Annotated in this window: 38 protein-coding genes and 1 tRNA gene (2 of these 39 cut by a window edge); 29 read left to right on the top strand and 10 right to left on the bottom strand. The window is 52.1% G+C overall.

The genetic code is table 11. The features are described 5' to 3' along the window. The 3 genes in view from PLF13_11075 to PLF13_11065 are tightly spaced (at most 14 nt apart) and all read right to left on the bottom strand, a layout consistent with a single transcriptional unit that may run on beyond the window. Positions 1 to 568 carry the 5' portion of a PorV/PorQ family protein gene (locus PLF13_11075; GenBank protein HOP07819.1) on the bottom strand. Its footprint begins 431 nt before the window's first position, so 568 of the gene's 999 nt are visible here — the first part of the coding sequence; it begins with the start codon at positions 566 to 568; the stop codon falls past the left edge of the window. Positions 569 to 579: 11 nt separating this feature from the next. Beyond that, on the bottom strand, positions 580 to 3,318 hold the full coding sequence (locus tag PLF13_11070; GenBank protein ID HOP07818.1) for a hypothetical protein: 2,739 nt from the start codon (positions 3,316 to 3,318) through the stop codon (positions 580 to 582). Between the two features lie 14 nt (positions 3,319 to 3,332). Further along, the gene (locus PLF13_11065; protein HOP07817.1) at positions 3,333 to 5,996 is read right to left on the bottom strand and encodes a TonB-dependent receptor; all 2,664 of its coding nucleotides are present in this window, start codon (positions 5,994 to 5,996) and stop codon (positions 3,333 to 3,335) included. 269 nt (positions 5,997 to 6,265) lie between these two features. Here PLF13_11065 and PLF13_11060 point away from each other — a divergent pair, with 269 nt between their 5' ends. The 5 genes from PLF13_11060 to PLF13_11040 are packed head-to-tail and all read left to right on the top strand — an operon-like array spanning position 6,266 to position 11,379. Continuing rightward, positions 6,266 to 7,234 carry an ABC transporter substrate-binding protein gene (locus PLF13_11060; protein ID HOP07816.1) on the top strand — a complete coding sequence of 323 codons (969 nt, stop codon included), beginning with the start codon at positions 6,266 to 6,268 and terminating at the stop codon, positions 7,232 to 7,234. Further along, a complete protein-coding gene (locus tag PLF13_11055) occupies positions 7,231 to 8,916 on the top strand; it encodes an ATP-binding protein (protein ID HOP07815.1) in 1,686 nt (561 codons plus the stop codon). The genes PLF13_11060 and PLF13_11055 overlap by 4 nt, the downstream gene beginning before the upstream one ends. An 11-nt stretch (positions 8,917 to 8,927) precedes the next feature. Further along, complete coding sequence (locus PLF13_11050) at positions 8,928 to 9,308, top strand: response regulator (protein HOP07814.1); 381 nt, start codon at positions 8,928 to 8,930, stop codon at positions 9,306 to 9,308. After that, a complete protein-coding gene (locus tag PLF13_11045; GenBank protein HOP07813.1) occupies positions 9,305 to 9,679 on the top strand; it encodes a response regulator in 375 nt (124 codons plus the stop codon). The genes PLF13_11050 and PLF13_11045 overlap by 4 nt, the downstream gene beginning before the upstream one ends. Next, entirely contained in the window at positions 9,676 to 11,379 is a 1,704-nt protein-coding gene (locus PLF13_11040; GenBank protein HOP07812.1) for a response regulator, read from the top strand. The genes PLF13_11045 and PLF13_11040 overlap by 4 nt, the downstream gene beginning before the upstream one ends. A gap of 31 nt (positions 11,380 to 11,410) precedes the next feature. Here PLF13_11040 and pyrE read toward each other — a convergent pair whose 3' ends face one another. Together pyrE and acpS are read right to left on the bottom strand one after the other, a co-directional pair. After that, positions 11,411 to 11,983: an orotate phosphoribosyltransferase gene (pyrE, locus tag PLF13_11035; protein HOP07811.1), complete on the bottom strand. Its 573-nt coding sequence runs from the start codon at positions 11,981 to 11,983 to the stop codon at positions 11,411 to 11,413. After that, a complete protein-coding gene (gene acpS, locus PLF13_11030; protein ID HOP07810.1) occupies positions 11,980 to 12,354 on the bottom strand; it encodes a holo-ACP synthase in 375 nt (124 codons plus the stop codon). The genes pyrE and acpS overlap by 4 nt, the downstream gene beginning before the upstream one ends. A gap of 491 nt (positions 12,355 to 12,845) precedes the next feature. Here acpS and PLF13_11025 point away from each other — a divergent pair, with 491 nt between their 5' ends. Beyond that, entirely contained in the window at positions 12,846 to 13,832 is a 987-nt protein-coding gene (locus PLF13_11025; GenBank protein HOP07809.1) for a radical SAM protein, read from the top strand. 69 nt (positions 13,833 to 13,901) lie between these two features. Beyond that, entirely contained in the window at positions 13,902 to 14,945 is a 1,044-nt protein-coding gene (locus PLF13_11020) for a glycosyltransferase family 9 protein (protein HOP07808.1), read from the top strand. A 458-nt stretch (positions 14,946 to 15,403) separates the two neighbouring features. Here the strand turns inward: PLF13_11020 and PLF13_11015 are convergent, their stop codons facing one another. Then, positions 15,404 to 16,132 (bottom strand): hypothetical protein, encoded by a 729-nt coding sequence (locus PLF13_11015; GenBank protein ID HOP07807.1) that lies wholly within the window; start codon positions 16,130 to 16,132, stop codon positions 15,404 to 15,406. Between the two features lie 33 nt (positions 16,133 to 16,165). Next, complete coding sequence (locus PLF13_11010) at positions 16,166 to 18,406, bottom strand: vitamin B12-dependent ribonucleotide reductase (GenBank protein HOP07806.1); 2,241 nt, start codon at positions 18,404 to 18,406, stop codon at positions 16,166 to 16,168. Between the two features lie 185 nt (positions 18,407 to 18,591). Between PLF13_11010 and PLF13_11005 the strand changes: the two genes are divergently transcribed. After that, entirely contained in the window at positions 18,592 to 18,801 is a 210-nt protein-coding gene (locus PLF13_11005; protein HOP07805.1) for a zinc ribbon domain-containing protein, read from the top strand. A 331-nt stretch (positions 18,802 to 19,132) separates the two neighbouring features. Here the strand turns inward: PLF13_11005 and PLF13_11000 are convergent, their stop codons facing one another. Beyond that, positions 19,133 to 20,053 (bottom strand): polysaccharide deacetylase family protein, encoded by a 921-nt coding sequence (locus PLF13_11000; protein ID HOP07804.1) that lies wholly within the window; start codon positions 20,051 to 20,053, stop codon positions 19,133 to 19,135. Positions 20,054 to 20,083: 30 nt separating this feature from the next. Then, entirely contained in the window at positions 20,084 to 21,490 is a 1,407-nt protein-coding gene (gene pyk / locus PLF13_10995; GenBank protein HOP07803.1) for a pyruvate kinase, read from the bottom strand. 252 nt (positions 21,491 to 21,742) lie between these two features. Between pyk and PLF13_10990 the strand changes: the two genes are divergently transcribed. The 17 genes from PLF13_10990 to PLF13_10910 all read left to right on the top strand — a co-directional run bounded on the left by PLF13_10990 (position 21,743) and on the right by PLF13_10910 (position 44,689). Then, complete coding sequence (locus tag PLF13_10990) at positions 21,743 to 22,111, top strand: hypothetical protein (protein ID HOP07802.1); 369 nt, start codon at positions 21,743 to 21,745, stop codon at positions 22,109 to 22,111. Positions 22,112 to 22,268: 157 nt separating this feature from the next. Further along, complete coding sequence (locus PLF13_10985; protein HOP07801.1) at positions 22,269 to 23,861, top strand: retropepsin-like aspartic protease; 1,593 nt, start codon at positions 22,269 to 22,271, stop codon at positions 23,859 to 23,861. Between the two features lie 281 nt (positions 23,862 to 24,142). Then, on the top strand, positions 24,143 to 24,829 hold the full coding sequence (locus PLF13_10980; protein HOP07800.1) for an outer membrane beta-barrel protein: 687 nt from the start codon (positions 24,143 to 24,145) through the stop codon (positions 24,827 to 24,829). A gap of 16 nt (positions 24,830 to 24,845) precedes the next feature. After that, complete coding sequence (gene gap, locus PLF13_10975; protein HOP07799.1) at positions 24,846 to 25,829, top strand: type I glyceraldehyde-3-phosphate dehydrogenase; 984 nt, start codon at positions 24,846 to 24,848, stop codon at positions 25,827 to 25,829. 20 nt (positions 25,830 to 25,849) lie between these two features. Continuing rightward, entirely contained in the window at positions 25,850 to 27,064 is a 1,215-nt protein-coding gene (locus PLF13_10970) for a phosphoglycerate kinase (GenBank protein ID HOP07798.1), read from the top strand. Position 27,065: 1 nt separating this feature from the next. Beyond that, on the top strand, positions 27,066 to 27,815 hold the full coding sequence (tpiA, locus tag PLF13_10965) for a triose-phosphate isomerase (GenBank protein ID HOP07797.1): 750 nt from the start codon (positions 27,066 to 27,068) through the stop codon (positions 27,813 to 27,815). 14 nt (positions 27,816 to 27,829) lie between these two features. Beyond that, on the top strand, positions 27,830 to 28,240 hold the full coding sequence (gene secG / locus PLF13_10960; protein ID HOP07796.1) for a preprotein translocase subunit SecG: 411 nt from the start codon (positions 27,830 to 27,832) through the stop codon (positions 28,238 to 28,240). Between the two features lie 17 nt (positions 28,241 to 28,257). Next, positions 28,258 to 28,342: transfer RNA gene (locus PLF13_10955), tRNA-Leu, on the top strand. Between the two features lie 269 nt (positions 28,343 to 28,611). After that, entirely contained in the window at positions 28,612 to 29,139 is a 528-nt protein-coding gene (locus PLF13_10950; protein ID HOP07795.1) for a hypothetical protein, read from the top strand. A 210-nt stretch (positions 29,140 to 29,349) separates the two neighbouring features. Continuing rightward, a complete protein-coding gene (locus tag PLF13_10945; protein HOP07794.1) occupies positions 29,350 to 29,979 on the top strand; it encodes a VTT domain-containing protein in 630 nt (209 codons plus the stop codon). Positions 29,980 to 30,236: 257 nt separating this feature from the next. Further along, entirely contained in the window at positions 30,237 to 30,785 is a 549-nt protein-coding gene (locus PLF13_10940; protein ID HOP07793.1) for a sigma-70 family RNA polymerase sigma factor, read from the top strand. Positions 30,786 to 31,128: 343 nt separating this feature from the next. Beyond that, positions 31,129 to 31,674: a hypothetical protein gene (locus PLF13_10935; GenBank protein ID HOP07792.1), complete on the top strand. Its 546-nt coding sequence runs from the start codon at positions 31,129 to 31,131 to the stop codon at positions 31,672 to 31,674. Then, positions 31,671 to 34,364 (top strand): CHAT domain-containing protein, encoded by a 2,694-nt coding sequence (locus tag PLF13_10930; GenBank protein ID HOP07791.1) that lies wholly within the window; start codon positions 31,671 to 31,673, stop codon positions 34,362 to 34,364. Before PLF13_10935 ends, PLF13_10930 begins: the two co-directional genes overlap by 4 nt. A gap of 12 nt (positions 34,365 to 34,376) precedes the next feature. Next, positions 34,377 to 40,898 (top strand): S8 family serine peptidase, encoded by a 6,522-nt coding sequence (locus PLF13_10925; GenBank protein HOP07790.1) that lies wholly within the window; start codon positions 34,377 to 34,379, stop codon positions 40,896 to 40,898. 202 nt (positions 40,899 to 41,100) lie between these two features. Next, positions 41,101 to 41,664 (top strand): RNA polymerase sigma factor, encoded by a 564-nt coding sequence (locus PLF13_10920; protein ID HOP07789.1) that lies wholly within the window; start codon positions 41,101 to 41,103, stop codon positions 41,662 to 41,664. Beyond that, on the top strand, positions 41,661 to 43,916 hold the full coding sequence (locus PLF13_10915) for a tetratricopeptide repeat protein (GenBank protein HOP07788.1): 2,256 nt from the start codon (positions 41,661 to 41,663) through the stop codon (positions 43,914 to 43,916). The genes PLF13_10920 and PLF13_10915 overlap by 4 nt, the downstream gene beginning before the upstream one ends. Positions 43,917 to 44,245: 329 nt before the next feature. After that, positions 44,246 to 44,689, top strand: coding sequence for a rhodanese-like domain-containing protein (locus PLF13_10910; GenBank protein ID HOP07787.1), 444 nt, complete (start codon positions 44,246 to 44,248; stop codon positions 44,687 to 44,689). Positions 44,690 to 44,795: 106 nt separating this feature from the next. Here PLF13_10910 and PLF13_10905 read toward each other — a convergent pair whose 3' ends face one another. Then, positions 44,796 to 47,405, bottom strand: a complete 2,610-nt coding sequence (locus PLF13_10905; protein ID HOP07786.1) for a thrombospondin type 3 repeat-containing protein — start codon at positions 47,403 to 47,405, stop codon at positions 44,796 to 44,798. Between the two features lie 692 nt (positions 47,406 to 48,097). Between PLF13_10905 and PLF13_10900 the strand changes: the two genes are divergently transcribed. The 4 genes from PLF13_10900 to PLF13_10885 form a co-directional block, all read left to right on the top strand. Beyond that, on the top strand, positions 48,098 to 50,050 hold the full coding sequence (locus PLF13_10900; protein HOP07785.1) for a M14 family zinc carboxypeptidase: 1,953 nt from the start codon (positions 48,098 to 48,100) through the stop codon (positions 50,048 to 50,050). Positions 50,051 to 50,634: 584 nt separating this feature from the next. Beyond that, a complete protein-coding gene (locus PLF13_10895) occupies positions 50,635 to 54,066 on the top strand; it encodes a PAS domain S-box protein (GenBank protein HOP07784.1) in 3,432 nt (1,143 codons plus the stop codon). Then, positions 54,063 to 54,710 carry a response regulator transcription factor gene (locus tag PLF13_10890; GenBank protein ID HOP07783.1) on the top strand — a complete coding sequence of 216 codons (648 nt, stop codon included), beginning with the start codon at positions 54,063 to 54,065 and terminating at the stop codon, positions 54,708 to 54,710. The genes PLF13_10895 and PLF13_10890 overlap by 4 nt, the downstream gene beginning before the upstream one ends. A gap of 1,011 nt (positions 54,711 to 55,721) precedes the next feature. Next, a protein-coding gene (locus PLF13_10885; GenBank protein ID HOP07782.1) for a T9SS type A sorting domain-containing protein crosses the window boundary here: on the top strand, positions 55,722 to 57,671 show its start. Its footprint extends 3,018 nt past the window's final position; the window shows 1,950 of its 4,968 coding nt (coding positions 1-1,950); it begins with the start codon at positions 55,722 to 55,724; its stop codon lies beyond the right edge, outside the window.

Below are 57,671 nucleotides of genomic sequence, written 5' to 3'. Positions count from 1 at the left end.
TCGAGATACACATACCGAAACGCAGCGAGCGCCAGCCGGTGTGCATCATGGTGCCAAAATCGAAGGCAAAGGTCGAAGCGTTTTCGTTGTCGATCCGCTCGCCGACGTACTTAAACGTCGCTCCGAAGGCGAACTTAGCGGTCAACTGACGAGCATACGAAAGACCTACCGCGTAAGACGCAGCCGTATAGGTTTGACCAGTGCCGTTCTCCTCCTCGAAGGTAGTGATCTCCTGCTCGTCCATTGACAGAACGGTTGCCGAGACCCCGAACGTACCGATATCCTCAAAATATCGAGCGAAACCGAAATAGTTCAGGTCAATATCGAGGAACCAGTTAACGTTGGTAAAACCGACCGACCAGTTTTCAACCTGAGCCAGTCCCGCCGGATTCCAGTAGGTCGCATAGATATCGTTGGCTACGGCCGAAGAGGCCTCACCCATACCGTTGTATCGCGACCCAACCCCGATCTTCAGGAACTGAGCACCGCTGGTACCTACTTTCGATTCACCGGCAGAGGCGGCGCCAGCTATGAAAACGATCAACAAGACTGTAATAATCTTTTTCATCGTGGACCTCCTCACTTAATCACGGCGAATCGGCCAAGCCGTTCACCGTACTCCGAATCGACGTGGAAGAGATATATGCCGGAGGCAACTTGCTGATGGTTGGAACTCTGCAGGTTCCACTCGGCTTCTCCCTCGCCGTTGTCGTGATCGATGGTGGTCACCAGGTCACCCGACAGGGTGTATATTCTGATCGTACACTTGTCGGGCAAATTAATGAACCTGATTACCGATTCTCCTTCACCGGTCTCAATCATTGCGCTGTAACGGCCGTAATAAGGATTCGGAACCGCCTTGATATCACCCAGCTCGGTTGCCGCCGCCGCAGCGTTGACACCGTCGGTTGTGAACATGAAGGCATCCGAGGTGCCGTTGAGCGGCGCCGAATAAACCGTGAACACCTCGCCGACGGAAGGATTATAACCCTCCTCGGAGAAATTGAACAACCAGGAATAGCAGTACGGGAAGGCATACGCTGTTACCGAATTGAGCGAGTCGTAGGGATAATTGACGATACAAATATCGTCGTATACGTCCCAGACATCGTTGTCGTCATAATCCCAAATTGCCATCGAGACTCGCTGCCCGGTAGTCGTATTCCAGCATTCGTAGGGGACCCAGTATACATAGTCGGTTCCGTAGAAACCGTCACCGACCCAGTTAGCACGGGTCGAATCACCCGTATAACGAAATTCGTACGTGGCTCGGAAAGGCTCATCACTCCAGACGTAATCCTCTTCGCCGGTCAATACCGGAAGAGCTACTCCGAAGAAATTGTCCAGAGGAATGGTGGTGTCGGCTCCGGCGAAACTCGTTTGTCCGACATAAGCCGGAACGCGATCACCGTTACGCACGACCACCCGAACACCCTCGGCAACTTCGTACAAATCGGCTTCACCGGTGACACGAGTCTGATAAGCCAGCAACGTATCGCCGGTGGTAACATTGATCAGGTGCCAGTAGGTAATATCCTCGCCATTCTCGAACACAACCTGGTATTCGTCACCGGTCAGCTTTGACTCGTCGAAGATGACCGGATACACAGTACCGTCGGAAGGCTGATCCGGTCCGGTATAGACATGGTCAATCGTGGCCGCGGCATCGTAGAAACCAGCCGGATCGACCGTCGGGGTAACAGATACCGTGTTTGACACTTCGTCCGCCACTCCGAATCCGCTCTGTAGCGGATCGATGCCGGTGGCCGAATCTCCGTCATCAAAAGCAACCAAACAATACCAGTACTCCACACCGTTGTAGAGACCGGTATCAATATAGGAATGCTGAATCGGATCACCGGGGGAACCTATCGTATACGAAGCCAACGTCTCATAATCCAGATCGAGACAGTCGTTGCCGGTATTGTGAATTTCAGTGCCCCAGGTTTTTCCCTGATTATCCGAGCGATAGAGCTTGTAACCAACGAAGTCGGCAACACCGGTCATCGGATCGAGGCTGACCTCAGAGGTGTCAGTCCAGGAGAGATAAACCTTACCGTCTCCCGCGCGGGCACGAAGCACCGGCGTAGCCGGAGGCTGCGGACCGATGAAGTTGTTGTCATAAAGCTCCTGGGCCAGCGCTGCGTTCTCGCGGAACTCAGTCTCGTCAGCACCGGCAATCAGCGCGTAGACAATACGTACTGTCTTACCGGCCGTAAGATCAATACCGCGAGTACATTGGATATAGTACTGGTCCGTGGGAGGAAGTGATTCATCGAATATATCAGTTGAAATCAACTCATACATTTCCGCATCATCGATATCCGACACCGCTTCCCAGTAGCCTGACCGGAAGGAGGTCATTCCGATATTGTCCGGCGTCTCGACATATTTGGTGCCCATGATGCCGGTCGTGACATCACGCCCCCAGCCCGGATCTTCGCCGTCCTGATCATAAATCCAAGCCAGGTTTTCTTCAGCGTCGTAGGCCACCATGTCGCCCAGACGACCGTTTTCACCGGTCCCGTCAAGGCCGCCGACATCTATATCAATGTAGAGTCCAACGGCAAAGTCGTAATAATCGATATCCGATGTATTTGTGATTTCGATCACCACGAAAGTGAAGTCCTCATTATAACAGTAGTTCCACTGCATCACTTTATGCGTCAATTCCAGCCCCATAAGAGAGCTGCCGGAAGCGGCATCGTTGAAGCGGTAGAACGACTCCTGCAATGAAGTCGGACCACCCGGCTGGTAAGCTGTCGCCAGGGGATCATAATTCTGGTTGTAGTCGTATGTATCAGCGACCGGATCCCATACCCGCCAGCCGTTAGCGGGATATCCGAGCGCCAAACCGACGGTGTCGGTTGTATTGTATTCATAATAGCGAGTCGAGTCGGTCGACAGATAGATCAGATAATCATCCTGTCCGTTCACCGGCATCGGCATCGCCTGGAAATCATCAACGGTATTGGCAACCAGAGTATCACCGGAGGGCGTGACGGCACCCATCCAGTAACGGATTTCAGCCAGGTAGTCGTGACCGGAATTACGCGGCCATTCACCTGATGGATATCCATAGTAACTGTAGCCACCGATGTATCCAAAGTTGTCGATAGTGGTCACGATATTACCCTTGTTGTGGGTAATCATATCCACCGTGCTCGGCTGGGGCGAGTATTGCGGACCTCTGTCCTGCGGCGGCGAAATCGACTCACCCGGAGTGGGCGGCTTTTTTGCCAGAGCTGATGAGCCCACCAGGCAGAATCCGACCAAAAGAAGCAGGCCCCAAACGAGAAGCGCGTGTTTTGTCTTCATTGCTGCACCGCTCCTTAGAAGTGAAGCTCTACCCCGAGACGCATCGTCCGCGGTGTAGAGTAGTTTTGGGGATCGAGGTCATATAATGTATCCAGACGCTCAGCCAAATCGGCGTTGGTCGCCAGGCTGGCCTCGGACTGTTGACCGTCATCATCGGGTTGACCGGTTCGGGAGTATACGTTCAGGACGTTACGCCGGTCGAATAAGTTGTCAACCTCGAGGAAAAACACCGCTTGATAAGCACTGAAGTTGAAATCCTTGTTTAAGCGCGTATCAACCGTAAACGTGGCCGGTAAACGGGCCTCGTTTCTCTCACCGAGGCGGTTGCCAAAGGCATCGGTCGGAGTGTAAGGCAAACCTGAACCGTAGTGTCCGACCATATTGATTCCCCATGCACCCGGAAGCGACATTCCCAGGAACTTGCCGCCCCATTTTTCAGGGATACGCAAGTCGACAACCGCGGTGACCGTATGACGCTGATCATAGTCAAGCGGGTATTCGGTCTTGGGGGCTAGGGTATCGGTAGTGGAACTCAGATAGGTATAGTATGGTTCGGTTGCGGAAGAGTTAATACCCGTGGCTTGCATATAACCGTATGAGATCGATGCGCTTAACGGACCGTTTCCGGCCAGTTTTTCGAGAGCGACATCGAATCCCTTAACCGTACCATGATCGCCGTTGTCGTAGATCACGGCAAAACTCCCGACACCCAGGGCCGAGAGTTCGCGGGTAGTTACCAGGTCCTCGATATCCTTGGAATAAGCTGTTATATCAATTCGCAGACTAGGCGTGAGCATGTGGTCAAGACCCAACTCATAGGATATGGTCTGTTCCGGTTCAAGATTCGGATTACCCAGCAACGGTAATCCGGTACTCAGGTCTCCCTGAAGGTTGGTATACATATATTGGTATTGAGGGACCTGATAATACACACCATAGTTGAAATGCATGACGGTGTGTTCCGCCAACGGGAAAGAGACACCCAGACGCGGGGAAACTCGAGTTCGAGATTCCGCCTTTTCCCAAATTGGGGAGGCTTCCGACGGTGCTGCGTTGTATTTGATATCGGCGTTGCGATAATCTATACGCATACCCAGATTCACCACCAGGTCCTGGAACTCCATTTTATCATTCAGGAAGCCCGACAAATAATACGGATTCGAGGTGTATTTCTCTCCGTAAGGATTGCTGTTGTAGAACTGCTTGGAATCCCAGTCAATATCATAACGGCGGTATTCAAAGCCGATCTTGGCTTGATGCGATTTATGAAGCTGGGCCAGCAAACCGACTCGACCTGCATTGTAAATCGCCTCGCGCCGTTGAAAAATCGGATTGTAGTCGTCGCCGACGGTGAAGCCAACCGCCTGATAAGGATCTTCGAAATCCTGATAACCCAAATAGTTATCATCCTGAATGGTCCCGTTGTATTCGCCGGATTCATCGACGCCGTATCCATCCCATTCATCCCAATAGGTATCCATATACTGGGAAGGCGCCGTATGGGTGTAGGTACGGAATCGGTTCATACTGGAAGTGAAGATCAGTCTCTCATTAATATTGTAGTTGGCTGTGATACCGAACAGATAGGCTTCTTTTTCAAACGACGGCAAGCCGTCCAGATTGAAGTCGTATGAGACACCGTTAACATCGCGGTGCTCATATATATCACCATCCGACTGGTAATAACTCAGATTGGCATTCAACTTCAGATGAGGACCGGGTTGAGCCGTCAGTTTGGAAGTAAAGGAATAAGAGGTGATGCCGTCGTGCGGCAAGTATCCGGCATCAGTCAGGTATTCACCGGCGGCAAAGAAATTATATCTCTTGCCCGACAAACCCGGAATAGGACCGGATAAATCGAATCCCAGGGAGCGGTTTCCCGTCCGCTTCATTTCACCCCAGGTCCCCTGACTGACGTCATAAGGTCGCGTTGCCCCTTCGTACATACGAATCCCGCCATGATATTCGGGACCACCCTCGCGCGTAACCGCGTTCACCACCCCGGACATGGCATCGCCGTATTCGGCGGTGTAGCCACCCGAAGTCAGTGACAGCTCCTCAAGTGCACCTGGGATGATTCGAATACCAGTAGACGAATAGAACGGATCCTGAACCGAGAATCCATCGTAGTAGTACGAAACCTGTCCCGAACGACCACCGCGAATATGCAGATCGCCGTCCTGGACCACTACGCCGGGATAATTGGTCAGAACTGACTGGACCGTCTCAATGTTTGGCAGGTTCTTGAGCCGATCGGATGTGAAAATGATCTTTGACTCGGTCAGGTCCTGTTGGATCACAGGATTGGTCGCATACACGACAACTTCCTGTCCCAGTTCAATCGTCTGTCGATCCAACTCGAAATCAACGGGCGTCGTCAGATCAACCAGAACCCGAACCTGGCGTTTCTGGACGGCTTCATAACCGACAGAAGTCACTGTCAGATCATATTTGCCGACCGGGATGTTGATGATAAAAAACTCACCGTCATCATCCGTTTTAGTGGCCAGATTGGTTTCCGACACCCGTACCGTTGCCCCCACTACCGGTTCACCTGTCTCAGAGTCGATAACTTCTCCCGATACTTTGCCGCTCGTGCCTGCCTGCGCCGGGGGCGCGGCGATTATCAGCAGTAAGACCGGTAGAAGCAGCAACAACTGACATAGTTGTTTACGCAAAGCGACTCCTCCTCAACTTATGGTCACAATACGATATTTTCATTACTGATTGATTCATGCCTATCTTTTCGAATGCACGTTCCTAGTATCGGACGGCAACTCGATTACTTAATCGCGTCATTACCGTTCAAATCGAAAATGTTTAAGCTAATCCCCGTTTTGCTAATCAAGAAAATCCCGGTCTATCCGATACAGAACTAGGTGCGGCGGTATGCGCTAGGCAGCGATAGCGTGTCCCGCAACGAGGATTAAAACATCTTTGAGAGGCAATGGATCAATCGCCAATGACCAGGCAGTATCGGACAATACTCGGCGCTGTCGTACTTCTGTTGGTGGGTTTCCTGTCGGAAGCAGCTACCGCGGGTACTGATGTAGCCATTTTTGTCCGTGATTCTCTGACCTCCACCAGCCGCACTCTCCATGGAGCAAAAAAGGTTATTCGGAGGGAACATCCCGATGTCGTTTTTCACGACTTCCTGATACAAAACGAACCCGATGAAAACCTTAAGATTATCGATTCTCTGAACATAGTTAAACCAAGGCTTATTCTAACGGTGGGATCATCTGCCACTGAATTTGCCAGGGACAATTTCGAGAATGTCCCCATTGTTTTCTCGGCTGTCAAATACCCGGTCCTGTCCGGTTTCGCTGCCTCCATGAACCACCCCGGTGGTAACCTGACCGGCGCCTCACTGAATATCCCTATTGATGTACAGTTCAAATACTTCAGAGAAATAGTCCCCGACCTGAAGCGGATTGGGGTTTTTTACACCGACAACACTGCCTCTCTAATATCGCAAGCCAGAGTCGTGGCTCAGTCAGCGGGATTGGAGTTAATACCGGCTAAAATCGACGATATCAAAATGCTGCCTCAGGCACTTGATTCTCTCGCAGTAAGTGCTCAGGCAATTTGGACTGTTGCCGATCCCAACTTGTTCGATCCTCGATCGACGCGTTATTTGCTGCTCAATTGTCTCCGTAAAGGCCTCCCCCTAATGGGTTTTTCACGACATGTCGTGGAATCCGGAGCGCTCTTCGCCCTGGACTTCGATTATAAAGCAATCGGATTTCAGGCTGGAGCTATTGCCAACCGTGTCATCGATGGAGCATCGCCTGCCGACATACCCATTTCACTGGCAGATGTCATCTGGTTCCACTACAACCAAAATACCGCCGAGCGGATCGGGATAACTATTCCGGACGAATTAGTGGCCGTAGCCAAGGAGGTCTATCGATGAGCTTCTGGGTACGTGTCAAGAGTCTCAGCCTCAAGACCAAGTTCGTCCTCCCGATCTCAGGCATTTTGATCGCGGGCATTCTGGTTATCGGTTCCTATCTGATTGATCGCCAATCGGAAAGCTACCGACGCGAACTCGAGACCAACGGTGAAACCATGATCCGCATCATGGCCATGCAGGCAGAGTCCGGTGTTTTATTCGAGCTCAAATACGAACTCGATGAGTTGTTGGGTAAATTCGCCGTATTCGATGATATTCAAGCTGCCATTATCTACAACAACGACGGCGAAGTACTGGCATCGATCGGCGACTGGCCAACGGAAGGCCTAACTTATATGCGTGGCATTCCTCACAATGACGCATCCGCATTTGACTGTCAGGACGCCTACGTTGAAAACAGCGTCGGACAGGAATTCATAGAATTGAATCATCCGGTCGTCACTAAGGTTGAAAAGCTGGATCGTGAGAACCTGGGGATCACCAGTGGCATCGGTGAAAACCTGACTAAAACCATGGTGACCGAAACAATCGGTCGTATCAAACTGGTCTTAAGTCTGGAAAGTGTCAATAAAGCTATCACAGCCGCCCAGACTGCCACTATCCTGCTGACCGTTGTAGTGACGATTCTGACGATCATCTTTGTTGCCTTCTTCGTTCAGATAGTGACTAAACCGGTCAAGCAACTGGTTGAAATCACCGATCAGGTGAGTCGAGGCGATCTTACCCAGCGTGTTGAAGTCACCCAGCACGACGAAATCGGTCGATTGGCCAACACCTTCAACAAGATGATTGAGTCGCTGAAACTCTCCCGCGATGAGATCGAAGAATACAATCGCAACCTTGAAGAAAAAATCATTCAACGTACTCTCGAACTGGAGCAGGCACAGGCACAACTGGTGCAATCGGAAAAAATGTCAGCTATCGGTCAGCTTGCTGCCGGGGTTGCCCATGAGCTGAACAATCCTCTTGGCGGCATTCTTGGCTATGCACAATTCGCTCTGGAAAAAATGAAAAAGAGTCTCCCGTCGGCCGCCAACCAGAAGGAGATGACAAGTTACGTCAAATATCTGACCGACATCGAAACCCAGGCTCGTCGATGTAAGGCAATCGTGCAGAACCTGTTAAGATTCTCTCGCGCCAGTAAAGAAACGGATTTCGAACCGGTTAACATAAATTCGGTCATCACCGACACGGTTATATTCGTCGAACATCAACTGCACATGAATCAGATCGAACTGGTCGATGATCTTGATCCCAACATTCCTCCGATCATGGGTAACGCCGGACAACTCCAGCAGGTGTTCACGAACCTGATCATCAACGCCATGCACGCCTCACCGCCGGAGTCCACGATCACGGTCAGTTCACGATTCAGCCCCGCTCTGGGCGAGTTCGGCGGAGCTGTTGAGGCTTCGGTCCGCGACAACGGTTGTGGCATTTCACCCGAAAACATCAATAAAATTTTCGAGCCGTTTTTCACGACTAAAGATGTCGGCAAGGGCACCGGTCTCGGTTTATCGGTCAGCTACGGCATCATCAATGAACATGGCGGCGAAATCAGGGTGGATTCGAAACCGGGACAATACACCATCTTTACCATCATTTTACCTCTTCAGAAACCTCAGAAGGCTTCCGATACTGAGGATAAAGAGTTTACAGGTAAATTGGAAAACCGCCTTTAAAAACTGAATAAATGTCAGACACGCTCAAGAAATCAATCCTGGTCGTAGACGACGAGGAGATTATACGCGAGTTTCTGTTCGAGGTCCTCAGTGAGGATTACGAGATTACCCTGGCCGCGGACGGCGATGAGGCAATCGAGAAACTCGGCCAGCGCGGGTTCGATCTTATTATCACCGATCTGAAGATGCCGCGAGTATCAGGAGAAGAAGTCGTAAAATATGCCAAGAGTCGCAATCCGGCTTGTCCGGTTATTGTTATCTCCGGCTATTCCACCCTTTTCGCAGCCTCTGAATCGGTAAACCACGGTGCCTGCGCATTTTTGTCGAAACCTTTTAGCATTATTGAGCTGACTAAAACAGTCAGCGATCACCTGGAAGGGGACGCCGCGTGACTACTCAGCGAATTTTAATAATCGACGACTCCGAGGTAATCCGCAGTCTGCTTGCGGAATACCTTACGGATCTCGGTTATGAAGTCGACCTGGCAGTAGACGGCGCCGACGGCATAGAAAAAGCTCTCAAGGGCGATTATGCCGCAGCTTTCTGTGATATCCACATGCCGCGTAAGAACGGCTATCAGGTTTATACCGAAGTATCCTCGGTCAAGTCCGAAATGGCTTTCATCATGACCGACTCATTGCCCGATGAACTGGCCGAAATGGCCGAAAAGGCCGGCGCATACTGCTGTCTGACCAAGCCCTTCGATCTCGATCAGATCAAGAGCACACTGGCTAAAGTATTGCCGCCCGTCAAACAACGATGAGTGATTTAAGTAACAGCGATATCAGAGTTCTCGTGGTTGACGATGAGGACATCGTACTCTCACTGGTACGCGATGCCCTCGAAGAAGAGGAGTTCCAGGTAGAGACCGCATCCAACGGTCAGACCGCTTTGGAACTGGCTCAGTCATTCGTTCCCGATTTGATCATCACCGACATCCGTATGCCGAAAATGGACGGCATCGAACTGGTTCGCAAGGCTCGTGAAGCTCAACCGGAACTGGTTGTAATCTTTATGACCGGTTATGCCAATCTGAATTCGGCCAAGGAAGCGATCAAACAGGGCGCCTTCGAGTACATCATGAAGCCGTTCGAACTGATGGAGATTCGCCAGGCGGTTGCCAAGGCCGCGGATAAAATCCGGAAACTGGCGGCCGAGAAATCCCCCGATCAGCAACTGGATCGCCTTTCCAATCTGAGCCAGATGCTTTACACGGTTGCCGACCGCAAATCACTCGCTTCACTTTCGTTAAAATTCGCCCTGATGCATTGTGACACTTCCTACGGTTCCGTTCTTTACTGGGATAAGGAACGTACGGATTTCCGCCTCATCTCCGCTTTGGGCGAACAGACCGAAGAAAAAAATCCTCCGGCCGAGCTGCTCTCCGAAGCCCTCTCCAAAGTCGACTCGGCATTACTGTCGAAACCGTTTCATTATGGTACCATTGAGCAACACCCGATTTATCAGGCGCAACCGGCTCCGGAGTTATCCGAGTATTTAATACCTCCTGCAGCCGAGTTTCTGGTCCAGATGGTTACGGTTCCAATCGCTCGCGCCCAGGATGTCAACGGTCTGATAATGATCGGTTTTACCGACGAGTCAACCGTGATCGGCGACTCCGATCTGACCTTCTTGTCAATCACCGCTTCGCAATTGGCTCTTTCGCTGGAAAACATCCAGTTGCTCGAGGAATCGCGCGATGCTTACGCCCGACTCAAAGCGCTGCAGGACGAAACGATTCAGCTCGAAAAAATGGCTACCCGCGGTGAGATGTCGGCCGAGATCGGGCATGAACTGAATAACTTCCTGGGCGTAGTCGCCGGCAATTTGTCGCTCATGGAATTCCATCTAAAAAAACAGAACTACGGTGAACTTGACAAATACATGAACGGCATCTCGGACAACGTTGAGAAAATCAAGCGCTTCACTTCGAACCTGATGGACCTCACACCGATTTCGGGTAAAAAAGAAGTATTCCGGTTCGAGAAAATGCTGACTGAGGTGGTCGATTATCTTCGTCCGCAAAAACGCTACGCAGGGGTTACTATCGGCCTGAACGCCCCGGAAGAAGCCGTCCCGTTCGAGGCAGACAGTATTCACATACAACAGCTTCTCTACAATCTTTTCAACAACGCCGCCGATGCTACAGTCGATTGCGCTACCCGCAGTATTAATGCCAATCTCGCGGTCGACAGCTCGGTCGGAACGTTCGCCGTGACCATCAAAGACACCGGACAGGGAATTGATCCAGAGCTGCTCAAGAAGGCTTTCAACGAGAAATTCACCACTAAAAAGAACGGCCACGGTTTTGGTCTGTTGGTCTGCAAACGGATCATCGACAGTCACGATGGCAAACTATCGATCGAATCGGCCCCCGGACAGGGGACTTCGATTCGGGTGGATTTCCCCCTCGCTAGAGCTGAAGAAGTCGCCGAACCGGAAGCAATCGGCATCCCGGCCTGATCTGTTTTATCCCGACATTCAATGGGAGTGATTAGAACTTGCGGCTGCCCCGCTGGGTAAGCGGAATGTCTTTGGCGCAGAGCGGACATTCATCCGGTTCCCAATTGGAGGCCGAGACCACCGCCAGCGCCTCGTACGGATAGTCAAACCTGACCTGACCGTTCGAACGATCCAGCATTTCGCAAATGCCGACTATCTCGGCATCGTAGGATTTAACCAGCTCGATCACTTCAAAAATCGACCGCCCCGTCGTCAGCACATCATCAACGATGGCCACCTTCTGTCCTTTTTCGAGCGACATCCCGCGCTTGAAAATCCGGCCTTGCTCTCCCGGCTCGGCGTACATCGCTTCAACACCGAGATAGCGAGCGACATCATAGGCAATAATGATTCCGCCGGTCGTCGGGCCTACCACCGTCTGCGGCTGCCAACCTCGGATACGGGCGGCCATCTCTTCACAAATCCGGGTGCATGTTGCCGGTTGCCGCAACAGTGTAAACTTTTCGTAGTAGACATCGGAATGACGTCCTGAAGTCAGTTTGAAATGTCCCTCAAGCAGGGCGTTCGATTGTTTGAACAGATTTATCAATTCTTGCTGATTCATTTGTCCTCCTCAAAAACCGCCACCGCTACAGAAAACAGCCGCTCGTGACTGATCGAGAGCAAGCAGCGGGCGCCGTTTAGTTTGGCGGTGATTTCATCCGGCAATTGTAACTCAGGGGAGCCATCCGGCCGGTTAACGATTTCTATCGCCGTTAACGGCGGTTTGCTGTCCAGATATTTCCCGAGTGCTTTGACCACCGCTTCCTTGGCGGCAAAGCGACCGGCCAAAAACTGCGGTTTGTCCTGGCGTGAGACGTAAGCCGATTTCTCCGACAGACTCAAAATACGATCCAGGAAACGGTCTCCAAACGTCTCGACGTCTTTTTCAAGACGGCTGTTTTCGACAATGTCTAATCCGATGGAAGTGATCATGCGACACCACGTTGCATGGTTACAAAGGTCTGTTTCAATGTGCGAAAAACATACAACCGTAAAGGGCCTCACGCAACTAATCCCAGAAAACTGTTGCGAAAAAGTTTGTGAACGGGGATATTGACGATAGAGATATACATGAGTTCGTGGAGAGAGAGCCATTTGAAAACCTCTAACACTTAGCTCATGAAGGTCGTCTCTCTGTTCGCTGAGTCTACGCCGTGACCCGCTCTTCGGAGCGATAGCGAAAACGAAATGCGACGAGTGGCTATAAAAGCCCTTTACCGTTTTGTACGGTGAGTGTTTTCAAATTGCAATCTCTCTCCCAAAATGTTGACCGCCCGTTTTACGGGCGGTTCTTTTTACCCCGAAAAAAATCGATTTTCGTTTGGCCCGACGCTCCTTATTGCTTAGATTGCTGCGGTACAGCAGGAAGCAGCTGACTTCCGAACAAGCGTTCGGAGGCATGAACAGGAAGGGACTCGCGGGGCATGTCGGAACTAACAACTTCACGCAAGCTCAAAATTGCCGCCCGGACCGTCAAGAATCTCATGTCTTCACGACCGGTGACGGTTTCATTCGAAATCACCTACAACTGTAACGCTCGTTGTGAGCATTGTGACCTCGGCGACTATGTCAAAGAACCGGGCACTCCCCCAGAGGTATTCGCCGACTGGCTCGAAAAACTCCGCCCGGCCGTGGCCCAGATCAGCGGCGGGGAGCCCTTCCTGCGCAAGGACCTGGTCGACATCATCGCCGCTATGCGCCGTCGTGACCCGGTGGCTGTCTTTGTCCTGACCACCAATACCTCGATTCTCAACGAGGACCGTTACAAAGCCCTCAAGGAAGCCGGACTCGATCAGTTCTCCATATCTCTCGATTATCCGGATGAACGTCACAGTGAGTTCCGCCATCTTAAGGGGAATTTCGACCACATTCGGGAGTTGATCCCGAAGTTGGCTAAATATGGCAATAACGACATTATTCTGGCCTGTGTAGTCCAGTCGGACAATTTCCGCGACCTGCCAAAAATCGCCGAGCTCGCCAGGGAATGGGGTGTTGCCTGCAATTTCAGCACCTACAACGCATTGCGCACCGGCAAGGAGTTCTATTTGATCAGCGACGAAAACGGCGATCTCAAAGAACTCACCAAGGTGGTCGATAAGCTGGTCGAAATGCAGAACAATGGCTATCCGATCCTGACTTCGGAATGGACCATGCGCCAGATGATCGAGTTTTTCCGCAACAGCCGTTATCCCAACTGTCAGGCGGGACGACGTTTTCTGATTGTCAATCCCTGGGGCAGACTTACTCCATGCGGCATGTGCCGCGACATGTACGATTCACAGGCCGAGTTGCTGGCCAAATTCACCGACAGCAACACCTGCGACAAATGCTTCACCGCTATCCGGGCCAACTCCGAAAAAACGCCCAAGCGGCTGCTGCTTGATGCCCTCCGGGTAATTCGTAAACGGTAGCAATCATCGTTATCGTTCTGTGTAATATATTGAAGTAGACAAGCTGTCTCCTTTCTGCTATCCCTTGGTATGGGTCTGATCGGAATCATTCACGATATCGCCCTCAAGCTGCCGTTCGCCGGGAAAGTCAGGCAGGGGCTGAAACGACTCAAGAAACCGGTCCATCGCCGTCGTATGATCCGTTACAACAGCGAAACCAGCTCCCCCCCGGATCATCCGAGAGTACTAGTCATGATGAACACGGGTATCGGCAACGCCGTCGAGGCTACTCCCCTCGTTCAGGCTATCAGGATACACTGGCCCAAAGCCCATATCACGCTTTACACTCCCGGCGGCGACCTGTTCGAGGATTGGAACGTGCCGGATGAGGTGACCTCATTTCCCGATCCGCTGAGTGGACGAACATTCGATCACACCTTCGAGATCTGGTCGGTCGATCCGCCGATTCCCGACTCGGACAATTACCCCGACAAGGGCATCGTTCATCCTCTCCCCTTTACCGGTACTTACTGGCTCAAGCCGGAGCGGGAGTACAACCTCGACATGATCCGCGCCCTCGGCTATCGCGGACCGGCGCCGCCGCTGTACGTCTCGATGAAACGACCGCAGATTGAGATTCCGGACGGACAGCCGTTTATTGGCCTCGTGCCGGGGAGCAAAAACGACTTCATGTGGCGGCACAAACGCTGGCCCTATTTCACGGACCTGTCCACACGACTTATGGATGAATACCCCGAGGCGCTGATCGCTGTGATCGGCGGCCCGGACGATCGTTTCGACCCGCCGCAGCCGGACAACAGACGCCTCCTTGATTTGCGCGGCAAACTGTCGTTGCGCGAGACGGCCTGGGTGTTGCGTCGGGCAGTGTTGACAATCGGCAATGACTGCGGTCCGATGCATATCGCCGACGCGGTTCAGACTCACGCGCTTATTTTATTCGGCCCCTCGTGCGAGTTGAAAAACGGGCCGCGATATAAAGCGGAGCCTTTGTCAGTCCCGGTCTCGTGTCGCCCCTGCCAGTACGATGACCTCCTCCTCACCTGCGACAATCCCCGGTGCATGAATGACCTGACCGTTGACCTCGTCATTGACCGCATTCAGTCACTGTTATAGTCTTGTAACACGCCCCGCAAACGTCTCCCCTGCGAAGGGATTTGTTGAAAAAGTCATACGCTCGGATATTCAGTAAAACACAACTGTAATGCGGGCGACACAAGGCCGCCCGCTACGCGAGGTTAGAGCTCCTAAACGCGTAGCGGCGGGGCTTGTCTCCGCCGCAGAAGAAGTTTTTCAACACACCCTTTCGCGGGAAAGACGTTCTGTGGGGTGTGCTGCAGGGGCAGACCGGGAGGTCTGCCGCCCACCAACACGGTTGGATTCTTCGCGAGTTGCCTCGCAGGATTCAGACAAGACAGATTCCGCGATTGCAGGGGGCAAGGCCCAAGGTTCAAGGTCTGCCGCCCTCCGAATCAGCACGAGGAGGAAGAGATAGCGGATTTGAAGACAGATTCGTTCTACTAAAAATATCCCCCCTCGCTCCATAGAATAATTGCTGCTGAATTGAAAGAAATCTAGATCAAAGCCTTAAAGGCTTGTTCGAAATCGGTATCGGGGTCAAGGCGACGCACCGTCACGAAATAGCAGTCCTCGCCGGTCGAGATAAAATAGAGGCGATCCCGCTCCACCTCGACCACCCCGGTTTCACGTTTCGGCACCGGGCTGTCAAGCAAACCGAATACGGAAATCAACTCGGACAAATTGCGGAAAATCTTGCCGAAATCTTTCTTGAACTGTTTCTCGGAATGTTTGCCGTAAAAATTCCCCTCGGCATCGAGCAAAAAAACATGCTGCGCTCCCCGAACTTTTCGCAGTCGTTCGAGCAATTGCTGCTTGGGATCATCGGAGATTTCAGCCGATTGAAACAGACCGGCCGGGGGAGCGACTATCGGCTCGGATTTTCTAATTGGAGGCGGTGAGGCCGGGACCGGTTCCACCGAAGTCTCCGAAGGAACCGCAGCAACTACAGCCGGAGCAACGGCCTGAGCCTCGATCACTCGTTCTACCTCAAGATGCTGGGCCTGCATAACTCGTTCGATCTGCATCTGCTCCTCGAACGTCGAGACCGGCGCCTCGAGTTTCTTCTCGATTTTATGCAGAACCCGCCCTTTTTCCGTAACGGTCGTAGCAATCCGGGCGTAGGGCCTTCGCGAATACTCGGTCTGGACCTGCAGCGGCGGGAGGTCGTCACCTCGCCTAACCAGGGACGTGCGTCCCACCGGGATGTACTGATCGGTGCTCATATACTATGCTCTTAATCGGATATATCGGCAGAATCAACAGGTGGAATAACCGCAACTTTGGCAATAGAAACAGCCGGAATCATAGGCCATGGCGGCTGAGCATTCCGGGCAAATTTCGGTGGAACCGGCTGCGGTTTCAGAAGTTACCTTGGAGTTAAACCTTCGGGCGAGAACCTGTGCGATAGCGTCCGGGATAGAAGTAACCTTCGATCCCTCGGCAAACACCTGGTTCGAACCGCCGATTCCCCGCAGTTGCTCGATCACTGTTTCGACCGGCAGACCGGAGCGGAGATTCAACGAAATCAACCGGCAAATAGCCTCGGTATCGGCCATGGTCGTATACCCGGATTTACCGATCTGAGCGAATACCTCGAACGGACGTCCCTCAAACAGGTTCACCGTCACGTAAAGATTGCCGTAACCGGTTCTGATTTTCTCAGTGAATCCACTGAGCGTCCGAGGTCTTTCCCGCACCGGTCGGATCCGATCCTCCGGCGCGGCTTTGTGACCGCTGGAGAGGACCTGATTGGGACGCGAGTTGTCGCGGTAGGTAGTAATCCCTTTGCAGCCGGTTTCCCAGGCCAGCCGGAAAGCCCGGCGGACTTCGTCGCGATCGGCGGTTTCGGGGAAATTGATCGTTTTACTGACGGAGCTGTCGCAATGCTCCTGAAAGGCCGCCTGCATGCGCACATGGTCTTCGGGTGAGATATCGGCTGCGGTCAGAAAAACCGCTTTGACTTCATCGGGGACTTCATTCAATCCAGACAGAGAACGAGTCGAAGAAATCCGTTCGGCCAGTTCCGGGGTGAAAAAACCCCGGTCACGTGCGGTCGCCTCGAACAGCGAGTTGGTTTGCACCAGACGCGTCCCGTCCATGACATTGCGTTCGAAGGCAATAGCATAATAAGGCTCAATTCCCGAGGAACAGTCGGCGATGATCGAAATCGTCCCGGTCGGGGCAATCGTAGTCACGGTCGCGTTGCGCATGGCGACTTCCTCCCGAGCGTAGCGGGAATGCTCCCAGTTGGGAAAACGGCCACGACTCTTGGCCAGTTCGGAACTGTGTTTGTGCCCCTCGGTCTGAATGAAGTTCATGGCTTTTCCCGCCAAATCCCGCGCCCCGGGGGAATTATACGGTAGTCCCAGTTTTACCAGCAGATCGGCCCAACCCATGACGCCGAGACCGATACGCCTATTTTTTTTGGTTTGCTCGGCAATTTCTGCGATCGGGTAGCGGTTCTGGTCGATCACGTTATCAAGGAAATGGACCCCGAGCCGCACCGTGCGACCGAGCCTTTCCCAGTCGATGCCGCGTTCCGGTTCATCGCGGGTGTAATCATCGGGCAACGGTTCAAGAGCAAACCGGCTGAGATTGATCGAACCGAGATTGCAGGAGTCATAAGGCGGTAACGGCTGCTCGCCGCAGGGATTGGTCGCCTCAATGGTTTCATAGGGCCAGGTCGGATTGGAGCGGTTCATCCGATCCAAAAATACCAAACCCGGCTCTCCGGTAGCCCAGGCCCGCGCTACTATTTGATCGAACACAGCCGGAGCACTGAGACGGATTTCATGGCCATCCTTGCGGTAGATTTCGTTCGTGCGCGGGTCGATCAGGTCATAGTCGCTTCCATCGGCCAAGGCCGCCATGAAAGCATCGGTGATACCAACGGAGATATTGAAATTGGTGATTTCGTTAACGTTGTCCTTACAGGCGATGAACTCCTCAATGTCGGGATGGTCGACCCGAAGAATCCCCATGTTGGCGCCGCGCCGGGTGCCGCCCTGCTTAACCGCCTCGGTCGAGGAGTTAAACACCTTCATAAACGAGACGGGTCCCGAGGCCACCCCTCGGGTCGTGGCCACAACCGAATTGCGCGGCCGTAAACGAGAAAAAGCGAAACCGGTGCCGCCGCCGGATTTGTGAATCAAGGCCGCGTTTTTGTTGGCCTCGAATATCTCTTCCATCGAGTCGCCCACCGGCAGGACGAAACAGGCCGAGAGCTGTCCCAAAGGCCTCCCGGCGTTCATCAGGGTCGGCGAGTTGGGCATGAACTCAAGGTGAGCCATCGTTTCAAAAAAACGCTCGGCCTGCTTCTCCACGGCCGTATCGTCCGCTCCGTAAGCCCGGTCGGCTTGAGCGATAAACCGGGCTACACGCCAGAACAACTCTCGTGGTGTTTCGAGGGTCCGGCCCTTGTCATCACGCGCCAGATAGCGACGCTTTAGCACCGCCAGGCTGTTTTCGGACAGGTTGATTTCTGTTTCGTGGCTCATTGGAAATACCGTTTCGATCTTGTCGTTATATCTGTTATCGGTCCCGTGTCGATTCGTCATTAATATAACACCCGAAGGGGCGGCAAGGATCACATTTTCACGATAGTTTCCGCAACGATAATTGAAGAATTTAGTCGCAGATAAGTATATCGTTTCAGAGAATCAAGTGAACGAAAGGATAGACAATGCAATCCCTGAATTTCCGCTGTCCCAAGTGTGGTGCGATGGAATACGAAATAGGTGAGTTTCGCGCTGCCGGCGGCTTTTGGACCAAGATATTCGACATTCAATCGGCCAAGTTTTCGACCGTATCCTGTCGTCGGTGTCGCTATACGGAGATATATAAAGCCGACAGTTCCATGTTGGGTAATATCTTCGATTTCTTCACGAATTAGGGCTGATATTCGACTTCCCACCCGTGGACGGGTGGGCCGCCAGCGAGGTCTGCGATAAAGCGCGGGATCGCAGGGATCCCGCGCTACGACCGGCAAGGCTGCAGCAGGGGCAGACCGGGAGGTCTGCCGCCCACATAAATGTCCCGGAACACCTGTTTACCATGTCACGGTACACACCGGGAGGTCTGCCGCCCACATAATTTAGTTAACAATGCGGGATCGCAGGGATCCCGCACTACGTATGTATTCCTATCCGTGGATGGGTGGGCCACCGAATGGGTGTACAGTATTTACTGTCAAGTTGCAAGCAACCTGACCTACGATAGCAGATTTAACGCGCCGGGAGGAAGTCGGGATTGGACTCCATGATCATCTCGATATAACTCACTCCGGGACCACCAAAATATGCCTCCGGCGCCTGGTAGAGATCATCCTTCAGAGCTTTATCAAGGTTGATAAACTGATAACCTCGTTCTTCGAGGGCAGTCAGCAGTTCATCCAGGACAAGAGCGTTGAGCTGGTTGGAGCGTAACTGCAGGATATGGCGGGCATCGCGATGCAGCACTCGGGTGGCCAGTTGTTCGGCGGCCGTCACTTGTTCCATGACATGCTGCAAGTATTGCGAACCGATCAGGTCAATATCGATTGAGTCTGGAGTGGAGCCGAGTTTTTCAAGTGAAAGATTGTAGAGATAGTCCTCGACCAAAACAGTTGCATGCGCTACGGTAATTTCGTTGGCGGCCAGATAATCACCGACGGCTCGTTTAGCCTCAACGGTAGAGCCATAGTGGAGGTACGGATAGCGGAAGTATCGCTTTTTCTGGCCGAACCCGGACAACATCGGCTCTAACGCTTCTTCACAGGCAGCGATTTCACTGATGAAATGCTCGATGCCGATCTCATCGATGTCCTGATGCGAGTAGGTCAGATTGCCCAGAACATGTCCTTCGTTGAGCCATTGACCGAGCAGGTCGAAATCGTTGCCGATACGTTCGGCAACTACGAACCCGGCCGCCTTTGCCTCATGCTTTTTGAGAGCCTCGAGAATAGAGGTAACAACTGCCGTATGATCAATCTCCGAGAACGATTGGTCGACCGGTAACTGGTCGAAGGTGATGCAAATCGACCGGGTCTTTTTGTCCGATGATTTATTTTTGTCGGCGGACGCCGATGAAAACGAAGCCACCAGCGCCACAACGAACAGCAGGGCCGCCAGCAGCAGGGGATTGGTACGGAAGGTTAACTCGTTCATAGCCCGGGATCGGTCCTATCGTCGAAGGTTCTATAGTTCATGGATCATCATCATATTGGTCAGGCGAGTTTCGCCGAAGGGAACACCACCGGTAATAACTACTTTATCCCCCCGGCGAGCAAGGCGGTATTGTTGACAGGCTCGAGTTACGATTTTAAGAAGACCGGCGAATGATTTCGGTTGCGGTCCGCGTGTCGGATAAACCGACCGGCGCAATACCAATCGTCGCCAGACTCGTTCGTCGGTTGTTACCGCCACAATCGGTTGCTCCGGGAAAAGAGCTGAGATCATTTCAGCCGTGAAGCCGGAGGTAGTAAAGGCAACGATCACCTTGCTGCGACAATAATGATACGAACGACTGACCGCATCGGCAACAGCCAGTGGAATATCGGATTTGACCTCGAGGCGGTCAACCTCCAGTGCCGGTCGCTGAGCCGCAGCTTCGGTCGTTCGAATAACCTTGTCCATCGTCTTGACCGCTTCCAACGGATAACTGCCGGTAGCGGTTTCGGCTGACAACATGACGGCATCGACATACTCGAACACCGCCGTTGCAACGTCGCTGATCTCAGCCCTCGTCGCCCGTGGTGAATGACGCATCGATTCGAGCATCTGGGTTGCCATGATAACCGGTTTCCGATGGCGGTTGGCTTTGGCGATTATTTTCCGCGACAACCTTGGAAGCTCCTCCGGCGGCAGTTCGACGCCAAGGTCTCCTCGGGCCAGCATGATGCCGTCGGCAGCCGGGATGATTTCATCCAACTGCTCAATCGCTTCCCGCTTTTCGAGCTTGGCAATAATCTCCTGCCTTCCCCCCTGCTTTTTGATAAGTCGACGGGCGGTATGGATATCCTCGGCCGAGCGGACAAACGATAAAGCGATAAAATCGGCCCCCAACGCGACGGCGGTTTTCAGATCGCGGTGATCTTTGGGGGTGATGGTCGCTATATTGATATTGGAATCAGGTAAGTTTATGCCTTTTCCGGATGAGATCACCCCGGGATTAAGGGCACGTAACGCCACCGAGGATTCGCGGACATGAGTTGCTTTGAACGCCAGGTTGCCGTCGTCAATGAAAACCCGCTCACCTTTCCGAATCGATTCGATAATACCGGGATGGTTGACACTAAAAACATATTCGGCCGGATTTCCCACACCTTTGACTAAGGTCAGGAGTTGACCGGTTTTGATCTCGAATTGCCCCTCAAAGCGACCCAATCGGAGTTTAGGACCACTTATATCAAAAAGCAAGCCAACAGGATAGGGCGATTGAGCGGTGGCTTTTCGGATCAGGGCAGCCGCGAGTTTCAGGTCCTCCGTCTGTCCGTGGGAACAATTGATCCGGAAGATATTTACACCGGCGGCGGCTAAATTTTTAATTTTCCGCTCGGTGGCGACGGCAGGGCCAAAAGTCGCGATTATCCTTGTTTTACGCATGTTTACAGGCTATCGGCAAGGTACTATCCAATCAACTAAAAACAGCCGGGACTACGACAGCGGCATCGACCCGCCACAATTACGTAATGTGTTGCAACAACTTAACAATGCGAGCGAATAGTAATACAAGTTTTTTAAGACAAGCCTTTATTTCGCGATTACAATTTACTATATTGGATCGGGATGGGCTGTGCTCCAAATGGGGTAGGACACTTTTTTGGTACGTTATCGCGAACGAATGGATTTGAGTGTATGAGCAAAAAGGTAATCATCGCCGCCAACAACATGATTTTCACGTCCAAGATTATGACGGTCCTGGACGGGATGGATGTTGAAGGCATCAAGGCGATACGATCCGACGATATTTTCAGTAAGGCACAGGAGCTTCAACCTGATCTGATTGTAATCGATCTGAATCTAAACGGCATTGAGGCCCCTTCGCTGATTAACAAACTTCGGTCTTACGGGGCGACCCAGGAAATTCCAATCGTATGCTATTCTCCGCATACGTTGAAGGACCAGATGAAGGCTGCGAGAATTGCCGGAGCGACAGAGGTCTACCCCAACTCACGGATGTCCTCGAAGATGAGCACAATCATCAGCAAGTATATCGAAAATTAGATTCGCAGCCGTTCGAATGGACCGGGCTTCGCCGAAGCCCGGTTTTTTTATGCCGGGTAATCTTCCCATTTATGTTTAATCTTTTATTCAAACCAACCTTCAGGTTCTTTGTACGAGACACTATGATGATCTGTACCAGATTCCGGAGATATATTCCATGCGTTTGTTGGTGACTTTTTTACTGTTGACGACCGTAAGCGGCGTCAGCGGATTCGATCTCGATTCATTGTTGATCCAGTCGGTTGGCGGTTCGGAGGCATATCAGCGAATAGTCCGGATGAAATCGGCCTATTCCGAAGGCGACCTGCTGCTTAACGGCACCCCGGGGACTTTCGTATCGATTCAGGCTCCTCCGGATCTGACGTACAGTCGCTTACAACTGGGCTCTCTGGTCATGACGGAAGGTTACGACGGTCAGGTTGGGTGGACCGCCGACCTGGCGGGGAATCCGGTTATAATGAGCGACGTTCAAACCATGGAATCCTTGAGAAACGCGTATATCCCCTCTTATTCATACCTGGTAGAGGGCTGGATTCCAGGCGGCAAGGAATATCGGGGCATCATCCAGAGTTATGATCAACAATTACACGAGGTAGCGTTTTATCCGCTGCACCAGGATACTATCATCGCTCATTTCGATACCGAAACCGGCCGCATGACCGACTATCAGGTTACTTTAGACGATCTGGCGGCCACCATCACCCTTGGTGATTATCAGCAGGTCGACGGTGTCTGGATGCCGTTTTATTCACGGCTGGAAGCTGAAGGGGGAACGCTGGCAATCGAACAGCGAGCACGTGTATGTGAGTTTGACCGGGAACTGGCGCCGGGGCAATTCAGTCCTCCGACAACCGTCTATCAAGCAGGATTTCCCGAAGGTCAAACCTCAATAACAGCGGCCATCGATTACCGCGCCGGTCATATCAAACTGCAGGCTTCGGTCAACGGTCAAAAGAAGGGCTGGTTTCTTTTGGATACCGGCGCCGGGGCGACAATTATCGACGCCGAGTTTGCCGCCGATTTGAACCTGCCGTCGGCCGGTTCACTCCCGGCTAAGGGAGCCACAGCCTACGAACAGATAGAGTTCGTAAAAATCGATTCGTTACTGGTGGGCGACCTGGTTTTACGCGATGTTAAAACCGGCATATCCGACCTCGAACCGTTGCGAATTCATGGCCCCGGAGATGTCCGTTTCGGCGGTGTTATCGGTTACGATTTTATCAGTCAGTTCCCGATAATGATCGACTATGGCCGACAACTTCTGACAATTTACAATCCGGACAAATTTATCGCCCCGGACAGCGGTTACCCTATCCCCTTTCAGTTCTATTCCCGAGTGCCGATCGTCAAAGGAGAACTGCTGGGAATTCCGACGGAACTGCTGATTGACCTGGGAAATCCGTTTGGCTTGATTCTGCACCGGCCATTCGTAGAGAAGAACAACCTGACCCGGCGCCTCAGCGATATATCCGAAGCAGACAAGACTTTCGGAGGAATAGGCGGCAGCACCCAGGTCAGGACAGCTTATGTCGCTTCGTTCAAAATGGGTGATATCCTGCTGACCTCGATTAGAGCTATTTTACCCGAGGAAGGCGAAGGGGTGGTAGAGTCGGAAATGCTGGGGGGCAACGTCGGTAATCTCATCCTGGATAACTTCAGGGTGCTTTTCGACTACAAAGACCAGAAGATGATTCTCTATGCCTCCGAAAAACCGGTGGAATCACAAAATAACACGGAAGCAACAGAATAAGGCGAACCTTAAACCGTAGATAATGTTGAAGGAATGAACACCTGTCGGCTATCCGGTGAAATTGCCGCAATCCGGGCAACATCCGAGACGAGAACTGCCGCGTAAGGTTGTATTCTGGAGTGGAATTGAAGGATGGTTCGGATTTGGTCTCAGGTGCCAGTCGGACGTTTTTTCGCCAGGCTCGAAATGGTTGTTTGAGTATAACTTGACAGGTGCCGATATACCGGATTACATACGGTGACATGGAACCGTCAGGCACAGAAACGACACGGGAGTCAACATTGCTCAGGATTTTAATCACCACCTTGTTTATCGGCTTAATTCTGGCCACCTCGGTTGCATCCGAGGAATCGGATAGTTTCCTCCAGTCGCACCAGGCAGGTGCTCGCGTCGGGGCCTGGATCAACCTGGGCGACAGCCCGCCGGAATCCGGGATTATTACCGTTAACGATGTAGCCACGGGTTCATACGAAACGAACATCAATGACGGCGCTGCTTATTTCGAGGCATTTTACGGTCATCGCTTAAGCCGTCACTGGATGATCGAGGCCGCTCTCGGTGTCGTCAACCGTGGATCTGTGACTCTGGGTGAGACCGATGGTGCGACCGATATCGGCAACCTGTCGATTTACGACCTGCAGGCTTCAGCCAAGTATTACCCAATTCGTATAGGGGCTCGTATTCACCCTTATGTACAGTTGGGGGGTACTTTCATCGTGGGACGCCGGGCGGTGCAATTCACCAATTCCAGCTATTACAGCTCGAACTGGGAAGAGGAGAATGCTTACAAGTTCAGTTGGATGGCCGGCACCGGAATCGATATACCGGTAGCTACCCAGATCGGTTTGGATTTTAACGTCAGGTATCTGCCAATCAAGTTCGGAGATAAATTAGTCACTATAGATAATTATGATGCGCTCACGGTTACGGCGGGAGTGAAATACTTATTCCTTCCGCAGGACCAATAACCTCACGGAGGACAGGATGAAAGTTGGAATCAATGGATTTGGACGAATCGGGCGCCTGGTGTTTCGTGCTGCTCGGAATCGGAATATCGAATTCGTCGGAATCAACGACATTACCGACGCCAAGACGCTGGCTCATTTGCTGAAGTACGACTCGGTCCACGGCAAGTATCCGGGTGAAGTCGGCTACAGCGGCAACGACCTGATCGTCGACGGCAAGACTATTCCGATAACCGCCGAACGCGACCCCAGCAAACTGCCGTGGAAAGAGCGCGGGGCTGATATCGTGCTCGAATGCACCGGTCTGTTCCGGACCAAGGATGAAGCCCTGAAACACATGCAGGCGGGCGCTAAAAAGGTCCTTATCTCGGCACCGGCCAAGGGGCACGACGGTACTTTTATTCCCAGCATTAACTGCAAGGGTTACGACAAAACCAAACATCATGTGATTTCGATCGGTTCGTGCACTACGAACTGCCTCGCTCCGGTGGCCAAGGTTCTGCTGGACAATTTCGGTATCGTTAAGGGATTCATGACCACGATTCACTCTTACACCGGCGACCAGAGAATTCTGGATGCTCCGCACAAGGATCTCCGTCGCGCTCGTTCGGCGGCCTTGTCGATGATTCCGACCACCACCGGCGCCGCCAAAGCGATCTCACAGGTGTTGCCGGCTCTCGAAGGCAAGATGGACGGTTGCGCCATTCGCGTTCCCACCCCGGATGCCTCGATAGTCGATCTGGCAGTTATTCTCGAAAAGGAAGCGACCGTTGACCAGATCAACGCTGCCATGAAGAAAGCCGCTGAGGGACCGCTGTCCAAGGCGCTGGAATACTGTGAAGACCCGATCGTCTCGACCGACATCATCGGCAATGCACACGGCTCGGTATTCGACGCCGATATGACTGCCGTCCAGGGGAATCTGGTCAAAGTCTTCAGTTGGTACGATAACGAATGGGGCTTCTCGAATCGCATGTGCGATATGATCGAGATCATGCTCTAACAAGTTTGAAGAGTAATTCGATGAATAAGGTAACCGTCGCCGACATCAATTTCCGGGACCGCAAGGTTCTGGTGCGGGTCGATTTTAACGTCCCGCTCGATGATCGGCAAAATATAACGGACGACCGTCGCATCCGCGCTGCCCTGCCGACGCTGAAAAAGATTCTCGGTGACGGCGGCATCGTGATCGCCTGCTCTCATCTGGGACGCCCCAAGGGGAAGTTCGTTCCCGAGATGTCGCTGGCGCCGGTGGCGAAACGGTTGTCGGAGCTGCTGGGTCAGGCAGTCCTCTTTGCCGAGGACTGCATTGGCCCGGAGGCTTCCAACCTGGTCGGCAAGATGACCTCGGGACAGATTGTTCTGCTCGAGAATCTTCGTTTCCACGCCGAGGAAACCGCCAACGATCAGGAATTCGCCCGCAAGCTCGCTTCGCTGGCGGATATTTATGTCAATGACGCCTTCGGCAGCGCTCACCGGGCACACGCCTCGACTGAGGGAGTGACCCGTTATTTTAACCAGTCGGTAGCCGGTTATTTGATGGAAAAAGAGATCATGTATCTCGGCAACGCCCTCAATAATCCCACTCGTCCGTTCGCGGCGATTCTGGGCGGCGCGAAAATCTCCGGCAAGATCGACGTGATCGAGAACCTGATGGATAAGGTCGACCTGCTGTTGATCGGCGGCGGCATGATGTTCACTTTCGCCAAGGCGATGGGCTATGAAATCGGCGGATCGCTGCTCGAAGAAGACAAGGTGGACCTGGCTCGGGAGTTGATCGCTCGTTTCAAGAACGCCCGCGCCAGGCTGGTCTTCCCGGTCGATACCGTGATCGCGTCGGAAATCAGCGATGATGCCGTTGTTTCGACGGTTCCGATCGACAAGATTCCGGCTGACAAAAAAGGTCTCGATATCGGTCCGGAAACGATCAAGCTGTTCTCAAAAGAACTGGCTGAAGCGAAAACGATCGTTTGGAACGGCCCGATGGGTGTGTTCGAGCACAAACCGTTCGCCGAAGGAACTCTGGCGATTGCCCGGTTGCTGGCCAGGCTGACCGAAAAGGGAGCGGTGACGGTGGTCGGCGGTGGAGACTCCGCAGCAGCGGTCGGACAGGCCGGTCTCGACGGCAAACTGACTCACATTTCCACCGGCGGCGGGGCTTCTCTTGAGTTCCTCGAGGGAAAGGACCTTCCGGGCGTGGTAGCTCTGACCGATCATCCAGTAGTGGAGACTCATTGACATGCGCCAGGTTATCATTGCCGGAAACTGGAAAATGAACGGGACTATCGCCGAGACCGAAACTCTCCTGAAGGGATTGCTCGGCGGAGATTCCAAGAACGAACACGCTCAGGTGCTGGTTTGCCCTCCGTTCACCGCTCTGTACCGAGCGGGAGAAATGCTCAAGGGAAGCCATATTGCCCTGGGCGGGCAGGATATGTCGGCTCATGAGAAGGGGGCATTTACTGGAGAAATCTCCGCTTCGATGCTCTTGACAGTGGGATGCCGATATGTTATACTGGGCCACTCTGAGAGAAGGCAGTACCATGCTGAGACTGATCAGCAGGTCAACGCCAAGGCCCAAGCGGCTTTAGCCGCGGGTCTGGTCCCGATTATCTGTATCGGCGAAACACTCGAAGAACGAGAAAACGGCGATACCGAGAAAGTGATCAGGACTCAGCTTGAGGGATGTCTCTCGGGGTTTACGGCCGAGATGCTCAAAAAATCGGTAGTTGCTTACGAACCGGTTTGGGCAATCGGCACCGGTAAGACGGCCTCGCCTGAGCAGGCCCAGGAAGTGCATCGATTCGTACGGGCACATATCGCGCAGATGGATTCGGAAGCTGCCGAAATGTTGCCCATTTTGTACGGCGGTTCGATGAAGCCTTCCAACGCCAAAGAGTTGATCGGCCAGCCTGATGTTGACGGCGGCTTGATCGGCGGCGCAGCGCTCAAGGCTGAGGATTTTATCGGGATAATTAGAGCTGTTTAACGGAGGTTCGACTTTTGTTCATTGCCTGGGTTGTCTTTCACGTGATAGTCTGCATCGCGCTGGTTCTGGTGGTGCTTATGCAGGCCAGTAAGGGCGAAGGTCTGGCTGGATCCGCTTTTGGCGGTGGCGGCCTTTCCGGAGCCGTATTCGGAGGTCGCGGTGCTGCCACGTTCCTGCAGAAGGCTACCACTTACCTCGCGGTAGTGTTCTTCGTCAACTGTATCGCTCTGGCTCTTCTCTCGTCTCACCGCTCGGGCGGCGCGGCCCAGGCCGAATCGGCTGAATCCGTTGTCACTCAGCAGGCACAAGCAGAGCGGGAAGAAGCTATCGCTCGCCAGCAGCAACAGCAGCAGGCAGCCGGTGATACCACCGGTGGCAATCCGCTTATGCAGGTTACGCCGACCGGAGACACCGCAGGCAACTAACCTTCACCTTAAGATATGCGGAAGTGGTGGAATTGGTAGACACGCTATCTTGAGGGGGTAGTGGGGAAACTCGTGCGGGTTCAAATCCCGCCTTCCGCACCAAATCAAAAGCCTTTGATTCTTTGTTGATTCAAAGGCTTTTTTCTAGTGCTAACACACACCTTGACTTACTTACAATACCATTCTATATATACTCTATAAGTAATTATATAAAATAGTATGTGGAGGATTCCATGATAAGAGTGAATCTGTGGATTGTAGTCATAACAGTTCTTCTATGTTCTACGGCATATGCTATTGATCCACCTAAATCGTTGAATTGGGATATTTCATATGATAGTGTAACTAGCATTATCCATAAGAATGACGGCATGAAACTTAAGAAGTACTCAAACGGTGATCCTAAAATCGCCAAACTTGGACGTGGATACCATGAATATCCGGTTCTCACTATACCAGAGGGTTTTCTTAGAACCGAAGTGACAGATGTCAAGATCCTTGACAAAAAAGCTCAACGCACTTTTTTAATATTCGATTCTACGGACCAATTCAAAGCGTTTCAATACATACTCAAGTGGGATAATGACGAAAAGAATAAGGGCATGCGTAAGTCATGGGTTTTTCATTCTCGTCTATATGATATCCTTAAAAACAAATACGGTGAACCAACCAGTGATGAAATAAGCCCAACAACTAAAGCAAAGGAGATCCCTAGTGGAACTCCTTATTCAACGTATTGGGAAGATGACGATGGTTCTTCCGTAACATTGTTGATTACCAGACAAACACATGATGCTGTAATCGCAACAATAGATGCCTATCTTGTATTCGTGGTCTACAAGCAAGAAGACTACGGTGTTAATACGAAGTGGGAGGTTGATTCAGAGGACGATCTGTAACTGCCGCCCTTCCGCACCAAATCAAAAGCCTTTGAATCTTTGTTGATTCAAAGGCTTTTTTCTATATACTTGTCGTTCCGAGACACCGTCTTTGAGACGACAGGTCTCGTGGAGACATGTTCTTGTCGGGCTTGTCCCCTCCTGGAACATTATCTGTCGGAAGCTGTCTATTGGAGTAACGGCAATCCGAGTACGGGTAAAAGCAGAGCCATGAGCATACAGACCAAAACAAGCGAACAGACCATCGAAGCCGTCGGGCCTATAACAGAATCCAAGCGCCCCGAATGGCTCGGAGGTGCAATTTTAACGGCTGTCATTGTGGTTCCTTCCCTTGCTATGGTTATTCTGTTCAACGATGATATCGAAGCGTTCGGTCTTTCGCTAATGCAGCGCTACGGCCAGAACTGGCTGGATTTGATCTTGCTGGTGATCTCGGCGATTTCATGTTCTCCCCTGGTGTTACCGGTTTGGGGTTATGTCATTGCCGGGGTATCTATGGGTTATAATGTTTTCCACCTGGCCCTGGTTATGGCAATTGGTTCCGCATTCGGCTCACTCGTGACCTATCTGGTCGGCAGGTATTTTGCGGAACGCCAATGGGTTAAAAATAAATTTCCCAACCTCCTCGACAATAAATGGACAATCGGCCGCTCCCGCCTTTATGTCGCATTGGCGATTTTTCTCGGGACCTCCTCCCCTATTCCGTGTGATATTCTCTATGCCGCGGCGGGGGCCAAGCAGTTCCCGGCAGGGTTATTTTATCTGACCACCTTCGCCGGACGGCTGGTGCGCTACATCTATATGGGGCTGGGCACTAGTTATGCCATAGGCCTGTTTTGATTTATAAAAGATAAGTATTCTCCCTCGGTTAATTTCCGGATTTTCCTCATTATAATAGAGACAGCAATCGCATCGGTAGTACAGACTTATTATAAATAGTTGCGTTCGTATCAAATTTGCGTTGCACGTCCACCACGTCCAATTATAATAAAGTATAAGATCGATCTCATTGGCGGGATGCCCGTATTATTGATCCCCGTCGCCGATAACGGAACAGCCCCGGCGCCGGGACCAACGACATCGCGGATAGAAAACAATTGGTACCTAGCAACGACGAGATATGGCAACGGGTATGCGAGGGGGACGCCGACGCCTGGCGCACGTTGGTATATCGCTACGAAGCATTGGTTTATACCGTCGCACGCCGCGCGGGATTGAGTGTCAGTGATGCCGAAGATTGTGCGCAGTATACCTGGTGGATGCTTTACCGTAGCCGCCATCATATCAAAGATCCCCGCGGGCTGACTAAATGGTTGATTCGTACCACCCGTCGTCGTAGTTGGCGTATGGTGCAGTCCGCGCAGCGCAGTCAGCAGGCTCACGATGAAATCCCGGACGTCAAACCAACACCGCTGCCCGATGCCGACCTGGAACAGCTTGAACGACAAGCTGATCTCGAAATGGCGATGCTCCAGCTCGATGAGCGTTGCCGCAAACTTCTGCATGCTCTGTTTTTCGAGCCACAGGATAAAAGTTACAGCGACATCGCCAAAGAGCTGAACATTCCCGCCAACAGTATCGGGCCGATTCGCTCTCGTTGTCTCGCTCGGCTGCGCAAAATAATGAAACAGCTCGGGCTCAGTTAGACCACCCCACTTCTGTCGTCTGATATCATCAAAGGCAACGGCAGGTCTCGGGGAGACCTACCCAGGTTGCAAACAACCTGACCTACAAAGACTGATATCATCAAAGTCAAATCTGTGCCCTGATGTTTTACCACCTGTGGTCGGGTGGGCCACTGACATCTGCCGCCCACGAAAAATGCGAGCGACACAAAAACCACACGCTATATGAACTTACTTCTCGCATCACGCTCGTTTTTTTCGAGGTCCTGTACTAATCATCGCACCCCGGTCTCTATTGCAATAGAACTCATGAATGAAAGGCCAGGTCATGAATAAGCCTTCGCGACATCCGTCGCGATCCCAAATGCTAAAGGCAATCGAAACGGGGCATGTGACATTTCTATCACATTTGAAGGAGTGTAAGGAATGTCGTGAACTGTTTCGTATTTTAAGTGAGTACCAACCCCAGCATACCCAACCGTTGACCGGCTCATCCGAATCGACCATAGCACGCGTTGCGGCTATCCCGTTGTTGCAGTCGTCCCATCGACCGGAACAGGTCATCCAAGGTCAGGCTACGGCCGATTCCTGGGCGCAATTACCCGCGATGCAACTGCGCGAAGCCCCGGTCGGACTCGAACGTCGAATTTGTTTTAAGGCCGGAGACATAATGCTCGAGCTTTCAGCCGAGCGGCGCAGTCAGGGTTGGGAATTCGTGGCACGCGTCTATGACAAGGACCACATCAGTCTGTCCTGGGTACTCAAGTCGGGTCGACAACGATTCACACCGGAAAAAGAAGGTTTCTTTTTCTGGAAGGCGAAAAATCCTCCGAAGTCGCTCAGTCTGATTTCAGGTAAATCACAGATCGAGTTCGACAATCTTTCCTGGAAGGCCAGTCTGGTACGATGAACGCGCTCGCTCGCACATTCCTGCGCACCGGTCAGGCTGACCCGGCTCAATATGAGCAGCTAGCCGAAACCTGCAACGATCTCGTACGCAGTCTGGCTCAGACCTCCACACGCAAGGCAGAGAAAACGGCGTGTCGTTTCGTCGAGGTCAGTAAACCGATAGGCGGAGTGATGCACAGCAGCGCTCTGAGAGCTCTTGGCTGGGCTTGTTCGGTCGGCGGCAAGTATGAGGCTTCGTTGGAAAATTACCTGGCTGCAAGGAAGATGCTTCGTAACGCTCCGGTGATGCAGGCTCGTATCGATCGTATTCTCATTGATGTGTACATGTATCTGGGACAATACGCGCAGGCGCGGCGCCGGGCTCATCTGGCAATTGAGAGATTCAAGAAAGAAGGCCTTCGAGCGGACCAGGCCAAGACCGAAGTCAATCTGGGCAATTTGTTACATCGGCAGGATCGCCATTCCGAAGCCCGTCGCTACTATCAACAGGCGACCGACTATTTCGTCGAGGCAGGTAACGACCTGGCGGCTGCGATCTGCCGTTACAATCTGGCCAACACCCAGGTTCAACTTTTTGAGTTCGAACAAGCCGAAGAAAATTACCGCCGGGCCGAGGAGTGTTTCTCCAAAGCCGGTTATGAGCTTTATGCCGTTGACTGTCGTAACGGTATGGCCTGGCTTCAGATGCTGCGCGGGAATTATCATGTCGCATTGCGCGAGTTGAACGCCTGTCAGGAAGGTTACCGCAAAGTTTCCCAGCCCCGTGGACTGGTGCTCTGTCTGCTGGACAAAGCGGAGGCTTATCTCGGTCTTAACCTACTTCCGGATGCTCGACGCGCAGCAATGGATGCCGCCCGCCGGGCGCATACGCTCAAGATCGACTATGAGTATGCCAAGGCGAAATTTTTCGCGGCCAAGGCGGCGTTTGCAATGGGTCATGCCGGGGAAGCCCGACGACATCTCCAACCGGCGTTGAAGCTGTTCGCCGGAAACGAGAATCATGGTTTCCTTGCCTCGGCACAATTGCTCGAAGCTCAGCTAGATGGCCGCCTTCACAAAGGTCTCGTGCAAAAAGCATGGGCCGGTTTCGATCGAGCGCAACTACCGCTCTGGAAGGCCATCTGCGATTTACATTTACTTCAGAATAAAACAGCAAACGACAAATTACTTCATCGTCTGGCTGCCAATCCGGCGGTGAAATCGGTGCCTTATCTGTCGGCTTGCAGACACACCCTGTTGGGCGATCATCTGGCGGGTCGCGGGCGGATGAAACAAGCGGTCGAGCATTGGACCGCCGCCGCCGACATTCTCGATTCGGTGCGCGCCAAACTGCCGCCGCTCGATTTACGCTCATCGTTCATGAAGGATCGAACCGATCCGTATTTACGTCTGGTCGATGCTGAAGCCAAAGAGCGACCTCAGCACGCCGCGGCCTGGAGCGAGCGGTATATGACAGCCGGATTATGGACGGCGATCGATGAAACCCATCATGACAATCCGGCGCGACGCCGAGCCGAAGAAAGCCTGGTGGCGCTGGCCGGCCAGGTAACGGCTCTCGCTGGTCGAGTCGATGGAGCCATGGGACAACGGCAAGCTCCCGCTTCCATGAATCACGGCGGTTTCATAGCGCTGCAACGTAAGGTGCGAGAAAACCTGGCCGCGCTTGAACATCAGACGGCTGCGACGCTCGACCCCATGAAGGAAATCATCGGCCGGATGCAAACCACTTCGATCGGACGAACGATCATTCAGATGCACCGACTCGGCGACGACCTGATCGCCTGCGTTCATCATAACGGCGTCAGCCGGGTGCATCGTTACGAACGAGGGCATCAGACTATCGACAAGCTACTGGGGCAATGGCGGTTTCTTATCAGCCGCCAGCTTTTCAACGGGACGGCAGAGAGCACTCGTGACATCGCGGATGAACAGACCTATCTTGAACGTGCGGGAGCCTGGCTGCTCGAACCGCTGGATTTACCCGGAAGCGGAAAACTTCTGCTGATTCCCGAAGGCCGCCTGACCAATCTCCCCTGGCAGGCACTCATGATCGACGGTAAACATCTGGTCGACCGTTACACTCTCACCCTGGCCCCGAGCCTGCGACATTTCCAGCATGCCCGCCAATTGCGGATAAATTCACCCAAACAGGTGGTAATGATCGGCCGCACCGATGGTTTGAAATACGTCGACCAGGAACTGGCGGGGTTGCCCTCAAAGAATGAGGACACCGAATGGTTATCCCCTTGTCACCGGGCCGCTGTTCCTGATCGCAGTTCGGCGCGGTTGTGGCATTACACCGGTCATGCCTCACTTCGCAGCGACAATCCGTTTTACTCCGCCCTCGAGCTGGAGGACGGACCGATGTTCGCAGCCGACTTCCGTCTTCGGCATAACCGAGTGGGTTTGGTGATGCTGGCGGGGTGCCGGACCGGACAACAGTCGAGTCTTCCGGGAGAAGAATCCTCCGGACTGGTGCGTTCGATGCTCGAAATGGGAGCTCGCAACGTGATTGCCAGTCATTGGGCGGTGGTTGATCAGTCCGCCGCACTTTGGATGAATCGTTTTTATGAATACTACAATGCCGGTCGGTCGGCCTCCACCGCCGCTCGCCGGTCCGCCATAGATGTAAGAGAACAATACCGGATGGCCTGCCATTGGGCGGCATTTTCGGTTTTCGGTGCAGGTTGAGGAGGAATTTGTATGTTATCCAGACTAACTGTGCTCATAGCCTCGATGATGTTGTTATTATCCGCTGCATTCGTGCATGGCGCGGCCTTCGTGGAACACGAGCTGGTGCTCAAGCTGAACGAGGGTTTCACTATCGACACGATCAACAACCTCTACGGAACGGTCGATATCCAGCATCTGCCGCAGATTGACGTCTACCTGATGAATGCCCCGGCCGGGACTGACGCCGACTTAATCGCGGAGCAGATATCATCGGAACCGTTCGTGAACTTCTGTCATCCGAACTACCTGGTCGATCCGCTTCAACCGGTGCAGGGCAGCATACCGTTCGGCGATGAAAATTTGCAGGGGGAATACGAAGAGCAGTACGCCGCTCAGGAGCTCAACCTGGGTGATGTGCACGGGATCTCAACCGGCAGCAACGTACGCGTAGCGGTGATCGACGGCGGTATCAATCTCAACCATCCGGCCTTCGATGGAACCGTCCTCTCCGGATGGGATTATGTCGACGAAGATCCGGAAGCCTTTGACGAACCGGGTGGGACCAACACCGGTCACGGGACATTCGTTGCAGGAGTCGTGCACCTGGTCGCCCCGTCGGCTGAAATCATTTCCTATCGCGTAACCAATCTAGGCGGCGCATCCAACGGTTACGTAGTTGCCGAAGCTATCATGCAGGCAGTAACCGACAGTTGTCGCGTCATAAATTTGAGTCTCGTAACAACGGCAGAACACCTGGCCATTGCCACCGCGGTCGAATGGGCTAAACAGAACAACGTGATGGTGGTAGTGGCTGCCGGCAATGGCCAGGATTCTCCTATACATTATCCCGCCAGCGACGACAACACCGTCGCCGTAGCGGCAGTCGATTCCAATCTGACCCTGGCTGATTTTTCATCTTTCGGTGATTATGTCGATGTGTGCGCTCCCGGGGTGATGGTTTATGCCCCCTACCTCGATTCCACTTATGCCTGGTGGGGTGGGACATCTTTTGCAGCCCCGTTCGTTACGGGCCTGGCGGCGCTGCTGGCCTCAATAGATCCCGAATTGACCGCGGATCAGATTCGCGACACCATTCTGACGACGGCGATCCCGATCGACAGTCTTAATTTCGGGTACGACGGACAATTGGGGGCCGGGTTCATCGATCCGCTCACTGCGATTCTGACGTTGATAGACGGAGCCACGACTCTTCACGTACCTTCCGAATACCCGAGTATCACGGACGCTCTGGCCGACGCTTATCACGGTGACACCATCCTGGTCGCTCCGGGGACTTATTACGGGAGTATTCTGATACAGAGCAAGTCGGTAAAAATCATATCTGAAGGGGGACCGGAAGTAACCTTCCTGCGTCCGCTTAACGACTGCAATGCCTATATTCTGAAACTCTACGGTTCATTTCTTGAAACGGTTGAGTTACGCGGTTTTACCATTGAGCATGCTCGCGGTAAAGAATCGACCGTATGGAATCAAAGCTGTGACCTCCTCATAGAGAACTGTATTTTCCGTGACAACAACTTGCTGGAATTCAATTCGCCCGTGGTCAGATGTGAGAGAGGCACCATTACACTCGATCATTGTCTATTCTACAACAATCCGACCGGCTATTGTGTCCTCTACAGTTACTACGGCTCCGGCAATGTCAACAATTGCACCTTCGACGGGAATCACTACGGTGTCTACGTACAGTCACATACTGGAATGGTTCAGGCACGTAACAACATATTTTCAAACAGTACCAACACTGCCATCATCACTAACGACTCATGCTATGTCGACTATAACAATTTCTTCAATAACTACAGGGATTACAGCAATTATAATTATGCCGGAGAAAACGACTTCAATGTAGATCCGCTATATGTCGATGAAATGGGTTATGACTATCGCCTGCGGCCCAATTCTCCCTGTATCGATGCCGGCGATCCCGACCCGGCATTTAACGATCCCGACGGCAGCCGCAACGATGTAGGAAGTATTTTTTATCAAACCGTCAACCTGCCCCTGGCTAGTCGCGTTACGGTTCTCCCCGGCGACAGTACCGGCATGGTAACGAGCCTGCGACCGGTGTTTCATTGGACATATATCGACACCGGGACTGTCGATCAGGTCGGATTGCAGATTCAGATCGGTCTGGACGACGACTGGTCAAGCGCCGAGGTTTGGGATTCGCACGGCGTGACGACATCGGCCGATTCGTTGGTCTACAACAGCTATGATCTGACCGATGCGACTTACTACTTCGCCCGTATGCGTGTTCGCGACAATCAGGGGTATGGAGACTGGACCGAGTTCCGGTTCTCGACCAGCGTGACGACAGTGATTCATGTTCCGTCCGATGCACCTACGATTCAGGCGGCCATCAACCTGGCCAACAACGGCGACACGATAATCGTAGCCGACGGCACCTACACGGAAAACCTGAATTTCGAAGAGAAATTCCTGGTATTGTTATCGGAGGCCGGCGCCGAAAATACGATTCTTACGGCTGCCGGTGGGGCCACGCCGTTAATCATGATGAGCGCTGAATACGACAACGGAACGATTATCGAAGGCTTCACATTTACCGATGGAGAAACGGGAATTGCGGCTCCCTACGGCCAGTCGGCTGAGATCCGCAACTGCCGGTTCATCGACCTATCGGGTAACGCAATCAGTAGTGAATACGGTGCGAACTGGCTTATAGAAAACAGCTTGTTCGACTCGGTTATGTGTTCCATCAGATTGGAAAAGGGCAGTTGTATTTTTGAAAACAACCTGGTAAGGAATTGCTTTGAGGTATCCTCGTACAGGTCAGCCTTGTCTTTCACCAGCTGTGATTCCTGCCTGATAAGCGGCAACAGGTTTTATAATAACGCCCTGGACTGGGGGATCTACGTTAATGGAGGTTCCGAGCATATTATTGTTAACAACACCGTCTACGGAACCGGTGATTACGGTTATGGACTATACCCCTCAGGCAATCTCGATTATCGGAACAACCTGTCGGCATACAACGGGCTGTATGGAGTCATATCCAACGACAATGCCGATTTAACCATCGAGTATTCCGGATTTTACGGTAATGGTCTGAACGCAACCAATCAGGCCACGGCCGGTATCGGCTGTATCTATGAAGATCCTTTGTTCGTTTTCGAGACCGGCTCGGACCTTGACTTGCTTTCCGGATCCCCCTGCATCGATGCGGGCGATCCTGATCCGATTTACAACGATGCCGACGGCAGCCGGTCCGATATCGGCGCGGTATCGAAATCGATCTCATATCCTACAGCATCGCAAATAGTCGTATCGCCGACAGACTCGTACGGCTATGTCACAACATTGATACCGACGATCAATTGGATTTATCTCGACACTCTCGCGACTTCGCAAACACAATATCAGATCCAGGTGGGGACAGACCAGGAATGGACTGAAGCCGAGTTCTGGGACAGCGGCCCGATATCATCGGCGGCTCAGTCCGCCGAATATGCCGGAGCAACGTTGGATCCATTTATACATTACGGACTGCGTATCAGAGTTCACGACGGCACCGACTGGGGTGAATGGGCACATTACTCCTTCATCATCAAGCTCGGACCGGTCATCCATGTACCGGATGAGATCAATAGTATTGCCGGAGCGATTAAATTCGTTTGCGACGGGGACACTGTCCTGGTCTCGCCGGGAACCTATAGTGAATTTGTCAAGGTGACCGACAAGCATTTCGTACTCATGTCGTCCGACGGCGCAGGATCGACATTCTGGGAAGCACCTGAAAATACCTGGGCTGCTCTTCGCCTGGTAGGTGCAATGGATACGACAACGGTCGTGCAAGGATTCACTTTTTCCAATCGTACCGCTCAAATCGAGTGTTGGTCCGGCGCCAATGCTTTGATTCAGGATAATATCTTCGACAGTGTGGGGGTTCCCTTTGATATCACCAGCCATACCTCACCCGTGATAAGAAACAATGTAACCCGATATGCGAACAGGGTTTTTGATAGCTGGTGCAGTTCGGCCGTAATCGAGGGCAACATCTTTACCGATATGGTGCTGGACGACTACTCGCGTGCCGTTGACCTGGAGATTTGTGACGGCGCCATTGTACGAAACAATATCTTCGCCCGGATGCAAATGGTTAATCGGGCTTCCGTTATCAGGCTGTCGGACGGCGATTCAGCTTATGTATACAACAACACTTTCTACGACATTTCCGGTGACGGTGTCGAGACGGCCTGTATACTAAGTCTCTACTCCGGCGGCAACCATCGGATTTTCAACAACATCTTCGCCTTCTGCCCGAACACGATAGCGGTCCTTGAAGGCGATGTGCAAGTGGAAAGCACAATTGAATACAACGATCTCTACGAATGCAGCGGGGGGTATGTGGGAGTCAATCCGGGTATAGGATCGATTATGGCCGATCCGATGTTTGCCGACACAGCATTGCTGGACATGTCTCTTACTTCTTCTTCGCCGTGCATCGACGCCGGTAATCCGTCTCCCGATTTCAACGATCCCGACGGTACGGTTGGAGATATGGGTGCTTTCCCATTCACCGGTCCTTATAATTTGCCGCTGGCGCAGAATATCAACGTGCTTCCCGGAGATTTATATCACATCATCGGTCAAACACCCGCCATTTACTGGCATTTCTACGATTCACTCGGCTCGGCTCAGGGATACGAAATACAATTGGGGACCGACAGCGACTGGTCGATCGCGGAGATGTGGGAAACCGGTCCGGTAATGACAACCGATACTTCAGCAATTTACAACGGAGCGACTCTGCTCGGCAACGTTATTTACCTTTTACGTATTCGTCTGTATAACGGCGTCGACTGGGGTGAATGGCGACAGGCTATTTTCCGTACCAATGTAGCTCCTACAACTCCGGAGGCACTATCACCTGAGGATGGAGCAACCTTAAACGGCAGCGGCCCCCTGATGATAGCGGCTTCCACGGATGTCAACGGCGATCAAATCTATTATGATTTCGAGATCTATCGCGATGCGGCAGCGACCGATCTGGCGTTATCCAAACTGGGCATAACATCCAGCGGAGATACCGTCAGTTCGGGGAGTTTCGACATGAAAAATGAAGGTACTTACTGGTGGCGGGCTCGTGCTACCGACGGCTATGAAAATTCGGAGTATACCGATCTCAGAGCTTTCTACGGGATTCCGACCATCTACCTGTTCGATATCACCAGCGGCAGTATCGAGAGCTCAATCCTGGAGTGCGGACAACCGGTAAATCTGCGTTTCAATGTTGCCAACGAATACAACACCGGTATACAGGCAATGGCAAATGCATTCAGAATCTATTCTCCCGACGGCGCCGCTTGGAATACCACCGATGCCGTTTGGGCCGCGAACTCAGGATGGCGTGACATTTTCAATCTCATGGTATTCGACACAGCCTATATCGGAGACGATGTCGATACCATGGTTTTTGCCGGCGTTAATCTTTCCGGCGGAGCCTTCCTCCCCGGAGAAGTAAAAGAGGCATGGAACATTAAATTGTCCGTTGACTGCGATAATGAAGGTCGCACGATCTGTATTGACAGCATCGATCAGATGTCAGCCCTCGTCTGGCTCTGGCAAGGGACATCGGATACGTATTATCCACCATGGTCCGGCCCGTATTGCCTGTCCGTTATCAAGTGTTGCGAGGGATTACGCGGCAACGTCAACGGCGATGAAACCAACGCCGATATAACCGACCTGCTCTACCTGGTCAATTACATGTTTCAGAACGGCCCTGATCCGGTTTGCATGAGCGAGGCCAACATCAACGGCGATGCGGCGGCATCAATCGACATCACCGACCTGACGGCAATGGTCGCTTACATGTTCGCCTCGGGCACCGGTGTTTGCGACTGTGATTCGACTGCCCAGTTCGTCGGTCGTCTTGCGGCAACCAACGAGGAGATGAAGGCCTGGACTTATTACCACAACGACAGCACCTTTGTCATGATGGAAGCTCCCGGCACTCCATTGGGCGTACAACTCGAGATGATCGGCCATGATCGGTTTGATCCCATCAGTCAACTGCCGGTTCAAATCGAATTGTTCGCCGGTCAACGCGACTCGGCGGTCACGGTGGGGATGCTTGACATTAACGACCGCACCCCTTTCCCGGAGGGAACAATTACGCTCCTGGCCACTCCGGGCACGTTCGAGTTAGTCAATGCCCTTGCCAGCGATATCGACCATCAACCCTGGATCGGCCGGATTTCCAACGGCCTCGCCGCTCCCGGTCTACCGACCACGTACAGTCTCGGCCAGAATTATCCGAACCCGTTCAACGCTTCGACCAATATCAGTTTCTCACTCCCCGAACCGGCCAGGGTGAAACTGGAGGTGTTTAACATCCTCGGACAGAAGGTCGTAACCCTGGTTGATAACAACATGGCCGCCGGCAATTACAGCCTCTTGTGGGACGGGCGCTCCGGTCAGCACAACAGCGTCGCAAGCGGCGTCTATTTCTATCGCCTGACCACCGAGCGTTTCATCCAATCGAAAAAGATGCTTCTGTTGAAGTAGTTGTGGTTACAGCAGGATCTCTGCTGACTTGACAAGACCGGGGCGCCTGGACTGCGGGGCACCCCGGTTCTTTTTTACCCGTCGAATGGTCCTTTTTATCGTTTGTCCCCAGAACATTTATACCGGATTCACCGTAAACTTATACGTGACAGGCATTGAGCAGATTTGATACGGTTGACTGCTCACAGCAGTATGCAGGGCTATGATGAGCTATCAGAAACAGTTCCGATCCATGAATGTCAACGAGTTATACCAGGCGGCCGGTAGAGGTGATCGCCGCGCTGAAAAACAGCTGTTCGAACTGCTTGCTGCAAGATTTCATTATCTTGTCCGTCGCAAGGTAATGAATCCACAGGACTGCGAGGAAATCGTGCAGAATGCCCTCACAACCATAGCTGCCGCTTTCCGTGATATTGAAATCACGGTGAGTTTCTCTGCGTGGGCACATTCTATTCTCCAGAGCCGTTTGGTTGACTTTTACCGAAAAGAAGGCCGCTATCGGGATCGATTCACGTCCGAAACTGAAACCCCATCCCCCGGCGGCTGGACTCCTGATCCGGAATTTCGGCGCCGACTGATAGCCTGCCTCAAGAAATTACATCGAGTCAATGTCCGCCACGCCGAGATTCTTCGGCTTTCATACGAAGGGTATGAGATGGATGAGATCTGCCGCCGGACCGGTCTCAGCCGAACTAATATATATACTATTCTCAGTCGCGCCCGAGCGGCCCTAAACCGGTGTTTAACCGGCGGAGACGAACAATGACGGATCCTTGTCGCGATAAACGATATGAGCGAATGCTTTATGCGCTGGAACTGGATATCCTGTCGGAATCCGACCGCGAAGAGCTTGAAATACATTTGCTGGAATGTGATTCCTGCTATGAGAAAGCGATCCAGTTCGAGGAAACCATTCGGCATTTGCGTTATGATCGGCAGGTACAGGGCGAGATAGAATCTTTGGCCTCGTACGGATCCGTACCGAGTCCTGTCCGTCATAACCGATTCTTTCGATTATTCCCGGCCGTAGCGACGGTGTTGATCCTGGCAATTCTCGTTGCCTGGCCCTGGAATCCCGAAATCGGTCCCGGCGATGAGTTGGTAGCAGCCTCGAATCGTATGATCGTCATGTATTTCGACGACCTGACCGCACCCGACAGCAACGACGATTTAGGAGAAATCATCGCCACTCTGCTCATCACTGACCTGGGTGAATCCCGTTATGTTCAGGTAGTATCGGCGCAACGGTTGTATGATCTTATGCGCTCGATTGAGCTGGATCCGATCCAGCCGATTTCTGCCGATGAAGCTACGGAGCTGGCCGAACGATCCGGAGCCCAGTGGATGCTGACAGGAGCAGTCGTACGGCGCGATCCGCTTCTGGTTACATCCCAGATAGCCGAGATTAAAAGCGGTGATGTTGTCGCTACTCAGCGGATTGAAGGAAAACCGGGCGATGATGTGTTCGGCCTGGTTGACCGGTTGACGATACAGGTTAAGAACGATCTTGCTTTGCCCAGCGCGGCACTCGATGAACCTGACCGTCATATCGCCGATTATACGACGACTTCGAAAGAAGCTTATAACTACTATCTGCAGGGCCTCAATTACCTCGAGAATACCTACGATCACGAAGCGCGAATGGCTTTTCAGAAGGCCGTCGATTGCGACTCCACTTTTGCAATGGGTTATTATTACCTGAGTCTTCTTGGCAAACCTGAGATGCTCAGCAAGGCAATTCGCTTTATTGACAACACCAGTACTCCTGATCGTTACCGTGTGCGCAGTCATGAAGCACTGGTCCTGCGCGATACAACCACCGCCATTACCTATCTTCGCACAGCCATTGAGCGTTATCCCGACGAGAAGGATCTGCTCATTCAACTGGCGGTACTCCTGAGTCTTAAGCGGGAGTACGAGGAATCGATCATTATGGCTGAACGTGCTCTCGAAATCGACCCCTTGTCCAAAGGAGCGTTGAATCGGCTGGCATACTCCGCCCTGATGGATGGACGTATTGACCTGGCGGAAAAGACTGCCGATCGCTATGTTCAAATCGATCCGAATGAAGCCAATCCTTACGACACCAGAGGTGATATTCTTACGGCCGGCAACAAGCTCGAAGAAGCAAATGAGAGTTACCGGCAAGCTCTTACGATCGATGCCAACTTTGCCGCTTCCCGGATGCATCTGATTCGCAACCTGATTCTCCTGGGTGATTATGCTCAAGCGGAAGAGTTGATACACGATCTTCAGATTTCGGACAATCCGACTCTCGTTGCCCAGGGTCATCTCTATGGAGCATGCCTTTCGATTCGAAAAGGTGAGTTGAAAAAAGCGACACAGCAACTCAGGGAAACAACGGCATTCGACCTTGAAAATGAGCTGGTGCTGAACCTTGCGGTAAAGCGCTTCCTGTTGGCGGAACTCCTTTCTTTGCAAGGCAACGGCGATGAAGCGATCAGGATATTGGAATCATGCCCGGCGAGCATTGACTCCATCCAGCCCAATCCGGGATTAGCTTATCGCCATATTGCCGCTCAATATGCGGCGTATGCCGGTGATGAGTTACAGGCCCGGCAGATTGCGCACCAGTTGGAAATATCCTCATTGCCGTATATGCGTTATGGAGCGGCTTATGCTTACGGAGCAATCGCCCTATATAGCGGTGATTATGACAATGCCATAACGTTGTTGACTTCGGCCGATTCGATGTTCAGTTCTTCCCCGGTCAGATATTTACTGGCTCGCGCCTACCTGGAAGCAGGGGACTACGAACATGCCGTCTCGATTTATCGAGAGCTTCTGAGATCGACAGGATACCGACAATACCTTTGGGCGGTTCGGGACATCGAGGCAATATACCTGTCGGGATTGGCTTACGAAGGATTCGGAGATTATGAGCACGCAGCCGCGGCCTATGAAAGTTTCCTCGAGTTTTGGGGCAATGCCTCTCCCCCGGTTCCGGAGGCAGATGATGCCCGTGTACGCCTGGCTCGACTGCACAACCGTCCATAAATAGAATAATCTTCCCGCCGGTATACTGCCGACGTCGGCAGGCTATTGTTATCGGCTCTCGCAGGCGTTTAATCTTTTCCGCCTGATAATTAACATCTCCGAACGTCACTGTCCGACAACCTTATTTTCTTCCATTACAACAGCTTGGGCAGCCATCAAGGCATTTCGTAATGGCTCGACAATCGTAATATGGATATTATTGCTCTATTTTATCTAATTTTAAGGGAACCGTTCGACGGCCGGTCTTGTTAATGACCTCAAATAACGAAGAGGCAATTCGGATCACAGCCCCATGAATGACCGGCTTCGATCCGGAAAGGATGGATACAATGAAGACTATTAATACCGATGAATTGAGACAGCGCCTGGACAACGGCCCCCTGGCCTTGTTCGATGTTCGCGGCGATGTTGAATACGAAAAGAGTCATATCCCCGGAGCCAAGACCGCTCCCCTTGGTTCGCTGGTTTTCCGTGTCGCTCATACCATGAATCCCGAGTCGATCATAGTGGTCTATTCCAACGATTATGAGTGTACGTTGGCGTCTCAGGCGGTCGAACGCCTCGAAAACCTCGGGATGAAAAATGTCTACGCATATCAGGAAGGTATCAAGGGTTGGCAGGCAGCCGGTAACCAGGTTATCGCCTCTCCTCCCGGCAAGGAACACACCTTTGGCCCGGTTATGGATATTCGACCGGTAATAGTGGATCGAAAAACTGCTTACGCCGGCGCCTTTGCCGGTGATCCTACCGAGGTTGAAGGGGCGGGCGGATAACGCTTGTCCCGAGGCCGGAACGGACCGGCCATATAATTACTCTCATCGAAAAAGGCGAAGAGTCAATTGACCCTTCGCCTTATTTCATACTCGATCGTTATATATATCACGGACAAGGCGCCGGAGCGGGTCCGCCTGAGAACATGTACGTTACTAAATAGACCAGGTCCGAGATATCCGGTCCGCTGCCGGAGCCGTCAATGTCACAAGCATCCAGGCAGACAGGCGTCGGACCGCCGGAGAACATATACGACACCAGATAGACCAGGTCCGAGATGTCCGGGCCGGTGCCATCATTGTTGATATCTCCCATAACGACACAACAACCGCCCGTATCACAGGCATCGCCGATACCGTCGCTGTCGGAATCGGCCTGGTCGTTGTTGTCGACGAACGGGCAATTGTCACAGGCATCACCGAGCGTGTCGGCATCGGAATTGAGCTGTGAGGCATTGGGCACGGCGATGCAGTTATCGCCAAAATCACAGATTCCATCCGCATCGGTATCGGTCCCGTCATTAGCGGGATTATTATCGGCTAACGGACCGAAGCCATCGGTGCCGACGGCACAATCGTCACAGCCGTCGCCGTCAAGGTCCTCACAAACGAAAGGATTATAGGGATCAGTGTCGGAGGCATCAGGCACACCGTCGTTGTCGTCATCCGGATCACCCATATCACAGAGACCGTCGCCGTCGGTATCCGGACCGTCGTTAAGCGGCATGTTGTCGGCCATCGGTCCAAAACCGTCATTGCCGACGGCACAATCGTCACAGCCGTCGCCGTCAAGGTCCTCACAAACGAACGGATTATAGGGATCAGTATCAGAGGCATCGGGCACACCGTCGTTGTCGTCATCCGGATCACCCATATCACAGAGGCCGTCGCCGTCGGTATCAGGACCGTCGTTAAGCGGTGTGTTGTCGGCCATCGGTCCAAAACCATCGACACCGATGCCACAATCATCGCAACCGTCGCCGTCGGCATCCTGGCAAAGGTAAGGATCAAGCGGGTTGATATCGGAGGCATCCGGCACACCGTCGTTGTCATCGTCGGGATCACACAAATCACCAAGGCCGTCACCGTCGGTATCGACTTGTGATGGATTCGCCGTGGAAGGGCAGTTGTCACAGAGGTCGCCAACCCCGTCAAGGTCTGTGTCCGCCTGAGCCGGATTAGGGATATTGAGACAGTTGTCGGTCAAATCAGGGACACCATCGCCATCAGTGTCGAAGGTTTTTATATTCTCGAAGAATATATCCTGATCCATCCCATTGCGTCCATCGTTCCATACGAACGCTGAGCCATCGATCCAGTTAGCATCCGCTCCCAGGTAATCCCCGATATAAAACACCGCCGGAGGCATGGGGATAGTCGATAGCGGCGGGGTTGGACCGGAATCAGAAATGCGTGTCGGCGTCCAGGTCACACCACAGTCAGGGGACATGGCAACCCATGTTTCAATTTTGGTGTTCGAGGGATCGTTTTCACGGCTGTAGTAGGTGACATACAACATACCTGTCAACGGGTCTACCACGATCTCCGGCGCCCATTGATCGAGACCGTTTCCGATCGGATCCTGATTGACCCGTACCGGTCCTATCCAGGCCCCCGGAAGACCGGTCGGACTGGATAAAAACCAGATGTCCATATCGGTTCCCGTACTATAATCGGCATAGACCAGATAAACCATCCCGGGGCAGGGGCCGTATCCATCGACTGCGATACTCGCTGTCGTGGCCATATTGATACCCGGTACTACGACTGATGGCGGCGGCATAATGGGGAATAAAACGGGGGCTCCTCCCAGTGCTCCAAAACCGGCCCCGGGAGCAATGGAAGCATCGACATAAAGGGTGCCGATATCGGTCCAGGTTACATAAACGCCTCCCTGCGGCACAATCGCATTGCCGATCCCGGCAACGGCCAGATCCGGACGCTGAGCCGCCGGTTGATTACCGGCAACTAATCCTCCGAAAATCGGAACAGGAGCACTGAACATAGGAAAGGCAGGGATATTGGCCGGATTGGTATGTGTATAGGCATACCAGATCGTGTAATTATCGAGCCCCGGGTCATCGAAAGGATTTCCATTACCGTCGGCATCACCACCTGAAGCATCGAGATATTCAACCCAGGCAATATGAGCCGCTCCGCTCGTTGCCGGAGTAGAAGAGGGGTGGTCGTCAATATCGATATTGGGGTAGTCCAGCCAGTTTATCCCCGGCGTGTTGGCGGAAAGCTGTGCGGACATGGTAAACGGCGCCCCGGTTCCAGGTGAAACACTCATCACGATACCATTGCTGGTAACCCAGGGTACTCCGGGGCCATAGGCTGCATCAACCAGCATGAACGCACCTATCGGTGAACCTGCGGTAGGAATTGCCGCCAGGGCTGGATTCCATTCCGAGGAATACGGCAGCGGCGGTGTTTGTATCGCCGATGCCCAGGTGAGTCCATTATCGGGTGAAAAACCATAGCCAATCGACGACAAACCAAACCCGGCGGCAGTGAACTCGGTCCAGGCGGCATAAATTTCACCCGGCATTATCTCATTTCTTGCCACATCAGCATTGATTTGCTCCGTACCCGGAGTACTGGTAATGTTCACGAAGCGATTTGGCCAGGTGGCGGTTCCGGCCAATACAGCTACGGTCAAAACGAGTACCAGACCGCAGACCAGACAGAACTTCCTCACTCTCTCTTGTCCCATCATATAGTTTGTCCTCCTCAGGTATGTAGTTTCCCATCAACGGTGAATTCTGCTCTCCGCGTTGGATAACGCCGAAGTTACCGATCAAGAGGCACAGCAAGACTGTAATTCAGCCCGAGCGCTAACTGCTTCAGTTATTGATTCGTTTTATCTGTTGCACTAATAAAGAGCGGAAGATCTATATCGTCGCTTCTTGAGTGGTATCGGTATTACCAACAGTGGTAATAAAGCACATACCATACGAACTGTCAATAACTTATCATCGGCAAACCGGTGTGGATGCCAAGAATGGAATACCTGGTGATAGAACAACTTATAAATACCGTCTGGCATTAAACATTTGTTTCAAATCCGCGTCATTTTACTGAGAATAGTTACACAAGCAATAACGCCAAACCCAGGAGAATCTTCAGACCGGATTTGTTGAAAAAAGCCCTGCGCCTTGTTTGACATGTCAATAATACAGGCCACATCGAGTCACTCACGGAACGAGTACGGAGCTATTTGACATTAGGCGTCAGAGGGATTATTCTCCCTTAGTATTTTTCAACATTTCCTCATAAAGCCGTCCAGCCCCTTGTTAATGCTTCGTCGATGAGCTTCCCCCTCACTTATCGACCAGGGATGCGCAAGAAACCCGGTCATCGCCCGTCATTTGAGTATGATGAGTAATCTCAATCCGGGAGCCATGAGCCATGTTCAAAAATTTTAGTCTTGTTCGTCTCCTTCTCACTGTTTGCCTGAGTGCCGGTCTTCTATTGACGCTCCTGCCTGGCGCTGTATCAGCCGCCGATTCAGATCCATCATCAGGTTATCAAAATCATGCATTGGTCAAAGTTCCTCCCGTCGCGTTGGATCTGCTTGAAGAATTCCAGTCTTACGGTTTCGATGTCGTCAGACATTACCCGGACTCATCACTGGAGGTAGTCGCCGTCTATGATGAAACCAAACTTCTAATCGAACGTTTTCATGGCGAAGTTCTGATCGAAAACTGTGAGGAGTATAACCGAGCACGGATCGATCCGAACAAGTCAATGGGTGGTTTTCATACCTACGATGAAATTCTGACTGAAGCGGATTCACTCGTGAGCGTATACCCCGACCTGGCTCTCCTCGATACGATCGGGCACAGTCTTGAGGGACGCCCGATTGTGGCGATGAAAATATCAGACAACGTGACGGTCGACGAAGACGAACCGGAGGTACAACTCAACGGTCTTATTCACGCCCGCGAAGTGATAACCTATGAAATACTGCTGTACACCGTGAAACAACTGCTGACGTTCCACGACCAGTACGATATTAAAAACATCATCGACAATACCGAAATCTGGGTAATTTTCGTAGTCAATCCGGACGGTTTCGTCTATAACGAACTGACTAATCCGGACGGCGGCGGCATGTGGCGCAAGAATCGACGAGACAACGGCGATGGTTCCTACGGCATCGACCTTAACCGCAATTTCGGTTATGGCTGGGGTTACAACGACATCGGTTCATCGACGCAGGGTGCTTCGGAGATATATCGCGGCGCCGGTCCGTTTTCCGAACCTGAGGCCCAGGTAATGCGCGATTTCTACAATGCCCATGATTTCTGTGCTTCGATCCACTACCATTCTTACGGTAACTTCATGAACATCCCGTATAATTTCTTCCTCACTCCGGTTTTCATCGATGAATGCCAGCAACTACCCTCTACCCTGACCATGTGCGATATAGGCTTCTGTTCTCTTACTTACGGTTTTTTCTCGACGGGCGGTCCCAACGGAACCGCTTATGACTGGACCTATGGCGACCAGACACAAAGACGGAAATGCTTTTCATATCTGATCGAAGCCGGTGACGGGTTCTGGCCCGACCTGGATGATGTGCCACGATTGCTTACCCGGTTCCACTCGGTCAACATGTATCTGCTGCAGATTGCCGCTCAACTTAACGATACTCCATCCCGCTCGGTCGGGACTGACTTATGGGCTTACGATACAGCCGCGGCTTATTATGAATCCGATTTCGTCGACACGGTATCTTTTGCCAATATCGATCCGGTTCGATCGCTGACTTTCAATTTCAACTATTCCTTCGGATCGACTTATACCGATTGGTTTGAGATGACACCCATCGAGGAGCAGCTCGCACCGGGTGACAGTATCCATATCGAGCTCAGACTTTCGCCGCAGGGCATTGAGGGTGTCGATCCGGAATTAAGGGTACCGGCTTCCATCACTCTACAGGTGACTGACTCATTATCGCTTAAGACCGACACTCTGGTATTCTCGGTTTATATGCGTGCTCTTGACGCCGATCTCGATAACGACGGTGTGATCGATCCGATAGACAACTGCATCAATATCGCCAATCCCGAACAGGAAGATATGGATCACGATGGAATCGGTGATGCCTGTGATCCCATCTGCTGTATAGCCGGCCTTCGCGGCGACATCCTGGCCGATGGTAGCCCGGGTGAGATATCGATAGATATTAGCGACCTGGTTTACCTTGTCTCGTATATGTTCCAATCCGGCCCTGAGGGGGGATGTCCAGGAGAAGTTGACATCAACGGCAGCGGTTCCGGACCGGATATCGCCGATCTGGTTTATCTGGTTACATATATGTTCCAGAACGGCCCAGCCCCGGCTCCGTGTCCGTAAAACCGTTGAGAGTATACGGCAGCAGCGGATTGCCCGGTTAATCGGACAATCCGCTTTTCTTTAGATCTGATATAGGATGTGTATCATCACAGACCGGGGCAATAAGCGCAAGCTATCACAGTATTCCTTTGTCTTCCTTAATCATAGCCTATTTTATCCAGGCTCAGTGATGCGTTTGTTTACTTCATTATAGATCTATCCATTATTCAGATGTATTACATTCCTCGTTTTCAAACTGCACATTCCGATATAATCAGACATGTACTATAAAATTATAGGTGATTTCACCTATTTTCATATATAGGGACATCCCCCATTTACCGACAATACCATTAATGCCGACCGTTCATCTTTGATTTCATTCATGCTTAGTAATGTGTCGGGGAGACCAATAGTGTAGTAACCGCTGACAATGCGGATTTCACTCCATGGAATGAGTAAGGAGAATCGGTCCAAAGATACAGCATCATGGTTCTTCATCGGACCTGTCGATCAGGATTTTGGTCTGATGGAAGTTGGATTAGTTGACAAATTCGAACACCGTTGCTTAATTGTGCTGAACAAAGCGAAGTATGGGTACCACCATGTTTAGCCTCAGCACGGCCAAAAGCGCGCTTTTATTGGCGTTTGTTGTATTATTATTATTTTCGTCCTCTGTTTATCCTGCAGAGCATGTCTTTCTTGATCCTGGTGAGGATTCATTTAGTCTTCCCTACCGTCTAGTCATTGAAAATAAATTAGATGTTTTCACCGACGCGGGAAACGCCACCACCGGTTTCTGGGGATTGTACCGTAATGGCAGCGATACCAGCTATGCTTCCTATCGGATAGTCAACCGATGGAAATTCCCCGATACCAACGCCTGCATCATATTCTATAATGACCTGGAATGTACGGAAGCTGTCTGGCATTACAATTTCCCGGCATCAACGATCTTCGACTGTTTCGCCATCGATACGGATATCGATGGAACCGATGAAATCGCTACTTTCTACAGGTATGTCGATACTATATGGTTGGAGATACTGGATGTTCCATCCAAGACAAGTCATCGCGTACCTCTGAGTCATGGTACAGACCTTGACGGCAGCGGTCATTGGGACGGGAGCGGCCGGATACTTGCCGCCGGCGATATCGACCACGACTATAAACCAGAGTTATTCATCAACGTTGATGTCGGTTACGACCTGTACCCACGTGAGCTGATTTGTTTCTCTCCCAGTCGGGACACTTGCCTATGGCGATTCGAAATCAGCGGCATCGTATCAGCTTCAAATTTCTACATAACTCCCCTTCACCCGGGAGGTCCCCCCCGAATCATCATGGGGATATGCTCCAAGGGGAACGCGGCCGTTGTCGGCGACATGGATGATCTCCATTCGTACCTGATAGTGCTCGATGAACAGGGCCAGTTACAATGGATGAAGACACTTGGTTTTGTTTTTTCAACAGGCCTGCCTGTTCCGGCGGATATCGATTCCAACGATAGCTTAGAGATTCTCGTACCGGTTCGTAACGACAAGTCTTCATCAACTCCGGACTCGGCCGGCTCGTTGTGCCTTTTCTCGGAAACAGGCGATCTGGTTACCACCTATTCATGGGGCGGCGATAAGCATCGTTGGGTGAAGACATTGACGGTTTTACCGGCCCACGGAAACAGTGAACAAATCTTCGTTGCCGCATATAACGACGGTTGTATTGCGACATACGACAAAACATTGACACCCATGGCAGAATGTTCTTCCGCCGGGCCATTGGACTTGATCTCTCTGGTAGATATCCTCGATACCGGTGATCGCCAGATCCTGATGAGCACCGGCGATCGTCAGTTCCTCCTCGTGAATAAAGAGTTGGAGCTAATGGCCATGCTGCCGATCGAGGCACGTACTGACATCAGTCGGGTGAAAACTCTTCCCCCTGAGACAAATCGACCAACAAGGGTGATAGTATCGACCGACTATGGAGCCAGCTTCCTGACTATCTCAGCCAGACATAATTCATGGTTGACCATATTTAATCGTCGTCCCTGGCTGGCTTTCCTGGCGGCATTTCTTCCCTTGTTCCTCCTGCTTACGGGCGCCTTACTCGCCTGGAGGCACACTCGTCATTCAAACAGAGTGATTAAGAAACAGCAGGAGGAACTATCCCGGACATTGGCCGGCATGGAAGAGGTTAAAGACAAACTCAGAGCTGCTCGCAAACTCGCGGAAGCGCGAAACAAACTGCACATCCAGGAAGAGAACCTTCGCACCATAGTCGAGAACTCGCTACAGGGTGTCATTGTTTGTCAGGGGAATATGGTATACTCTATTAATTCGGTAGTGTCCGAATTGGCCGGAGCTAACATCGAAACGCTCCGCGGCATGTCAGTATATGATGCTGTCAACACATTCGTATTCCCTGATGATCGCCTTCCCATTTTAAATGATTACGAAGCTCTGGCCAACAATCGTACCTCCAGAAGTCGAAGAGAGATCAGGATCCTGGATCAAACTGGCGGGATACACTGGGTAGACATGTTTGCTCATGTCACCAACTTCGAGGGTCGTCAATCAATAATAGTTATGATAGTAGACATTTCACTTCGTCAAATAGCGCTTGATAAATTACAGGAAAGCGAAGAGTCTGCTACCGCCACACTTAATGCAACTGACGATCTGGTATCCCTCTGTGATACCAGGCTTGGGATCATACGAGCCAATAAAGCTCTCCAGGATGTTCTAGGAAAAAACGAGAATAAACTAGTTGGGACATACCTGCTGACAGACTTTCCACCGAGGATTCAATCTCACCGGCTGGAGATTGTCAAGCGTGTCATCGACTCCGGTCAACCGGTTGATTTTGAGGATTCATTCGACGGTCACCATTACTCTCATATCGCCTACCCCGTTAAAAATTCTTATGGCCGGGTCACCCGCATCGTTCTTTACTGCCGTGATATCACCGAGTTGCGCAATCAGGTCAATGAACTTCGACATCTTCGAGCTGCCATAGAGCAAACAATCGCCGGCATAGCGATCGCCGACAATGACGGAAATATATCTTATGCAAACGGCTCCTGGGCCAGTATGCACGGTTACGAGCCCCAGGAGTTGATCGGCAAACACCTGAGTATCTTTCACTCCCCGGAGCAATTGCAGGATGAAGTAAAGCCATTTAACAGCATCGCCGTCGAACACGGCAGCCATTACGGTCAGGTCGGTCACTGCCATAGAAACGGACACTGCTTCCCGACAATCATGTCAAGCACGGTCATCAAGGACGAAGGGGGACAACAACAGGGATTGGTCGGCACCGCAATCGATATCTCGGATCAACAGGTATTGGAAATCGAGCTGCAAAAAAAGAAACGACAATTGGAATGGATCACATCACAGTTGATAAAACTGCAAGAAGCCGACCGACGTTTTGTCGCAAGAGAACTTCATGATTCTATCGCCCAACAGCTCAGCGTCGTTAAAATGATGGTGGAACAGTTGCGTATCAAAGGCGCCAACAACGGCGACAGCGAGCTGTTCGAACGACTAGCCGACATGATTACGGAAACGATGCGTGACACCAGGAGAATATCATCGCATCTGAGACCGCGCATGATGGACACGCTGGGACTAATCGCAACCATGGAATGGTATCTGGGACAGTTGCCGACTAATATCGATGTCCACTTCCATGTGGAAGGCGACGACTCCGGGCTCGATCAGGACCTGGCCATAAACCTGTTTCGAGTGTTTCAGGAATTAGTCCTCAATGTGACTCGTCATGCCCAGGCAACACAACTTTCTGTCAACCTGCACCTTGAACGCAACAGTGTAGCTTTAGACTTCATGGATAACGGCTGTGGCTTCAATCTGTCCGAAATCACGGCCAACTGGGAAAAGAAACAAAATTTCGGAATACTTAACATAGCGGAGAGGGTTCAAATGGTCGGAGGGACCATTAAGATTGACACTTCACCCGGACAAGGAACCCGCTTCCTAATAGAAACGCCTTTATCAGGAGGGAACTTAACAACATGAAACGGACCAGAGTCTTTATCGTGGACGATCACAAGATCTTCCGCCAAGGCCTGGCATCGCTGCTGGACTCCATTGGCCAATTCGAAGTGGTTGGTGACGCTCCCAATGGACGTGAAGCCATTCGTCCGATCCAGGAATGCACGCCGGATGTCGTGTTCCTGGACATCTCCATGCCGGAGCTGGACGGACTAAACGCCATGAAGCACATCCATCGGGCATGCGCCAATACGAAAATCATCGTTCTGACCATGCACGATAAGAGTGAATACGTGTACAGGGCTTTATGTAATGGCGCCTGTGGCTATTTGCTCAAGGAAGCGGGAGCGGGCGAAATCCAGGAGGCGGTATCGGCGGTTATGCAAGGTCAGACTTACCTGAGCAAATCGGTCAACCAGATCGTTATCAGGGATTACGCCAATGGCGGGAACGGTCATGATCGCAAGTCCGTACTGGAGGTTCTTACCGAGCGAGAGATGGAGGTTATGAAACTAGTTGTCGAGGGATATTCCGGAAAGGAAGTGGCTCAACACCTCAATATAAGTCCCAAGACGGTCGAACACCATCGTGCCAAGGTCATGGAAAAACTGTCGTGCCGAAACGTCACGCAACTCGTTCGTTTAGCGATCCAGGAAGGAGTTATCTGATTATAGATAATAGATACTGAGATATCTATTGGCCTCACGATCCCTTCGTTGAGGTGAATCCCAGATGAAAATGGGGGGTTATCCCTATTGCGATTTTTGCGAAGCGCAGTAAGTTAGAATTGACTTAACAAGGCTTAAGTGAACAGGGAAAAGCACGGTTCCCTGGCCACAAGCACTACAACAGAGAAAACCGTATAGCGCAGGGAATGCATAACAGAATCAGTATGCATGGCAAGTGGCCAAGTTAAATAATAGGGTAATTTTATTTAATCTATGTCTCTTCAGGTTCGTTAGCATAACGACACTCAATGTCTGTTGATTGTTTATTAAGTTAGATCATGTGCTCAGTGATCACGGCGAACCTGGGTAAAAGCAATGGGAGAACCTCCGGGTTGGTCTCACCCGCCTGGTTGGTTATAGAAGAATGACCTGGGTTACTCTAACGTCTTCAATGTTCAGACAGTGTAATAATCGCACGGATGAAACTCCCTCCACGCACGGCAACAATCCAATAAATGCCGGTTATGCCAACCTCATCAATCACGATCAGGGCGGACTCCGGCTCAATATACTTCTTCCCGGTTCCCAGAAGAACATCAGACTACCGGGCTTTGAAAAATGTAGCCAGAAAGGAGGTGCATTAAAGGAAGAGTAATCAAAATGACTTGTTCTGTAGAGAACTCAAGAATAGGACGATTGAGTAAGACCACAGAATACGTTGGCGAGAGGTAAATTTAGGGCCGAGCAGAGGAACCAAAAACCTTTCTGGGTACCACCATGGGTTTGAGGTCCCCCTGCCGCGACACCTCAAAACTACCATCCTTAATGAACTTAGTCAAGTATTCCTGTGCTATTACCGCTCAGTCCAATCACACGGACTAGCTGAGTGGAATTGACCAGGACCTTCTAAGCGCCGGACCTACCGAAGCGCCTAAACAAGACCTACGAGTTGTTCGCTCCTAGCTAGTTCGGCAAGCTGCTAATGAAGTTTTAGGAGGCTGAGAATTAATTATGTCTCTAACTAGAAGTTTCCTCATCACTGCCTGTGTCGTGCTGCTAATGGCCGGCTTCGGCTCGGCAGCGACCTTTATGGTTAAAGAAGGCGGAACCGCACCGTACTTCACCAACCTGGACACGGCCCTTTGGACCGCCGCCACTTACGGCGGAACCGGGCATGTTATCGAGGTTTACCCCGGAACATATCCGACTGATATCGACCTGACGGTACCGTCGAACGTTTCGGCTATCATCGGTGTCGGCGGAGCTGATTCTACCTTCTTCGTGAATCCGAATCCTCCGACCTGGATTACCGCCACCGGAAAGGACTTTCTCGATGTCTTCGGTTCGGTCGACCTGACCATATCCGGTTTGAATGTATCCGGCTACCGCGGTGCGATCGTTACCAAGGGCGTCATGGCAACCGGGTTGACGGTCGAAAATTGTGTGTTTAACAACAACCTCGCGGCTTTCTACGGCGGCACCAACGGCGGTACTTTCAGCAATCTGGCTGTGTCCAACGGCTGGATCGGTATCAGCGTGGTGAGTTACGCCGGCGGTGAGAATCTCGATAACAACGTTATCGAGAACTGTACTTTCACCGGCATCACCCGCGCCCCGGCCGTGTTCCTCGATCATATCGAGAATGACATTCAATCACCTGCGGCCGCGGCCGCGGCCTCGATTGCCAACAACCAGATTCTGGGTTGCACTATTTCAGAGTGCTCAGATTACGGTATGGTGTTGACAGCCGCCAGCAACGTTACGGTTGATGGTTGTACCATATTTGACGTTGAATTCGCCGCTATCGGTGCTTTCAGCGTCAACAATGGATGGTTCACCAACAACGTGATATACGGTTGCGCCCAAAGCGATACCAACCCCGACAGTACCGATCTGACCTGGGGCACCCCGCTTGGCGCTATTTCGCTGTATAGCTGCTACAGCATAGATATCGAATACAACGATATCTATGACAACGGCGGACTCGGCACCATGGGCGGCGGCACCGGTTTCGCGGAATACGCGGTTGGCGCCGACAACGGCACCACCTCGAACCGCATCCGTTATAACTGCCTCTGGGGCCATGACGGTATCCAGGGCTGGGATGACGGTTCAGCCGCCAGCAACGTCTGGAGATACAACTACTACTCCGGTCTTGCCGGTACAACTTATGCGCTTGACGGCAGCGCCGGTGAAATCGACAACAGTCCTACCATGTTCAATGCCAGCGCTCATGCCGCCGGTTCAACTTACGAAGTCTTCGACTATGTCGATGTGACTTTTGACTGGACTGTTCCGAGTTGCGATCCGTGGGATAGCGTCGGTCTGGCGACTTATTCCTTCACGGTCAATTTTGATCCGGCCGTCCTGGAATTCGTGCCTGGCTCGGCGGATTACAACTACGGTTACCTCGGTGATCCTGATCCGACCGTATATGCTCCGGTCGGTGGTGATCCGGCCAGCGGCACGCTTATTTTTGAAGCCGCTACATACGAAGGTTCCGGTTACGGCGATGCGACCCTGGCGTTTGCCCAGTTCCAGGTTATTGGAATCGGCAATACCCAGATTACGATCAACTCGCTCTACACCGATTCTCTCGATGTTCTGATCATGACCGACAACACTCCTCTGGATCTGACTCTTGAGGACAATGTCAATCCGGCAATCAGCTTCACCGCCAACAACCCGGTGCGCGACGATATCTACTCATGGGGTTCCCCCTATGTCTATACACCGGATGAAGGCTACAAGCTGCTGGTTGACATTTCAGCTACCGACCAGTACAAGATCGACCATGTCTGGTACCGGTTCGACGGCCTCGGCTGGTGCGGCCTGGCTTCAAGTATCAACGCCGACACCTACACCAACACCGGGTATCATGCGAACTACATCGGCTGTCCGATTCCGATCACACCGGTAGCGGGCGTCGATGATGGAACAGTGCCGCATACTCTGGAAATC

Source organism: Candidatus Zixiibacteriota bacterium (assembly GCA_035380245.1).
Taxonomy (GTDB): Bacteria; Zixibacteria; MSB-5A5; order GN15; family FEB-12; genus DAOSXA01.
This window is presented reverse-complemented; position numbering and strand designations above follow the sequence as displayed.

Coding starts and splice junctions, on each gene's coding strand:
- PLF13_11070 (HOP07818.1), bottom strand. CDS start 3,318: ATGAAGACAAAACACGCGCTTCTCGTTTGGGGCCTGCTTCTTTTGGTC.
- PLF13_11060 (HOP07816.1), top strand. CDS start 6,266: ATGGATCAATCGCCAATGACCAGGCAGTATCGGACAATACTCGGCGCT.
- PLF13_11055 (HOP07815.1), top strand. CDS start 7,231: ATGAGCTTCTGGGTACGTGTCAAGAGTCTCAGCCTCAAGACCAAGTTC.
- PLF13_11050 (HOP07814.1), top strand. CDS start 8,928: ATGTCAGACACGCTCAAGAAATCAATCCTGGTCGTAGACGACGAGGAG.
- PLF13_11040 (HOP07812.1), top strand. CDS start 9,676: ATGAGTGATTTAAGTAACAGCGATATCAGAGTTCTCGTGGTTGACGAT.
- pyrE (HOP07811.1), bottom strand. CDS start 11,983: ATGAATCAGCAAGAATTGATAAATCTGTTCAAACAATCGAACGCCCTG.
- acpS (HOP07810.1), bottom strand. CDS start 12,354: ATGATCACTTCCATCGGATTAGACATTGTCGAAAACAGCCGTCTTGAA.
- PLF13_11025 (HOP07809.1), top strand. CDS start 12,846: ATGTCGGAACTAACAACTTCACGCAAGCTCAAAATTGCCGCCCGGACC.
- PLF13_11020 (HOP07808.1), top strand. CDS start 13,902: ATGGGTCTGATCGGAATCATTCACGATATCGCCCTCAAGCTGCCGTTC.
- PLF13_11015 (HOP07807.1), bottom strand. CDS start 16,132: ATGAGCACCGATCAGTACATCCCGGTGGGACGCACGTCCCTGGTTAGG.
- PLF13_11010 (HOP07806.1), bottom strand. CDS start 18,406: ATGAGCCACGAAACAGAAATCAACCTGTCCGAAAACAGCCTGGCGGTG.
- PLF13_11005 (HOP07805.1), top strand. CDS start 18,592: ATGCAATCCCTGAATTTCCGCTGTCCCAAGTGTGGTGCGATGGAATAC.
- PLF13_11000 (HOP07804.1), bottom strand. CDS start 20,053: ATGAACGAGTTAACCTTCCGTACCAATCCCCTGCTGCTGGCGGCCCTG.
- pyk (HOP07803.1), bottom strand. CDS start 21,490: ATGCGTAAAACAAGGATAATCGCGACTTTTGGCCCTGCCGTCGCCACC.
- PLF13_10990 (HOP07802.1), top strand. CDS start 21,743: ATGAGCAAAAAGGTAATCATCGCCGCCAACAACATGATTTTCACGTCC.
- PLF13_10985 (HOP07801.1), top strand. CDS start 22,269: ATGCGTTTGTTGGTGACTTTTTTACTGTTGACGACCGTAAGCGGCGTC.
- gap (HOP07799.1), top strand. CDS start 24,846: ATGAAAGTTGGAATCAATGGATTTGGACGAATCGGGCGCCTGGTGTTT.
- PLF13_10970 (HOP07798.1), top strand. CDS start 25,850: ATGAATAAGGTAACCGTCGCCGACATCAATTTCCGGGACCGCAAGGTT.
- tpiA (HOP07797.1), top strand. CDS start 27,066: ATGCGCCAGGTTATCATTGCCGGAAACTGGAAAATGAACGGGACTATC.
- PLF13_10950 (HOP07795.1), top strand. CDS start 28,612: ATGAAACTTAAGAAGTACTCAAACGGTGATCCTAAAATCGCCAAACTT.
- PLF13_10945 (HOP07794.1), top strand. CDS start 29,350: ATGAGCATACAGACCAAAACAAGCGAACAGACCATCGAAGCCGTCGGG.
- PLF13_10935 (HOP07792.1), top strand. CDS start 31,129: ATGCTAAAGGCAATCGAAACGGGGCATGTGACATTTCTATCACATTTG.
- PLF13_10930 (HOP07791.1), top strand. CDS start 31,671: ATGAACGCGCTCGCTCGCACATTCCTGCGCACCGGTCAGGCTGACCCG.
- PLF13_10925 (HOP07790.1), top strand. CDS start 34,377: ATGTTATCCAGACTAACTGTGCTCATAGCCTCGATGATGTTGTTATTA.
- PLF13_10920 (HOP07789.1), top strand. CDS start 41,101: ATGATGAGCTATCAGAAACAGTTCCGATCCATGAATGTCAACGAGTTA.
- PLF13_10915 (HOP07788.1), top strand. CDS start 41,661: ATGACGGATCCTTGTCGCGATAAACGATATGAGCGAATGCTTTATGCG.
- PLF13_10910 (HOP07787.1), top strand. CDS start 44,246: ATGAAGACTATTAATACCGATGAATTGAGACAGCGCCTGGACAACGGC.
- PLF13_10905 (HOP07786.1), bottom strand. CDS start 47,405: ATGATGGGACAAGAGAGAGTGAGGAAGTTCTGTCTGGTCTGCGGTCTG.
- PLF13_10900 (HOP07785.1), top strand. CDS start 48,098: ATGTTCAAAAATTTTAGTCTTGTTCGTCTCCTTCTCACTGTTTGCCTG.
- PLF13_10895 (HOP07784.1), top strand. CDS start 50,635: ATGTTTAGCCTCAGCACGGCCAAAAGCGCGCTTTTATTGGCGTTTGTT.
- PLF13_10890 (HOP07783.1), top strand. CDS start 54,063: ATGAAACGGACCAGAGTCTTTATCGTGGACGATCACAAGATCTTCCGC.